The sequence below is a fragment of the Anabaena sp. CA = ATCC 33047 genome (assembly GCF_963870205.1).
GTDB lineage: Bacteria > Cyanobacteriota > Cyanobacteriia > Cyanobacteriales > Nostocaceae > Trichormus.
Window position 1 is genome coordinate 310,348 of record NZ_CAWMSA010000040.1, and the last position, 52,349, is coordinate 362,696.

Consider the following 52,349-nt stretch of genomic DNA (forward strand, 5'->3'; position numbering starts at 1 on the left):
AGCGATCGCACAATGCGGCTACCCGGCGTTTACAATCTTGCGCTACTGCTGCTGATTCTGGGTTGAGCAAGCGATCGGCGATAATGTTACCAATTTCGGTAAATTCCTCTACTCCCATACCTCTGGTTGTCATGGCGGGAGAACCTAACCGCAAACCACTGGTAACAAATGGTGATTGGGGATCAAAGGGAACTGTATTCTTGTTAGCGGTAATATTCACTTCACTCACTAACTGATCTGCTTTCTTGCCTGTCATGCCAATCGAACGCAAATCTACCAGCATTAAATGGTTATCTGTGCCATCAGATACCAGTTTTAAGCCCCGGTTTTGCAGTTGACTAGCTAAAGCACGGGCATTATCAATGACTTGCTGGGAATAGGTTGTAAATTCTGGTTTTAAGGCTTCACCAAACGCAACTGCTTTACCTGCTATTACGTGTTCTAGAGGGCCGCCTTGAGTTCCAGGGAACACGGATTTATCGAATTTTTTACCGAGTTCTGCGTCACGAGTTAAAATTAAACCACCTCTGGGGCCACGTAGAGTTTTATGGGTGGTGGTGGTGACGACATCACAGTAAGGAATGGGGTTAGGATGCAAGCCACTAGCGACTAAACCAGCAATGTGGGCAATATCAGCTAGTAAATAAGCACCAACTTCATCAGCAATGCTACGGAATTTTTCAAAGTCAATAATCCGAGGATAAGCAGAATAACCACAAATCAAGAGCTTAGGACGCTCCCTTAACGCCAGCTCGCGAATTTGGTCGTAATCGAGTTGTTCTGTTTGTTGACTCACGCCGTAGTGACGCACTTGGAACCATTTACCAGAGACATTCACCGGAGAACCGTGGGTGAGGTGTCCACCGTGGGACAAATCCATCCCCATGATTGTGTCACCTGGTTCTAACAATGTTAGGAAAACTGCAAAATTCGCTTGTGCGCCAGAGTGGGGTTGTACGTTAGCATGAGCCGCACCAAATAGCTGTTTAGCTCGGTCAATGGCTATTTGCTCGATTTTGTCAACAAATTCGCACCCACCATAGTAACGCTTTCCAGGTAAGCCTTCGGCGTATTTATTGGTGAGTACCGAACCTTGAGCCGCTAAGACAGCAGCTGAGGTAAAGTTTTCACTAGCGATTAACTCCAAATGGTCGCGTTGACGTTGGAGTTCTTGATTAATTAATTCTGCGATCGCTGGATCGGAGGTAGCAAGCAAGTCTGAATTTGTCCTAGTCACTTCAACTATACCTAATGAAAATTTGCACAACAGTTGATTTTGTGGGAACTTAGCATTTAATTACGAGTCAACAGCCCATAGTTTCATAGTCTTTTGACTACTGTACAGACACGATTAACCGTGTTTCTACTATTGACTTCCATAAGTGCTAATTTACTGATTGTTAGCCGCCGACTAAGTTCATAGATTAACTATCATAAACCTGTTTACGGGAATATGAACTTTTATGCTATTGTTTCGCCTACAGTAATAATTTATGTAAGAGTCTTGAGCCAAAAGCTAATTCTCTCAAACTAACGACATACAATAAATTCAGGTTCACTTGGCGATTGTTTACTACTAACCCCATTTTTGCCAAAAAGAGTGCTGAAGGTTACTCTGAGGCAACCTGCACCAAGGAAAACTCAATTGATTAGCAGCCTTCAGCATCTCTTAGGACACCGCTAAAGTGTGTCCTGTTCTGGAAGAATGTGGAGCATGATGAGGATTTACGGGAGGGTTTTGCATGCTAGTCATGTTAATGGATGATCAAATCCTTGCCCCTGAGCAGGTTTGCCAGTCTTGTTTATTGGCTGATAATAGTGGTCAACCGCGTTGGCGTGCAGGACAATTGTACTGTGGTAAAGTTATTCGTAAGCTTGTAGAACAGCAGTCCGAACAGTATGAGTGTCTGATGGGTTTTCGCATTGCCGAAATAGGATAAACCATAGTTTAACGAGAACGGCTGAGTAACTGCGTTATCCTAGGCTCAAGTAATCATCATATTTTAGCCACAGGAGAATGCACAATGGCTTGGCGCGGGTCTACAACAATTTCTGAGAGAATTTTTGCTTGTTTACCTTATCTTCTGCCCATAGTTGACAGTTTAGTATTTGGGAGTTTTTTGTTAAGACAATTTCCTGTCTTACAATTACTGTTGTTACCTTTGCAACCAGTGTTGATAGTTTACGGTAGCTTAGGTCAATTGGGACAACTTCTAGTTTTCTTTGGTTTATTTATATTCGTGGTGAGAAACGAGAAAATTAGTCATTTTATTCGTTTCAACACGATGCAGGCGATTCTGCTGGACATTGTGATATTTTTGTGTAGTGTATTGGTGCGAGTTTTGACGCAAATTCCCAATACTGGCTTCGCAATTGAAACTATAGCCAATACCATATTTTTGGGGATTACAGCAGCAGTTATCTATTCGGTTGCCCAGTCATTGTTAGGGCGTTATGCAGAAATTCCTGCTCTTTCTGATGCTGTCTATATGCAAGTGCGCTAAAACTTAACAGGATGCCACTGTGTTTTCTAGGCGACCGATACCTTCAATTTCAATACGGACGCGATCGCCTGGATGCAATTGTCCTATACCCTGGGGTGTACCTGTCAAAATCACATCTCCAGGTAACAATGTCATCACTTGACTAATATAAGATACTAAAAAATCTGGGGGAAAAACCATCTGATCAATAGCAGCAGATTGCACCGGATTGGCATCATCATTGACAAAGGTTTGTAATCTCGCACCCGGATTTAATTCTCGGACAATCCAAGGGCCTAAAGGACAGAAAGTATCAAAACCTTTGGCTCGTGTCCATTGTCCATCTTTTTGTTGTAAATCTCGCGCTGTGACATCATTGGCGATGGTATAACCCCATATTTTGGTTTGGGCTGCTTCTGGTGTACAGTTAAAGGCGCGATCGCCAATTACCAGTGCTAATTCTCCTTCATAATCTACTCTTTGCGACTGGGGAGGATACTTAATTGCTGTTTCTGTAGCAATAACTGTTGTCGGTGGTTTGAGAAAAATTAACGGTTCAACCGGGACTAGAGTTCCCATCTCTGCTGCATGATCTGCATAATTTTTCCCCACAGCCACAATCTTAGAAGGAGCGCAGGGAGCCAAAATTTGATATTTGTCTGATTCTAAAATTAAATCTGTGGGCTGTCCTTGCAACCAGGGAGGTGCATCTAGCACCTGGACATTGAGAGATAGTTGTAACAACCCATAATAAATTTTTCCCTCTCGATTTTGAACTCGCACATAGCGTTGAGCCATAATTTTAATCAATATCCTTTTGTCTGATGTTGAAAGTAGCTATCTGGCTGGTGGATGCTCTCTGGATTACAAAAGCCAATTTTTGGCAGCTTGGGCTGATGATTTAAATTAAAAACTGGTAAGATTATAGTTCCTTGTTGCTTCATTTGTTGATTTATCCTGGTAGCTTCTAGCATAACCAACGTATAAATTAACATCAGCAGCCAGTTTGTCCACAAGGAGACTAACAATCATGACCACAGTTTACGAAACACTATATATTCTGCGTCCTGACCTGACAGATGAACAAGTAGAGCAAGCGATCGCCAAATATCAGAACATCCTTCAAGAACAAGGTGCTGAGAATCTCGAAATCCAAAATCGTGGTAAGCGTCGTCTGGCTTATGAAATCGATAGACATCGTGATGGCGTTTACATTCAGTTCAACTATACAGGCCCAGGAACTGCGATCGCTCCTTTAGAGCGTGCTATGCGCTTGAGTGAAGAAGTAATTCGCTACCTGACAACTAAATATGACGTGTCAGAGACAAAAGCAGAGTCAGAAGCTGTAACAGCTTAAGGTAATTTTGCCGTCAACTGTCTGGAGTGTTGAGTTCTGATGACTCATCACCCAACAGTTGTAAAAGTTAAATCAAAAAAATTTACCTTTTGCCTTTTGTGATTGAGTTGGGAATGCTACATTAACAGGTACTTGCCAAAAGCAATGCGTTTGCAGTTATACCTAAAGATTGAACACCATTCTTCAATCGGAGCTTTTAGCCACCGTGAGCCAAACTGAGACACCCAACATCCAAGCTCTCTCTGCGGAAATATCGCAGTTGCGACAAGAACTACAGCTACGCGATCAATTAGTGCAGCAGCTATCTCAAGAATTGTTTCGGCTAGTCAAGGGCAATACTAATTTTATGCCCCAGCGATCAGAGCCAGAACCTAACTTGAGTCAGTTACAAGCTTTACAAGAACAACTTCAAGCTGTTGAAGAACAAGTGACGTTCTACCAAGAACAAATCACCTCTCGTGACACGGAAATCTACCAACTGCGCCAATCAGTACAAGAACTGACTGATCGCAGTCGGATGTTAGAGCAAGTAGTCCAGGAATTGCCGCAAATTTACCGTCGTAAGTTTGAAGAACGCATGGCACCAGTCAGAGAAAAAGTGTCCATGTTACAACGGGAAAACCGTCAACTGCGAGCAGAACTTCAAAGTGTAAGTTACCGTTTGGCTTTGAAAACCCGCACTTCTAGCCATAGTGGTATTGACTTACCAAATTTCCCTCGTCCTTTGTCTGGAGAAGGTAATGTTTCTGCTGTGCAGAACGCCTAAATAACTCACAATCAATTTAATTGATTGATATTTAACAGCAATAATAAAATTTTTCCTGGATGATTAATTTCTCAGGTATCTAGGGCCAAAAAATTTACTTTTTTTCTTTGGTGTTATCTGCTAACTATACGGGGTAGCATGGGTAGCAAGCAAATTTAAATGACTTGAACTATCACCCACTGCACGGTTTTGGCTAATCAACAGTGTCAACACTACTGATTAGTCGTCTCCCCAAAAATCTTATTGTCTCAAAAGCATAACCAAGAGCATAGGCAATGAGGGGTAATTTATGGTAAATAATTAAAAATACCTTTTTTAAACATTGCCAAATGCTGCTGTAAAAATCAAGGCTTACCTTGCTAATGCTAATTTTTGCTCATTTACCTGAGCAAGTACATCTTCGTAAGTGCCGAAAATTTCAAATACTGAATCTAACTGAGTAAGTTCTAAAATTAAACGTACAGGTGTATGTACGTTACACAAAACTAACCGACAGTCACTTTGACGGGCAGTAGTTAGCCCTTTTACAAGTGAAACTAGGCCGGAACTATCCATAAAATCTACTTCTGCTAGATCGATGACCCAAATTTGATGCGGATGAGGAGATGTTTGAGCCATTTGTTCGCTTAAAGCCATGCCACCTTGTCCGTCTAGGCTGCCTTGAGGCTGAAACAAAAGTATTTGCTGTTCTTGTGTGAGAGTCATAATGATTTTAGTAAGTAATTGGAACACTTAACAAAAGCAGAAATTGAGCGTTAATCCTGATGAATTGTCAAATGACCATGATTTGTTAAATTCATAACCAGAGCAATAACATAGCCCTTTATTGACAGGATTGATCAGTGTTGAAGTCGTATAATTTGTTTGAACTTCCCTCACTATAGGCACAAACGCTTAAGGAATTCAGTATCAAAGATATCATTTACATAAGTTTTATAGTTTTATCCGGTTTTTATAAATTTTTGATGATAAATTCCTGATGGCTTTACGTAATTATACTTATGTGCTAAATACACTAAAAAAGTGAATTTGTCAAGAAGAAAAATCTGAGCAATGCTATAGAAATTAGTATATATATTTCCCTAAGAGTTGCTTCATTGACACCTCAGACATAAACAAGCAAAGATGTATATAAAGTAAAAAATTGTAAAGGCGGCGGTGCGGGATGTCTCTTGAGTTGATTTCACTAGAAAACATCCAGGAGTTTGCCCAAGATTACGGTTACTGGGCTATTTTTTTGGGGATTTTGCTAGAAAATTTAGGCATTCCCCTTCCTGGTGAAACCGTAACCCTAGTAGGTGGGTTTCTGGCTGGCAGTGATGAACTGAGTTACTGGATAGTTCTCGGTGTAGCCGTTGCTGGTGCTGTAATTGGCGGGATTTGCGGCTACTGGATTGGTAGACTTGGCGGCTGGTCTTTCTTAGTGCGAACAGGTAAAATATTTCGGATTAGTGAAGTACGACTGTTGAATATAAAAGAGCAATTTAGCGAAAACGCCGCTAAAGCTGTATTTTTTGGGCGATTTTTCGCATTATTGCGGATTTTTGCTGCCCCACTCGCTGGTATAGCTGAGATGCCTTTTGGAAAATTTTTGATATACAACCTTTTAGGGGCAAGTGTTTGGGCTGGGTTAATGGTAACGTTAGCCTTTTTCGCGGGTAGAATTGTTTCTCTAGAACAATTAGTTTCTTGGGTGAGTCAATTTGCAATTTTAGCTTTATTAATACTTGTTGCCCTGATTGCGATTCCTTTGTGGTTGGAGTCTCGCCAAGTCAAAGGCGCAACAGAAGATTGACACCTAATGCCAAGTCTGTTGTAGGGTGCGTCAGAATAGATAATTTGAAGCACCCTATTTATTGTCAACTTTATTTAGTTTGCTGCGCCCAAATACGTGTAGGTAATCCCCAAACGTAAATAAAGCCTTCGGCTGCTTTATGATCAAACTGATCTTCTGCGCCGTAGGTGGCTAAATCAGGGGTGTAGAGTGAATTATCGCTCCAACGACCGACTATAGTGGCGTTACCCTTGAAAAGTTTCAAGCGCACAGTTCCAGATACTTGTTCTTGGGTTTTTTGAATAAAAGCATCTAAGGCTGCTTTAAGCGGGCTGTACCATAAACCATTGTAAACAAGTTGGTTGTAAGATTCTTCAATGCCGCGTTTGTAATGGGTAACATCCGCAGTCAAAGTTAAACTTTCTAAATCTCGGTGTGCTTGAATCAACACTAACATCGCTGGTGATTCGTAGATTTCCCGTGATTTAATCCCTACCAAGCGGTTTTCGATCATGTCAATGCGTCCGACACCATGAGTTCCGGCGATGTGATTGATGGCTTGGATGAGTTCTACAGGTTTTTTCGCTGTACCGTTGAGAGTGGTGGGAATGCCTTGTGTAAACCCAATCTCAATATACTCTGGCTCGTTAGGGGTATCAGCGATCGCCTTTGTCATTTCATAGATTTCTTCTGGTGGTTCAAATTTGGGATCTTCCAACACACCAGCTTCTATACTACGACCTAGCAAATTTTTATCAATGCTGTAAGGAGAAGACTTTTTCACTGGGGCGGGGATGCCAAACTGTTCACCATAGGCGATAGTTTGCTCCCGACTCATACCCCATTCCCGTGCGGGTGCTAAGATTTTCAAATTGGGATTGAGGGCTGTGCAGGAGACATCAAACCGCACTTGATCATTACCCTTACCTGTACAACCATGTGCGATCGCATCCGCACCGTATTTTTCAGCAGCTTCTACTAATATCTTGGCAATTAACGGACGAGCTAAAGCTGTTCCTAGAGGATAGCGATTTTCATAGAGGGCGTTAGCTTGAATGGCGGGAAAAGCATAATCTGTCACAAAGCTGTCTTTTACATCCACCACGAGGGATTCACTCGCACCCGATTTTAAAGCTTTTTCTCGGATTGGTTCTAATTCATCTCCCTGTCCTAAATCTGCTGCTAACGTAATCACTTCTTCCACACCCCACTCATTTTTCAGGTAGGGAATGCAAACAGAAGTATCTACTCCACCAGAATATGCTAGAACAACCTTTTTGGCGCGACCCATTTGCTTCTCCAGTTAGGAAAACACATAATAATGAGTCATTATTATATCTAACTACACCATGTATATTTTCTGGATGCAACAACCGTTAGACTAATTCACTACAAATAGAAATTATCTGTAAATATTCTTTTTCAAGGCAAAGTTCATAGCTATGGGGTGTAATTTGCCCAATAGTTGTTATATTTTCATCATTAAAGTACAATTGTACTAAAGAGAAAAATTCTGATTGAATTTAGCCCCACTGGTATAGGTGGGGTTTTTATTGATAATTAAACGCAGATAAACGCAGATAAACGCAGATGAGTCTGTATTTTATGATTAATGGCATTAGAAGGAACTGTGTTAAGTACCGCACTGTCCTATGCTGAAGATGGGTAGTTGTGTTGTGGGTGAGACTGTGTTGATCAGCGTTGTGATACCAACTTATAATCGTCAGCCAATTTTAGAAAAATGTCTGCGTGCTTTAGAAATACAGCAACTAAGTGCATCTAGTGTTGTAGATGGTTATGAAGTGGTTTTAGTAGATGATGGTTCTACTGACGGTACATTAGATTGGTTAGCAGCACATAAAGATGAGTTTCCCCATGTGCGCTGGTTTGAGCAAGACCATGCTGGGCCTGCTGCGGCTCGGAATTTGGGCGTAGAACAGGCACAAGGGGATATAATTATTTTTATAGATAGCGATTTAGTGGTTTTAGACAATTTCCTGCAAGCTCATGCAGATGCTTTGATGCAGGGTAAGGAAAAACTGGGAAGCGATCGCTTTTTTACTTATGGTGCAGTCATTAACACCTGTAACTTTGAAAATCCTACGGCTGAACCATATAAAATTACAGATTTTTCCGCCGCATTCTTTGCCACAGGTAACGTAGCTATTCCCAAACATTGGTTAGACAAAGCCGGACTTTTTGATACAGGTTTTCAACTCTATGGCTGGGAAGATTTAGAACTTGGTGTCAGGCTAAAAAATTTAGGTTTAAAGTTAATTAAATGTCCCGCCGCCGTTGGTTATCATTGGCATCCACCATTTAAGTTAGAACAAATTCCTAACTTAATTGATAAAGAAATTCAGCGTGGCAGGATGGGTGTTTTATTTTATCAAAAGCATCCCACTTGGGAAGTAAAAATGATGATTCAAATGACTTGGTTGCATCGGTTACTGTGGGGAATTCTCTCATTAAATGGTGCGTTGAATGAAAAAACAATGACACCGTTATTAAGATGGTTGATTGATTTAGGTAAACCTCAGTTAGCTTTAGAAATTGCCAGAATTTTCCTCAACTGGTATAACGTCACGTCGGTGCGCTCCGAATTCAAAATTCAAAATTCCAAATTCCAAAAATAAAAACTTAATAAAAATGTTATTAGCTTGACCAAATTGGTAAAAATATGTGCTATCCTAGTAGAGTTGTCTAAATTCCGCACATCCGGGAATTCGGGTGTTTCCCAGTAGGGAAATACGCCTGGGTGGAGGTTTAACCCGAATAGGAGTAAAAAAAATATATGCCAGTTGTTTCATTGGCTCAGATGATGGAGTCTGGGGTTCACTTTGGGCATCAAACCCGGCGTTGGAACCCAAAAATGTCTCCTTACATCTACACATCGCGTAATGGTGTACATATCATTGACTTGGTGCAAACAGCCCAGTTGATGGAAGATGCTTACTCCTATATGCGATCGCAAGCCGAGCAGGGGAAAAAGTTTCTGTTTGTAGGCACTAAGCGGCAAGCAGCCGGTATTATTGCTCAAGAGGCTAGCCGTTGCGGTTCTCACTATATTAACCAACGCTGGTTAGGTGGAATGCTGACTAACTGGGCTACCATTAAAACCAGAGTAGACCGTCTCAAAGACTTAGAGCGTCGGGAAGAAAGCGGCGCATTAGATTTATTGCCCAAAAAAGAGGCTTCCATGCTCCGCCGTGAGATGGCAAAGCTACAAAAATACTTGGGCGGGATTAAAACTATGCGGAAAGTCCCGGATATCGTGGTGATTGTAGACCAACGTCGGGAGTATAACGCGGTTCAAGAGTGCCAAAAATTGGGAATTCCCATTGTATCCATGCTGGATACAAACTGTGACCCAGATGTAGTAGATATTCCCATCCCAGCTAATGACGATGCTATCAGATCAATTAAATTGATAGTGGGTAAATTGGCAGATGCCATTTATGAAGGTCGTCATGGTCAGCTAGATACAGAAGAATACGAAGACTACGAAGGCGCAGAGGAAGATTACGATTACGACGAAAGTGATTACTCTGAATTTGCTACCGACGACGAAGAAGAAGAATAAGCAAAATTAGATAGATGAAGGATGAAGCAAATCATGCTCACACTTCATTCTTCATCTTGTAAGTTCATATTTAATCGCTTTTTCTTCCCCAGCCCTGAGTAAGATAGAAATACTCAACACCCGTGAGCGATGATAACTCAAGGTCAAGTTAGGAATTGAGGCAACATGGCGGAAATATCTGCAAAACTCGTCCAAGAGCTACGCCAAAAATCTGGTGCGGGCATTCTGGACTGTAAAAAAGCCCTGAACGAAACCGAAGGCGACTTAGAAAAAGCTATAGAATGGCTACGGAAAAAAGGCATTGCTTCGGCGGGTAAGAAAAGCGATCGCATTGCGGCAGAAGGTTTAGTAGACACCTACATTCAGCCAGATGGCAAAGTGGGCGTACTCATTGAAGTCAACTGTCAAACCGATTTCGTTGCCCGTAACGATGCTTTTAAAATTCTTGTTAATAACCTAGCCAAGCAAGCTGCAACTGCTGATAGTGTTGAGTCTTTGCAGGCTCAACCTTACGTAGCAGATGCGAGCGTCACCGTGGATGAGTCCATCAAGCAAGTAATTGCTAATTTAGGTGAAAACATTCAGGTTCGTCGCTTTGTCAACTTTGCTAGCCAGGATACACCAGGGGTAGTAGACAGCTACATCCATACTGGTGGTCGAGTCGGTGTGTTAGTAGAGGTGAGTTCCCCAGCAGCTGGTACTAACGAAGAACTCCAAGCATTGGCACGCAATTTAGCAATGCAAGTTGCAGCTTGTCCCAATGTTGAGTATGTAAGTGTAGACAAAATTCCTGCCGAAATTGTCCAAAAAGAAAAAGACATCGAAATGGGCAAGGAAGATTTGGCGAATAAACCAGAAAATATCAGAGAAAAAATCGTTCAGGGTCGGATTGAGAAACGCCTGAAAGAAATGACTCTGTTAGATCAGCCTTACATCCGCGACCAAAGTATTTCTGTAGAAGACTTGGTGAAGCAAGTTAAGGCTAAAGTTGGTGGAGACGTGGAAGTGCGTCGTTTTGTTCGCTATATCCTCGGCGAAGGTATTGAAAAACAAGAAAGTAACTTTGCTGAAGAAGTAGCAGCCCAAATGGGTCAGAAGTAGTTTGAGTGCTTAATTGACTGCACTAGATACAGGTCAAGCAAATAGCCTGACCTGTATTTTATTTATAAGCTCAGGTCTTACGCAACTGACACATTAGTAGGGTGCGTCAGATGTGAAAAATATGTTTATTTTTAACCAATTATTTTTTCTGACGCACCCTAGAAGAAACTTTGATGATGACGCTTGTGTAAGTCCTAAAGCTAAAATACTGTGGATGATGATTTGCAAATAACTGCGTACATTTGTACCATGAAGGTTCAGGTGGATAAGCAAAGGAAAGTATGGCTAGAGCAATTGAGCGAATAGAAAAGGATATTGCGGTGTTGCAAGAAGCGATAGAAGCGATCGCCACACAACTTTATGCAGCTTATACTAATTATCTCACCAACTTGGGTCAAGGACTGCGAAAACAGTTAATTCTGGCTACTTATCATCTATGTACCCAAGGGTATCCCGACAATTTTTTGCGGTTATCCTTGAATCAACGGCAACAATTACAACAAAATATCCGTAAATTAGGTCAAAAAGCTGCTGAACAATTACTGACTCATCTTGCCAGTGAACAAGAACCAGAGGAAGATGAGGCTTCAGCTACCAGTAACGTGGAAGATGCGGAAGATGAGGCTTCAGCTACCAGTAACGTGGAAGATGCGGGAGATGAAACCGATGAAACAGAGGAAGACGAGACAGAAACATCTCAAATCATGGGAGCAGAAGAAATCTTATCTGTTTTACTAGCCGCTAATCAAACCCGGAAAAACGCTACGTCTGAATCTTATGCCTTTGACAGTTCTAACCCCATCAAGCTGGCAAAATGGCAAAATCACCTAGAAGCAGAAATCCAAAAGACACTCAAAAAAGTTTCTTATGAAGCGAATGTAGTGTTACAAAAAGCGGGAATTTTACCGAAAAAATTACCAGAACCTATCTTAGAAGCAGCTGTAGCTGCATCTGAAGCTTCGGCTGAAATGATGCCAGGGCCGCCCAATCTCTTAAACTTAGTAATTGAGATTGAAAACGGGCAAGATGCAGAAGCATCCAACCTCACCCAAATTATGACGATTAATTTACGGCTAGGAGAAATCGAGTTTGCCGACGCTGCACTTTCCACGAATCGCAAGCAAATCCGGGAAATCTTAGTGCAACTGTCTAAAATAGGCAAAGAATATCAAAAAAAACAAAGAGAACGCTCAATAGCCGAAGCTGAATCTGCATGGCGTGCTAGCTGGTACGAAGATTAGTTAATATTCTCACATTCATAGTATAAAGTAGTGACCAATAACCAATAACTAATGACTAATGACTAATAACTAATGACTAATGAGCAACCAGATTGGATACGCTTACATAAAGCCTTGACAGTAGAAGCAGAATACGGCTTTCAAGACTTGATGGGTAAACAATACCGTTTTAGTGAATTTCTCAGCTTGACTTTTGGGAAATTCCCTTCAGGTTTACCATCGATTGAGCGTCGTCGCTGGCAAGATTTAGCAATTCAATTTGCTCAGTATCCGCATCTGGAACTGCAACAACGACAACATTTAATAGCAGAAACCCGCAGGTATCTTTACCAACTGCAACAAGAAGAAAGGGAGCAGGATAGTAGGGTAGCAGAGGAGCAAGAGAAAAGCTATAAATCGAAAGTTCCCAATTCTGCGCCGGTTGTGGCAGAAGTTAGCCGCAGATTAGCCCCCAAAATTGACCAAAAACTCAGCGATTTGCCAGAAATCGGCATTCGTAAAGCAGATAAGTTAGCAGCTTTGGGTTTGTATACGGTGCGCGATTTGCTGTTTTACTATCCCCGTGATCATATTGACTATGCGCGTCAGGTGAATATCCGGGAGTTAGAAGGGGGTGAGACGGTAACGATTATCGCTACTGTGAAGCGTTGTAATTGTTTTACTAGCCCCAAGAATAAAAAATTAACGATTTTAGAATTACTGTTAAAAGATAATACAGGTCAAATTAAAGTTAGTCGTTTCTGGGCGGGGGCGCGGTTTAGCAGTCGTGGTTGGCAAGAAAGTTTAAAGCGTCGTTATCCAGTGGGTAGCGTGGTGGCGGCTTGTGGGTTAGTCAAAGGTAGTAAATACGGTTTGACGCTGGATAACCCGGAGTTGGAAGTATTAGCTAACCCTGGGGATACGATTGAATCGTTAACAATTGGGCGAGTTGTACCAATTTATGCACTCACCGAGGGAGTGATGGCGAATATGGTACGTCAAGCGGTGTTAGCTGCTTTACCTGCGACGGTGCATTTAAAAGATCCATTGCCGAAAGGTTTGCGGGAGAAGTATGGTTTGATGGAATTGAAGGATGCGATCGCTAACATTCATTTTCCTAAAGATAGCGATCGCCTACAAGCCGCCCGTCGTCGTCTCGTCTTTGATGAATTTTTCTACCTGCAACTCGGTTTACTGCAACGCCAGCAACAAGCAAAAGCCATTCAAACCAGTGCGGTGCTTGCTCCCAAAGGACAATTAATCGAAAAATTCTACGAAGTTCTACCTTTTCAACTCACCGGCGCACAGCAACGAGTTCTTAACGACATCCTCAACGACTTGCAAAAAACCACACCCATGAATCGACTTGTTCAGGGTGACGTAGGTTCCGGTAAAACAGTCGTGGCAGTGGTAGCAATTTTAGCCGCAATTCAATCTGGCTACCAAGCCGCTTTAATGGCTCCCACGGAAGTCTTAGCAGAACAGCATTACCGCAAGTTAGTTAGCTGGTTTAACTTATTATACTTACCAGTGGAATTGCTCACAGGTTCAACTAAAACTGCCAAACGCCGACAGATTCATGCTCAACTAGAAACCGGGGAATTACCCCTGTTAGTGGGAACTCACGCCTTAATTCAAGATCCGGTTAATTTTCAGCGATTAGGGTTAGTAGTCATTGATGAACAACATCGATTTGGCGTGAAACAAAGAGCGTTATTGCAGCAAAAAGGCGAACAACCTCATGTATTAACTATGACAGCTACCCCCATACCCCGCACATTGGCATTAACCATACATGGGGATTTGGAAGTGAGTCAAATTGATGAGTTACCACCAGGGAGACAAGCAATACAGACAACTGTGTTAAGTTCTCAAGAGCGCAGCTTTGCTTATGACTTGATGCGCCGGGAAATTGCCCAAGGTAGACAGATTTATGTAGTCTTGCCATTGGTGGAAGAATCAGAGAAACTAGACTTGCGATCGGCAGTAGAAGAACATCAAAAGCTGCAAGAAAGTGTTTTCCCAGAATTTCAAGTAGGGCTATTGCATGGTCGCATGAGTTCCGCCGAAAAAGACGAAGCCATCACCAAATTTCGGGATAATCAAACGCAGATTTTAGTGTCTACCACCGTTGTAGAAGTTGGCGTTGATGTGCCTAACGCTACAGTTATGCTCATTGAAAATGCTGAACGTTTTGGTTTATCCCAACTACACCAATTGCGGGGAAGGGTTGGGCGTGGTGCAGCTAAATCTTATTGTTTGTTAATGAGTAATTCCAGAAGTCCCGATGCCCAACAACGGCTGAAAGTCTTAGAACAGTCTCAAGATGGCTTTTTCATTTCGGAGATGGATATGCGTTTTCGCGGGCCGGGAGAAGTGTTAGGAACTCGTCAATCTGGTGTGCCAGATTTTACCTTAGCTAGTTTAGTAGATGATGAGGAAGTGCTAATTTTAGCCAGGCAAGCCGCAGAGAAAGTCATAGAATTAGATATGACATTAGAGCGTTGGCCTTTAATGAAGGCAGAATTGAAGTATCGTTATGAAAGATTGATGGGTGGGGCTATTTTAACTTGAAAAGTTGAGCAAATAAAAGTCAAAATAGTGGACTGACACGCCTAAAATGATGCAATAGATTTTTGAGGAAATCAGATAAATCAATAATTTCTGATTTTGCCTAATGCACAAATTTAGCTGTGTCAGTCCACTACTGGAATGCAATTTAATTTATAATTGAGGATGGCTAGAGTTTTTGCAACAATTCTTGAGTTAATTGCATGAATGCTTTAGAACCTGCTGATTGAGGTGCATTTAAAACCACTGGCATAAAACTATCCACAGCTTTAGCAACGCTGATGTCAACTGGAATTTGTGCCTTACAAATTTGTTCTACACCAAAATCTTCGACAACCCTGTGCATCACCTGTTTATAATATCTACCTGTGAGTAAATTGGTGTTACACATACTAAAGACAATACCCAGCATTTTAATATTTATTGTTGCTTCATGTTCATGACTTTCTTTTAACTGGGCAATGCGTCTTTCTAATAGTTGAATTCCCACAACAGACAAAGGTTCTGGCTTGGCTGGCAGCAGGTAAAAATCACTAGCAGCTAAAGCACTACGGGTTAATAAATTGTAACCAGGGGCGCAATCTAAAATAATAAAATCATACTGATCACGCACTGGTTTTAAGATATTATTAATTAAAACTCGTTCAAAACGGTTCCAAACTGTTTCAAAATTTTGTTCCCCCAAAGCAATGGTTTGTCTGTGCAGCATTTCTGAGACGACAAACTCATCATATAAATCTATATCTCCCGGTAATAAATTTAATTCTGGCAGATTACAGACTTGAGTTTGAGTAATATCATTGATGGTTAACTGAGAATTCGGATCAGGATTGATAACTTCATCAATGAGATATCTTAATGTGCGTCTTTGTTTGCGACGTTTGGCAAATTCCAGAGGCGACATCAGACTAAGTGTGGCACTGATTTGGCTATCTAAATCTAGAACCAGGACTTTTTTACCATGATTTTTCGCCAAACAAGTTGCTAAGTTCACAGTGAGGGTAGTTTTCCCTACACCGCCTTTCATATTTGCAGTAGCGATTACATATCCCATTGTTAATTCCTCTGATGACGCGTTCCCATTCAGGTAGCGCACACCCCTTCTGAACAATTGAAACTTCCGTTAAATATAATATTTACGGGGAATCAAAAGAGTTGTGTCAGCAAGATTGCCTCGATAGAGTATATAGCAACTTGGCTGAAGTTGGGAGATGTCTGGGAAAAATGTAGAGATGTTTTATGAAACGTCTCTACATTTATAGGATATAGGTATCCTGTGGGATATTCATGGATGACGGGGTTGCTAGTATGCTTTGAGGCTTGATAAATATCCTCTCTCACTGGTTTTGAGTGGAAATGATATATGGTAATTTGCCTAAGTCCTCAGTATGTAATTGCAGTTGTGGTGATGACACCCAATCATGTAGAGAAACAACTGACTTGTTTACAATTGCCTAACCCTAAGATTTAGTCCACCGATAATTCCAGCTTTATCATTGATACTTCAATAATGATTGATGTTGATTCAACATCAGTTTTATCTGTAATAATTCAATATGGAATTTATACACAACATACCTGCCATTTCAGCCGATTGTTGATTGTAAAATATGTCTGTGTTTTGCAAGACACCTTTACTGTGAATTATTTCATAGTGATAATAGCCATATTGATCCAAGTAAATTACTAATGTAAGCTGATTAACAGCAGTCATAGTCAGTAATTTATTAATCATTTTTGTACATCCTTTATGTAGGTTTTATGTGGCTTCATATTTAATTTTCAGCTTTTTATTAGTCCTACAGGATGAAGTTAGATAAGTTTTAACGGAAATTAGAGTAAATGTAAAAGTCAGGACTTAGGCAACTGATATATTAGTAGGGTGCGCCGCAATAGTTGAGAGTCAATCAATCGAAAATGGCATTATGGTAGGACAATCAGTAGGTTTTGATGCTAGCAATCTCTTTAAATTAAGAAAGTGACATTTTTTCCTTGATACTCTGGGGTGATTTTTGATGTTCAAAGTTACCTCCGTATCTGATTCTAAGGGACTTCCAGATAAAAAAATATCCAAAATTTAGGGTGCGTCAGTAAGAGTAACCCTAGCTATACCAATAAAATATTCATTCTGACGCACCCTACTAACAGTCAATTTGGATAATTTATTTTTTGTTGTTCCCTAACTCTTAAGATGTAAAAAAAATCTTTGCACAAGCCCACGAGAAAATTAGCGTTATTCATGATGCTTTTAATGCTGAAAATACTGGTTGAATTGAGTCTTTTAATACTTAACAAACATCCTTTTAAAGAAGCCGGTTAACTGTAATACAAACTGGAACTCTTTTATAAGCGGGTGTGCCACTTTGCGGATCAACTTTTGCTTTAAATAAAACATTCGCTTCAGGATAAAACATAAAAGCTACACCTTCACGAATTGCACCACAAATAATTTCAATATTTTCTAGTTCTCCCTGATCTCCTTTCACTGTTACTCGCTGATGTTCCTGAAATCCGGCTTTTTTGATATCCAGAGGATTCATTAAAATGCAATGACGATGGGGCATTCCGCGATATTTATCTTCACTACGATAAACTACAGTATTATGTTGGCCATAGCTGCGTCCTGTTCCTAAAATCACTACAATTCCTGGCTGATTTTCTGCCACACCAAACTCGGCTTTAGTTGGTAGTGATAGTTGCGGTAAAGGTGTGACAAACATCTGCGCTTTCCCATCTGATGTGGGAAATTTCGGTGCTTCTAAAATCCGCCCTTCAATGAGAAATTCTTGTTTTGTTTGGTCAATTGTGCCAATTTTTTCATAACCAGGAATGGTTTGAGCAATTAATTTTCTAATATAAACTGTATCTTGCAGTTTGCGCCAGTTTATCGGTGTTTCGCCATGTAAGCGAGCAGCAATTTCTGTGATTAAATCTATTTCAGAAATTAAGTCAGCATCAGGTGGTTTTAAATGACTTTTTCCTTCATCATTTAACCGCACAAAGTTATTACCTGATTCAGTTGTTGTTTTGTGAGGATTTTCAAACCGATTAAATACAGGTAAGATTAAAGTTTGCTGTTTAGCTAACCCGTGAAAATGTCCTAAGTTCGGTTTTGTCGCTACATAAAAAATTGTGTCTATTTGCGATAGTGCCTGTTTCGCTTGCTGTAAGTCGGGATTGGCTGCATACAAATTTCCCCCTAAGCAAAATAGTGTGTCTATTTTTCCTAATTCTGCGGCTGTGATTAAGTCACGGGTGTGATAGCCAGGGGTTTCACTCAGAGGTTTTCCTAAGAGTTTAGAGAGTGCTTGTTTAATTTCCTCGCGCAAATGCACTGTTACACCCATTGAACCAAATCCTTGCACATTAGAATGTCCTCGAATGGGCATTGTACCTGCGCCAAGTTTGCCGGCATTGCCTGTAATTAAGGCTGTATTCGCAATACTGAAGACATTATCCACACCGTTAGCGTGTTGAGTTATCCCCATTGCCCAAGCAAAAACTACACGCTCCGATTTACCAATTATATAAGCTGCGGCTGTGATTTCTTCTTGGGATAAACCACATATATTAGTGATGTTATCCCAGGCAATATTTTTAGCGTAATCTAGAACTTTCTGCCAATCCTTTGTATAGTTATTGAGATATTCTGTTTTAATCAAATTCTGTTCAATTAGAGATTTTTGCAATCCCACAAATAATGCCACATCACTACCAGGAATTGGTTGTAGGTACAAAGAAGAGATATCTGAGCCACCTGTGAGTAAAGATTTGATAGGAAATGCAGGGGATGCAAATTTAACTAACCCGATTTCTATTTGGGGATTAATAATGATTACTTTGCCGCCACTTTCCCGCAATTTGATCAATTCGTTCATCAGTCGCGGATGATTTGCGGGAGCATTAGAACCTATTAAAACAATACAATCACTATGTTTTAGGCTCTCTAGGCTTACCATTGAGGTGCCAGTTCCGAAAACTTTTTTTAATCCCACTGTTGAGGGTGCGTGACATAAATCTGAACAGTCTGCTAGATTATTACTACCTAGCGATCGCATTAATAATTGTAGTAAATAGGCAGCTTCATTAGATGAACGCCCAGAACTATAACTGGCAATTCTAGCTGGTGGTAGATTAAAGGCTTGTGTAGCGATGTGATAAACTTCTTCCCAGCTAATACGTTGATAATGGGATGAACCTGATCTGAGGATGAGAGGATAAGTTAATCTACCCAAGCGATCGCACTCTTGAGAAGTCAGTGTTTGTAATTCACTGATGCTATGTTTTGAGAAAAAATCTGGCTTAATTCCGGGTTGCAATTCCGCCGCGATCGCTTCTACACTTTTAGCACAGCGTTGTAAATATTCTCCCGCTTCATTAACAAATCCCCCTTTTTGTCCACCCGTACCCCAAGCACAGGATAAACACGCACTTTTATGATTGAGAGTTTGCCATAATTGTAAACCTGTTGGTGAAAGCGTTTTTTCTACCCAATACTGAATTACAGGGAAACCACCCCCAGCCGGGGAGCTAGACTTGCTTTGAGGTAAGTTATCCATACTTAATACTCAGCTAAATCTCAACTCGTTTAACTATTTTTTATTATTACTAATCATTCTTTCCCTTGGCAAAATAGAAATATGAATTAATCAAATAAGTAAAATTTAAGCTTGTGTCTATTTCTAGGGAATAATTTGGATTTTTTATCTATCATTGGTCAGAATTTAAACAAATAAATTATCTGCTCAAATTACGAGAAGAAACGTGATTATCTGACTATCGCTGATGTCTATGCTGGATTTTCACCAGCTAAATTACGAGTATCAATTTCTTTATTAGTGGGAGGAAATACAATTATCTTGCCATTTATTAATACACATCTTGCACCTGTTCCTTGAGGATAATTTTTGTAGGGTGGGCATTGCTTGTAACTTGCTGAAAGCCTTAGTTTTACGTTGTTGGCTGTGCAGGGAGCGACGTTGATTGAGAATTGTGCAAGATATGACCTAATCAATCACCGCTTTGGGAAATGATCAACCCAAAGCGATTGCCTATTATATTGCTTTCTTCTATGGTAGAGGTTTCATCACATTCAAAAACGCCTTCTCACAAGCGCATGGCCAGATTGAACATCAAACCAGTGAATATTCTCCGAGGGCAATGCTATTGTAATATGCTCGCCGCTCCAATTTCGGTCTGTTGACAACAAAGCACGTACAGTAATCGCTTCATTTTGTGACCCCTCAACCTTAATACTTACCAAATAGTACATACCCAAGTTTTCCACAAGATACACTTGACCTCGGATAGTCTGAGTATCACCCGGTTGAGCAATGCGGACATCTTCTGGGCGGATTCCCAAGATAATTTGAGGTGGTATAGTTGGGATATTGGGGAGACGCACTTGAAAATTACCCAGGATTGCAGACCTTCCCTGACAAGGTAGAGTTAGTAAATTCATTTGCGGACTACCGACAAATCCAGCTACAAAGAGATTAGCTGGATGGTTATAGATGTGTTCAGGTGAGTCAAGTTGCTGGATGTAGCCATCGTTGAGTAATGCTACTTTTGTGGAAAGCGTCATTGCTTCTGTTTGGTCGTGGGTGACGTAGACAACAGGCACTTTTTGGGCGGCAAAAATTTGCTTGAGATTGGCTCTGACTCGTTCGCGCAATAGTGCATCCAGGTTACTTAAAGGTTCATCTAACAAATACACATCGGCATTACGCACTAAAGCACGACCGACCGCCACCCGTTGCCGTTGTCCTCCAGATAACTGACCCGGTTTGCGGTTGATTAATTCTTCTAATCCTAAAACTTCTGCCACTTCTGCGACGCGCTGTTTAATTGTTGCCGGTGGTACTTTTCTCAACTTGAGTGCAGAAGCTAGGTTGTCATAGACTGTTTTATGGGGGTAGAGTGCATAACTTTGAAAAACCATTGCAATGTTGCGATCGGCTGCTCGCTTATAAGTAACATCTACACCCCCAATTTTGATTTGACCGCGAGTTGGTTCTTCCAGTCCCGCAATCATGCGTAAAACTGTGGATTTGCCACAGCCAGAAGGGCCGAGTAAAGTGAGAAATTCATCGTTATCTACAGTTAAGCTAAAGTCTTTGACTGGGATAACTTTAGAAGTATAGGTTTTATTTAAGTTTTTCAGTTCAAGTTTAGCCATTTTTCTATCCTTTGACTGCGCCAGAAGTCAGACCTTGGACAATTCTGCGCTGGAAAAATAAAACTAATAAAACTAGGGGGAAAGTACCAACCACAGTTGCCGCAGCGATCGCACCATAGGGAATTTCATACACTGTGGCACCACCTAACTGAGCAGCTGCAACAGGAATTGTCTTCAACTCTTCACGGGTGATAAATGTGAGCGCGAAAATAAACTCGTTCCAGGCAAAAATAAAAGCGAGAATTCCCGTAGTTACCAAAGCCGGAAGCGTCAAAGGTAGTACGATTTGCCACAGTAGTTGAAAGGTGTTGTAACCATCGACTTTAGCGGAATCTTCCAAGTCTTTGGGCAATTGTTGGAAAAAGCTTCTCAGCACTAGAATTGTTAAGGGTAGATTGATGGCGGTGTAGGGTATGATCAGTGCTAAATAGTTATTACCCAGTCTGAGAGCCTGAATCACTTCCAAAAGTCCCAGAAACAACAAAATTCCAGGGAACAAAGTCACAATCAAAACGCTGGCCAGGATAACTCTTCCACCCCAAGGACGTAACCGTGCCAAGGCATAAGCGGCAGGTGTTCCGATGGCTAAAGCTAAAGCTGTGGAAGTAATCGACACAAAGGCACTGTTAAAGATGTACCGCCAAAATGGACGACGGGTAAATAACTCAATGTAGTGATTGAAAGTGAATCGCGTGGGGAAATAGACGGTAGGAACGGCGGCAATATCTTCATTTACTTTCAAAGATGTCAGCAGTTGCCACAAGGCAGGTGCTAGGCTGAAGATAATCACCAATGTTACTGCTATGGGTAGTAAGATTTTTTGCCAAGAAAACCTCAATCCTCCGGTTGGTTTTGGATTGCTAGAAACTTTTGCTGGAGTTGTATTCATAGGTTAGATGGCTCCTGTCTGGTGCGAAATTTGTGTAACAAAAAATTAGCGATCGCCACCGCAGCAATTAAAATCAGAAATGTCACTACGACTAGGGCGGCTCCATAACCAAAATCTAAGTAGCGCATCACTGTGGCATAAATGTACAGAGAAACCACTTCTGTCGCACCACCAGGGCCACCCCCAGTCATCACAGCAATCAAGTCAAAAATTCCAAAAGCCTGAGCAAAGCGAAACAGGACAGCAATCAGAATCTGCGGCAACAGCAGGGGCAGTGTAATATTACAAAAGCTCTGCCAAGCATTTGCCCCATCAACCGAATATGCTTCATACAGGTCTTTTGGTATCGACTGTAAACCAGCTAGCAGCAGAATGCTAATAAAAGGCGTGGTTTTCCAAACATCAGCAAAAACTACAGCTACCATTGCCAGTGTTGGATTTCCTAGCCAATTAATTCCAGTTTCAATCAGTCCTAGCCGTCGCAGAATATCATTGACAACCCCAAACTGGTCGTTAAAAATCCAAGCCCATGCTAAACCAATCAAAGCAGTAGGCAAAGCCCAAGGTAAAATGGCAATTGTACGCACTACCCCACGGCCAAAAAACGCCTGATTGAGAACTAAAGCAATCAAAAGTCCTAACACTAACTCTGAGACGACGGATGCTGTTGTGAATACAGTCGTTACCCAAAAACTCTGCCAAAAACGACCATCCCCCGCCATCCGCAGATAATTGTCCCAACCAGAAAAGACTGGTTGTAGCTCCGTTGCTAAATTCCTAGTAAATACACTTAACCAAAATGCCCGTAAAATTGGGTAGGCAAATACAAACAATAGCAGCAGTAATGCTGGTGTGAGTAATATCCAGGCTGTTCGTTGTTCCCGACCTCGAAGTGTATGCAAGTTCATTGATCAAGAGCCAGTAAAAAAATGGTTTTATTTTTTTGTGCCAACTTCTAGTAGTCGTCGCGTTTCACCAGCAGCCGCTTGCATGGCTCGTTTCGGACTGATTCGACCGGATAGAGCCGCGCTGAGATATCGCTGTAAAATATCTGATACCTGGGCGTATTGAGCAACTGGTGGACGTAAAACGGATTTCTCCACCACCTTTAAAAGTTGTGGGTAGTGGGGATACTTGGCAACAATATCTGGGTTTGTGAACAATGACCGTCTACTGGGTACAAAACCTGATTGCAGAATAAATCGCTGCTGTGCTTCTTCACTGGTGAAATATTGAATTGCCTTCCAAGCTGCTTCGGGATGTTTAGAAGATTTAGCAATACCTAAACCCCATCCTCCTAAACAAGCTCCTCCAGTTTGCTCAGGAGCGTGTACCATTGATTTTATCCCGATTTTGCCAGCAACGGGCGAATTCTCCTGATTAGCTAAAGGCCAGACATAAGGCCAACTGCGTAAAAATACTGCTTGACCACTTTGAAATAAACGCCGAGTGTCTTCTTCTTGGTATGTTGTCACTCCCGGAGGTGAAACGCCCTGCTGAATGGTGCTACGAAGAAACTCAACAGCTTGGAGGGACTCTGGCCGATCTAATCCAACTGCCAATGTATCAGGATTAACCCAGAAACCACCAAAGCCTTCTAGGACTTCTACAAACATGGCTACAAGTCCTTCATACTGACGACCTTGCCAGAGATAACCCCAATTTACCTGATCGGTTTTTTGTAAGATTTGAGAAATTCGCATCAAGTCTGCAAATGTTTCTGGCGGCTCGAATCCTGCTTGTTTGAGCAAGTCTTTGCGGTAATAAAGCATTCCCACATCGGAACGAATCGGCATTCGGTACAGCTTACCTTGGTAATAACCTGCTTCCACATCCTTGGGTAGAAATGCGGCTAACTCCTCCTGAGAAATGCGGTCATCGAGGGGTAACAGCCATCCAGCCGCCGCAAATTTGGGTGTCCAGATTACATCCATGTTGATCAGGTCATAAGGGGAATCACCCAAGAGAAAAGCCGAGGTATAGAGGTCTTCCACCAAATTAGCTGCATTTGGCCCTTCAAGCAGGTTGATGCGAATGCCTGGGTTTTGCGCCTCGAAGTCTTTAACCATGCCTTCTCTGAAGGGACGGACATCAGGGGCTGGCATTAATAAGTTGAGTGTGACTGGTTGCTGTGAGATTGCTACCCAATTAAATAGTATGATGCCTGATAGCAGTGTCAAAAAGACTAATGCTAGCAAAAATTTTGGTTTTTGTCTGAATGTTTGCAGCTTCTTGATTGGCTTGCGGGACAACATCATTAATTTAGTGTAGCGATCGCTAGTGGTAATCAGGTGGATCTGAATAATTGTCATTAAGCTCAGACATTAGGCAGGAGGAAAGTGACTATAAATTAATTTCTGAGCAGTTAAGTTAGCAACTTTCTCAAGATAGAGAGTAGGTGATAAATCTGGATTAAATTGTCATGAATTTATGGCTTTTAGGCTGGATGTCGCTGCTGGAATAACTAATTATTAACTTTGGCTACTTTCGTGATTTTTTCAAGGGTTCTAAATAAACGGCAACGTTTATATAATTCTGCTACATCTTTGTTAAGAAAGTTACCAACCTCTTAACACAAGGAAATATTTTTTATGGTAGTTTCACTTGAGAAGAATACAACACATCAGGTTGTAATCATTGGTGGTGGCTTTGGTGGGCTGTATACAGCAAAGGCTCTGAAAACAGCGAATGTTAAGGTTACTCTCATCGATAAACGTAATTTTCACCTATTTCAGCCGCTTTTATATCAAGTTGCCACAGGTACGCTATCACCTGCTGATATTTCTTCACCATTGCGCTCTGTACTCAGGAAAAGCAAGAATACACAGGTTTTGTTGGGAGAAGTCAATGATATTGATCCCAAAGCGCAAAAAGTTATTCTGGGTGAGAGAACAGTATCTTATGATACTTTAATCATTGCCACAGGTGCTAATCATTCCTATTTTGGTAAGGATAACTGGAAAGACATAGCCCCTGGGTTGAAAACTGTTGAAGATGCCATAGAAATGCGCCGCCGGATATTTTCGGCATTTGAAGCCGCAGAAAAAGAAACGGATGCCGAAAAACGTCGTGCTTTGTTGACTTTTGTGATTGTGGGGGCTGGCCCCACTGGTGTAGAATTAGCAGGTGCGATCGCAGAGTTAGCATACAAAACTCTTAAAGAAGATTTCCGCAATATCGACACCTCAGAAACCAAAATTTTACTCTTACAAGGGGGCGATCGCATTCTCCCATACATTGCGCCAGAGTTATCGGAAGTCGCAGCCGTATCTTTGCAAAAGTTGGGTGTAATTATCCAAACTAACACCAGAGTCACAAATATTGAAAATGACATTGTTACTTTCAAACAAGGCGGTGAAGTCAAAGAAGTTCACTCAAAAACTATATTATGGGCAGCAGGTGTAAAAGCTTCCTCAATGGGTAAAATCTTAGCAGAACGTACAGATGTAGAATGCGATCATGCTGGACGTGTGATTGTTGAACCGGACTTGACTATCAGGGGTTACAAAAACATTTTTGTAGTAGGAGATTTAGGCCACTTCTCCCATCAAAATGGGAAACCCTTACCTGGTGTTGCACCCGTAGCCAAACAACAAGGCGAATATGTAGCTAAACTCATTAAACGGCGGCTGAGAGGTCATACTTTACCACAATTTCATTACAACGATGTCGGTAGTTTGGCGATGATTGGACAAAATTTAGCTGTTGTAGATTTAGGCTTCATCAAACTCCAAGGTTTCCTAGCTTGGGTATTTTGGCTAGTAATTCACATCTACTTTTTAATCGAGTTTGACACTAAATTAGTAGTAGTAATTCAATGGGCGTGGAATTATATTACTCGTAATCGTCGCTCTAGATTGATTACAGGTAGAGAAGCTTTTGTAGAAGCAAAAACTGTTAGCAAGAGCAGTCAATACCTGTAACTAACTGCAAACATTTTGTTTTTGACAGACTTACACCAATCTTGAATCTGGACTAATCCCTCTTTTATCAGTCTTGGCAAAATGAACGAATTTTCGACGTTTCAGCCCATGACAACTAAAAGTTTCACCCCAGAGTGATGGAAGAGGGTTAATTTTATCTGCTGAATACAAGATAAAAAGCATATTCAAAATTCACGCATAGCCTGCGGCATCGCGTAGCGTCCCGTAGGGAAGGCTTGCGCCTACAAAATTCAAAATGAAGAAAGATAGATATCACAATGGTTTGGGAGTGTGTATCTGTCGCATTCTTTTTTAAAATTGATATTAGAAAAAAAGAACTTACGCAACTGGCATCTTGGTAGGGTGCGTCAGATGTTGAAAATCTGTTTTTTACCCAATTATCGCGGCTGACGCACCCTACACGAGACTTTAATTATGACACTTGCGTAAGTCCTCAAGAAATTAAAGATTTAATTGACAGACAAAGCCTGTAGAATGAGCAATTAAAGAAAAAAGTAGGAATTGAAGTATTAAACGCGAAGAGGCAAAGCTTCAATGAAAACAATTGCTATCTACCATCATAAAGGCGGCGTGGGGAAGACAACTGTGGCAGTTAACTTAGCAGCAGCATTGAGCAACCAGGGTAAAAAAGTTCTTTTAATTGATTTAGATGCTCAAGCCAATACAACTTATGCTACAGGGTTAATCAAGTTTCCATTTGAAAAGGATGATTTAAAAGAACGTAATGTTTCTCATTTGCTATATCCAGATGGTGAAATTAACTTACTTATTCCTGACATTGTTCGTAAATCAAAAGGTTTTAATCAACCTGAAGTAGATGTGATTCCTTCTCATATTACTTTAATTGAAAGACAAAGAAAAATAGCAGTGTTTAAGACAAGTAGAAATAGGTTAGCTAGAAAATTGGAACTTGTTAAGGATATATATGAAGTTGTTATAATTGATACTCCGCTATCACAAGGTTTATATGCGTTAGTTTCTCTAACTGCGGCTGATTACTTGATTATACCTTCAGATTTTAAGCCATTTTCTAACCAAGGACTGGTAAGCGTAAAAAATTTTATTAACACAGAAATTAATGAATATAGGGAAAATATCGGTAAACAACCTATTATTATTATGGGTGTGCTGCCATCCAAGATTTCCAGTAATAACAAATACCTGAAATATACATTTCCCAAGCATAGAGATGTGATTGCAGAAGTTTATCAACTTCCCTTAATGGATAACATAATTACAGAAAGAAGTGTCTTGTCACATTGTATTAATAAAACTGTAGCTATAGGTAATTTGCCAGTACCTGATCCTAAATCAATTTTTGAGTTTGCAAAGTATGACTCATCTGCAAGTCAATCAGCTTTTGAATTTGAGTCATTAGCACTAGAAGTCAGAAGAAAACTAGAGATACATTAATGATTGATTTTCTGATGCTGATAAATATAGAAAAGTTGAAAAAACACGCCTTGTGATTTTTGCTCACTTAAATAGGCGGAAAAATTGTCATTAGGGTGATATCACACTTTACACCAGTTGCTTGATTTTGATTAAAGTATGGCAGCAAAGTATACATTTTATATTAAGAAAATTTAATGTAATAGCTGGTATAACTTCTCGTTTTATTTAGGAATAAATTTAATTTAATTGTGTAAAATTACTTAATATAATTTCATTACTATACTTACTATTAAGCAATTCTTATAGCTTAAACGGACTAGCTTATGTTACAATAAATACAAATAGACCTTTTTCAAATTTTATAGAGGTAAAAAATTTGTTGTTTAATCCTGAGCTATGCCGTAACGAAAGCGAAGTCGAAAGCAAGCTCATTGTACAGTATTTACTACCGCAGCTAGGTTACACACCAGACACCTGGCATCAGGAAGTGGCTGTTGGTAGCATCCGGTTAGATTTTTTAGCCTTTGCTGTACAAGTCGTTCCCTTAGTCTTAGATGCCAACTCGCCTTTGAGTGTGGTAATGGAAGCAAAGCACCCCAAACAAAATTTAAATCATCATGTCCCTAGACTCAGGCATTATTTAACAAGTTTGAATGTAGGCTATGGTTTATTAACTAATGGTAGGGAAATCAGGATTTATGAAAAAGTTAATAGTGATGTTAAGCTAGTTTTTCAGTGTGCTGGCGAGGAAGTTGAGGCACATTTAGAAAATATTAAAGATTTAATTGGCAGAGACAGTCTTAAATATAGGAAAATTACCAACAAACCAGAAACATCAGTAAATTCAGAAAATATCACCGTTAAAGGAAAGGGGCAGCATTCAATGAAAATCATCGCAGTCTACCACAATAAAGGCGGAGTTGGTAAGACAACAACTGTAGTTAACCTAGCAGCCGCTATCAGAAAAAAAGGTAAACGAGTATTAGTTATTGATTTAGATAGCCAAGCAAATACTACATTTGCTACTGGTTTAGTTAAATTTGATGATGAAGAATTTGATGATATCAAAGACTCTAATATTTTTCATGTCTTATCATCAGAAGACTTTTATCCTATTTCGGAAGTTGCTAGAAAGTCTAATTTTAGCAATCCAGAAATTTATGTGATTCCCTCGCACATAGATTTGATAAGACAAGAAAATGAACTGAATGCACTTGAATATAGCAAACTAATATTAATTGAAAAACTAGAGGAAGTAAAAGAAGAATATGATGTTGTTTTGATAGATACACCGCCGTCTTTAAATTTATATGCCAAAATTGCTTTAATAGCTGCGGATTACCTAATTATTCCATCTGACTTAAAACCATTTGCTAACCAGGGTCTAACTAATGTTAAAGAGTTTGTCAAAACTATTAATGCTTTTAGAAAACAGATTAGAAGACACCCAATTGAAACCATAGGAGTTTTACCTTGTAAAATATCTACAAATGCTAAGTTTGTACAATCTACATTGAAAAACAGAATAGGAAAAATTAACAGTAGATATAAAGTTGATGTAATGGATACTGTGATTTATGAAAGAGATGATTTAGCAAAGTGTGCTGAAAAAATTCAAGTTGTTGGCGAAATGGAAATTGCTGACCCACTCTCAGTCTTAGACTTTAAACCTGACTCAGTTTCAGCACAAGAATTTGAATTACTAGCTATGGAAGTATTAAATAAGATAGGGATGTCTCTATGAAATTATCTATATCACTAATTGCTGTTAAAAAAATTATATCTAACAAGCCTCGTTCATTATTTGCAGATGAGGAGTTAGAACAAGCTGCTCAATTAATTTTGGATTCTGAAGGAGTTATTAACCCTATTGTGGTTCGCAGAAATGGTCTGCAATCATACGAAGTAGTAGATGGAGATTTTGAGTATTATGCTGCTGCCAGAGCTAGAGAAATAGACCCCCGTAAAGGCGAGATGATAGGGGTATTTATTATCGAGTCTGAAAATGAGGAAAATCTAAGTAAGCAAGTTAAATTATTCAGAAAAACAAATGATGAATCATTTCAAAACATAAACTTGACTTCAGAGGGTATAGAAAAATTTCTCAAAAATTTAGAATCACGTATTGAAATCCTCGCTAAACAACTATTAGAGGCGGCAACTGTTAAAGTTAAGTTAGAATATGAAAATCAGGAGCTTCGCAAAAAGCTAGCTGATAATGTAGACCCTTTGGAAGTGTTTACCAAAATGAAATTACATCAAATTGCTAATAAATTGCAGTGTGCTGGCTTTCCTACAAAAAAAGCTAATCAGATAGCAACAATAGTAGTAGCTGAACGTGAAAGAGTGCAGTTTAAATCATTAAATGATGTGATACAAAGAGTTAAAATTCCATTTGGTAAAAAGATGCAGAAAGGTATAAGTGCTGAAAAAATGGTTGATATAATACAAAATCTATCATCAGATGATGCAGATGAATGAGTTAGCGATCGCACTCCTTAACTCTTGCCTTAGCTCTTGCTACAATGTTAGTTATAGCTCAACTGCGCTCAAACTCAATTTATCAACCTACTCTAACACTTCCACAAAGTAGATAGGTTTGATAAACAAGCATTTAGCAAGCAAATATCCATCTTCTAGGGTGCGTTAAAACGTAGCGTAACGCACCATTCTCATATATAATTAACTTCTATTCATCCATGAAACTTTAGTAGTCAAGCAACTATATATTGCTGTACTTTGCTAGTTTTTTCTTTTAACTTTATTAGTTCTATTTTTTATCTAAATCTAATAAATTATTTTGAGTAAAATAACATTTCTCTAAATATAGAATATAGGCTATAAAGTTACTAATTAAATTAAGGAGTATAACAATTATATGCGTATTCTCATGCTGTCATCTACCTTTCCTTATCCGCCTAGCCGTGGGGGTACGGAAATTAGAACTTTTAATTTACTCAAACACCTCCAGCAAAATCATGAAGTAACTTTAGTGACGCAGTATAACAAGAGTGTGTCAGATGTGGAAGTGGCAGAATTACGCAACTATGTAAGTGAGTTGATGGTGTTTCCTTTACCGTCAGATCCCCAAGCTAAAAATACTGTCAGTGGAATATTAGCAAAAACGGGACGGTTTATGGAGTCAGTCATTAAAGCGACACCCCCTAATGTACTGCATCGCTATTCACCAGAAATTCAGACTTTTGTCGATAGTTGCGTTACCGAGGGAAAATATGATGTAATTACCTGTGAACACAGTGTGAATGAGATATACATCCGGCCGGAATTTCGTCACCACGTAAATACAGTTATTGATGTCCACAGTTCAGTATACGGCTGGGTTCGCGATCATTTAGAAATGGGTGCAGCACAGAATGCAATACGCGATCGCCTCTATCTTACCTTTGTTTTGAAGCGTTACGAGCAACGATATTGTAGCAAGTTTTCTAATATTGTTGTCACTACAGAAGACGATCGCCAAGAATTTCTCAAACTCCGTCCCGACATCGATATCCAAGTCATCCCCAACGGTGTAGATTTAGAATTATTTCCCTACCGTTGCCAAGACCCAGGCGGACACAGTTTAATATTTGTAGGGGCAATGGATGCTTCTCATAACATCGACGCAGCAAGGTTTTTTGCTTTCGCAGTTTTCCCAGAACTCAAAGCACGTTATCCTGATGCCACATTTAGTATAGTGGGTGCTAGACCAACACCAGAAGTATTAAGCCTAGAAAAAATTCCCGGTGTCAAAGTAACTGGGCGTGTGCCTTCAATGGTAGATTATCTGCATCAATCTACTGTGTGTGTAGTTCCTCTGAGAACGGGTTTTGGCATTAAAAACAAAACTTTAGAAGCAATGGCCGCAGGTGTACCAGTAGTAGCAAGCGATCGCGGTTTAGAAGGATTAGCTGTAGATGGTGATGGGATATCCTTAACAGCATTCAGAGCTAATCAACCCATAGAATATGTTAACGCGATTAGTCAACTCTTTGAGCAGCCACAACTACGTGCAGAATTATCATACCACGGCAGACAACTTGTGGAGTCAGAATTCACTTGGAATATTGCCGGACAGCGTTATGAACAAGTATGTTTGGGAAATAGTCATTAGTTATTAGTCATTAGTTATTAGTCATTAGTTATTAGTCATTAGTTATTAGTCATTAGTCAACCGTCAACAGTCAACCGTCAACCGTCAACCATCAACAGTCCCTATGCTTACCTGGATAATTGCTCACATTTTGGCTGTTTGTGTCGGTGTTAGCTTGGGTTTAATTGGTGGTGGTGGGTCGATTTTAGCTGTACCCATTTTAGTTTATGTGATGGGTGTGCCGTTAAAGTCAGCGATCGCTATGAGTTTGGTTATCGTCGGTGCTGTTAGTCTCATTGGGATTATTCCGCACTGGCGACAAAATCATGTCAACTTTAAAATAGCCGCTTTGTTTGCTCCCGGTGCGATGCTAGGTGCTTATATTGGCGCACGTTTCGCCACTCTCCCAATTGTCACACCCACTGCACAGCGAATTTTATTTGTATTTGTGATGTTTGTGGCTGCATACTTGATGATTCACAATAGTCGCCATCAATCACCAGCAAATTTAGAGTTAGATGACAGCCAAAATACGGCTGATTTAGAATTATCACCTAGGATACAGCAAAATCTGCGTCGGTGGTTGGCAATTCCAACTGAAGGGTTGGGTGTGGGTATGCTGACAGGAATGGTGGGAATTGGTGGGGGGTTTATGATTATCCCCACCTTGGTACTTTTAGGTAATACACCGATTAAAGAAGCTGTCGGTACATCTTTAGTGATTATGACATTCAAATCTATCACGGGATTTGCTGGATATTTAGGTCATATTCCCATAGATATCAACTTAATGCTGACTTTTACCTTAGCCGCAGGGTTAGGAATGCTGCTAGGTGCTTACTTAACAAGGTTTATGGAAGCGCGACAGTTAGAAACAGGTTTTGGTTACTTTGTGATTGCGATCGCTCTTTTTATGTTGTTCAAATGGTAATAGTTGAATTTCTATCTTCACTTTTCTACTACTACCACAGTCCCCGCAGAAGCCCAATTATAAAGCTTGCGGGCTTGGTTGACAGTTAAATTTACACAACCGTTACTCACGGGAGTGCCAAAACGATTATGCCAGTAAGCTCCATGAATGGCATAGCCTTTATAAAAATACATGGCGTAAGGCACATCTGGGATATCATAACCACGTCCTCGCATTCGGTGAGTCCGATATTTGGAAGTAATGGTAAACCTACCCGTAGGTGTGGGAGTAGAACGCTTTCCTGTAGAAATACGGAAAGAATATACCAGTCGATTACCTTCCCAGGCGAATAAACGCTGTTGTGATAGGTCAATAATAATCCGTCTAGATAAGGCTATTTGCTGAACATGAGATGGGGTGATATTTTTGTCATCTCCTGATGCAGATAAGGCTTTGCTTTGGTTAGGTTCAACTGCGATCGCTGGCAAGCCAGACAGCAAAGCTGTCATTATTAATACTATACCAGTAGAGAAGTTTTTTGAGTAATGTTTGCTAATACTGCGAATCCAGTTTTGCATTTTGCATTACCTTCTTAAAAGTTTATCAGAGGAAGTCAGGATTTACGCAGATTTTTATGAGGCAGACAGATTTATTATTTGTTCTACTTTTTATTTCTAGTTGAGTGATGTTAATTCAGGACAATATGTTTGATTGTTTGATTTTGTAGATATTTAGGATTTTTTAAACGCGGAGGGGCGCGGAGGTAAACGCAGAGGGGCGCGGAGATTTCAGGAGAGGTTTGGGGTGAGGTTGGTTTTAATCTCTAGCCCCTTGTTGTTTATTTGTGAATAATGATTGGTGTGCCTATGGATGCCCAGTTGAATAGCCATTTAGCATGATTGGGTGCAAGGTTGACGCAGCCGTGGCTGACTGGTGTACCAAATTTTTTATGCCAATACGCACCATGTATACCATAATTTCCATCGTAAAACATGGCGTGGGGAACGTTGGGAACATCGTAAGTTCTCCCGCGCATTCTGGTAGATTTATGTTTTGACTTAATTTTAAATGTGCCGATGCGTGTAGGAGTGGATTTTTTGCCAGAGGAAATGATAATTGCATAGACTGGTTTTCCTCCTTCCCACGCTATTAATCTTTGTTTTGCTAGATTAATTTGTATCCAACGTTCTTCTGATTTTTGTAGGGTTTGGATAGTTGCTTCTATTTTTTGATTAATTTTACTCGCCCAGGTGGAAGTTGAATTTATGCCCACTGTAGTTAATGATAATGCTGCACTAGCTAGAAATATTGTTAAGCAGCGTTTCCAGTCCTGATTAATTAATTTTGTCATGGTAAAAATACGCAAATGACACAGTTAAAGCTGTTTTGCAGAAGTCAACTATAACCCTGTGTTGGCAATAATCCCATCGATAAAATTACGAGAGATTTCGCAGTAAGTTACTGGCAAGTTGGGCGATCGCTTGCCAATTTCTCTGTATAATTAGGTCTTTGGGAAATAATTCGCCACTCAACCCAACCGCTACTGCTCCAGCTTGTATCAGTTCGGCAGCATTTTCTAGGGTGACTCCGCCTGTGGGAATTAAGGGAATATGTCCAAGTGGCCCTTGTAAACTTTTAATATAGCTGGCACCGCCTACAGCTTGCACAGGAAATACTTTCACACAGCTAGCACCACAAGACCAAGCTGTGATAATCTCTGTCGGGGTAAGCGCACCGGGAATAATTGGGATTTCTTGTTTTACTGCGGTTTGTATCATTGCACAGTCAACATGAGGAGTAAAGAGGAATTCTGCACCACAGGCGATCGCATCTTGCAATTGCTGTACATTAAATAATGTGCCTGTGCCAATCGTACATTCAGGTAATTTGCTGCGGAGTTGCGCGATTAATTCCCCAGCGCGATCGCTATTCCAGGTAATTTCTATCAGTTGCATTCCCCCAGCAGCTACAGCTAACGCCATTTCTAGCCCTAATTCGATTTTAGGGGCGCGAATCACGGCGATCGCTCTTTGTTTTTGCAACTTTGATAACCAAACTTGATTAGACATCGGAACTTAGGAACTAAAACGCGCTGAAATCTCACATATCAGCGTCATATAGTAGGTGATTTACGTACATTGTTACAAGTTTTCTCACCAAGATAACTAACAAGTAGCTCATTCCTGAGATAGATTACTACATCAAACCTCATGCACCATTAGCCGGATGTAGGATGAGTCTGAAGTTTTTAAGCTAAATCTAGCCAGCCAAGAGTTGATTTAAAGAAGCGTCAAACTGTATTAGGCTTGGCTTTTGCGGTGTTTAAACTGTGAAAACTTTGCAGTGCTTCTGAGGTATAATCCTATGGTAGAAGCAACTATAACAAACGTAGTTGAAGCATTGCGTAAGTCTGCATACCGAATCACAGGGACTAAGGCAGATTACGACCCATTGCTCAACATGATTGGTGATGCTCGTTTCGTTTTAATTGGTGAGGCTTCTCACGGAACTCATGAGTTTTACGAACAACGGGCGGAGATTACAAAACGACTGATTCAAGAAAAAGGTTTTACAGCAGTAGCAATTGAGGCAGATTGGCCTGATACCTATCGCGTTAACCGTTATGTCCAAGGTGTGTCTGAGGATTTCTCACCTACGGAAGCCCTTTCTAACTTTCAACGCTTCCCTAATTGGATGTGGCGGAATACAGATATCATGAATTTTGTCAACTGGTTACGGGAATATAATGACAATTTACCCCAAAATGCCACCAAGGTTGGTTTTTATGGGTTAGACCTTTATAGTATGTACGCTTCTATAGAAGAAGTGTTGAACTACCTGGAACGAGTTGATCCAGAAGCCGCCAACCGCGCCCGTTATCGTTACTCTTGCTTTGAGCATTTTGGCGAAGATAGTCAAACCTATGGGTATGTTACCAGTGTGGGACTGAGCAAATCCTGTGAGGAAGAAGTAGTCAAGCAATTACAGGAGATGCAACGCCGAGCCGCCGAGTATATCCACAACAATCATCAATTAGCAGCAGATGAGTTTTTTGTTGCCGAACAGAATGCGCGACTCGTAAAAAACGCTGAGGCTTACTACCGTTCGATGTTTAGCGGACGGGTTTCCTCATGGAATATTCGCGATCGCCACATGGCAGAAACTTTAGAGCATCTAGTTGAGCATTTAGATCAACGAGGAACACCCAGCAAAGTCGTTGTTTGGGAACATAACTCCCACCTGGGAGATGCGAGAGCCACAGATATGGGTAAACTGGGTGAGGTAAACGTAGGGCAATTAGTCCGCGATCGCTACGGTAAAGATGCAGTATTAATCGGGTTTACCACTTACACAGGTACAGTCACCGCCGCCTCTGGTTGGGGAGAAACCACCGAACTCAAACAAGTTCGTTCCGCCTTACCAGAAAGTTATGAAGCTTTATTCCATCAGACAGGAATACCCCAGTTTTTGTTACTGCTACAAGATGACAATCCAGCAATTAACATTTTAAAACAACCGAGATTAGAAAGAGCGATCGGTGTCATATACCAACCCGAAACCGAGCGAGTCAGTCACTACTTCCAAGCTTCCCTTCCCAACCAATTTGATGCAGTCATTCACATTGACGATACCAGAGCCGTGCAACCCCTAGACCGGACTGCTTACTGGGAATTGGGCGAAGCACCAGAAACTTATCCTTCGGCTCTTTAAATTGGGGAGAAATCAATTCAAAATACCCTACGGGAAGGCAAGCCTACAAAATTCAAAATTCAAAATTAAGAATTCTGGGGAAAAAATCTCTCCTTCTCCCCTGTCTACTTCCCCTACTTCCCCTGCTCCCTCCGCTCCCCTACATCCCTATAGACTCTATCAGCAATGAGAAACAACTTTGATCCGATGAGAATGGGAAACCGCCTAGCGCGGAACTGGTGGACATTAGCCTTACGGGGAACACTAGCTATTCTCTTTGGTTTAGTAGCCTTATTCTGGCCGGGAATTACAATTACAGCCTTAGTGTTGTTCTTTGCTGCCTTTTTAGTGTTAGGCGGAATTTTGTTAGAAGTTGCAGCATTTAGAGACCGTCTTAATGATACCCACGGCTGGTTACTCTTGGTAGAGGGAGCAGTGGGGATAATCGTAGGAATCCTAGCCTTTATTTGGCCGGGTATTACTTTGTTAATCTTGCTTTATCTGATTGCGGCTTGGGCGATCATCACTGGTATTTTTGAGATAATTGCCGCCTTTCAGTTGCGAAGAGCAATTGAGAATGAATGGTTGTTAGCAATAGCTGGAATTGCCTCATTTTTCTTTGGTGTATTGTTAGTCCTTTGGCCATTTGCTGGAGCAGTCGCCATCGTCTGGATTATTGGTATCTATGCCATTGTTTTTGGAATATTACTGTTAGCTCTTTCTTTCCGCCTACGTAATTGGAGTAATCAACGCAGACTTTGAAGCCAGCAGAGGAAGCCGAGGAAGAAATTATTTCCCAGTCCCCAATCCCCACTCCTTGCTAAGATATGCCCACGGCAACAGACTTTAAGGACTATTACGCAATTTTAGGTGTAGACAAAAATGCTACACCAGAGGAAATTAAACGGGCATACCGCAAACTAGCCCGGAAATATCACCCTGACTTAAATCCTGGCGATCAGCAAGCAGAAACACGCTTTAAAGAAATCAACGAAGCCAATGAGGTACTTTCTGATCCTGAGAAGCGCAAAAAATACGACCAGTTTGGGCAATACTGGAATCAAGTAAGTCAAGGTGCAGCACCGCCACCCAGAGGCGCGGGTGTGGGAGTTGAGGGATTTGATTTTGATCAGTATACTGATTTTGATTCGTTTATTAATGACTTATTAGGTCGCTTTGGTGGTGCAGGTAGAACTAGAGGCAGAACCAGCTATACTTACCGCACTCCCACAACTCCACCTGTGGATACAGAAGCGGCGATCGCTCTCAATTTTTCCGAAGCTTTTCATGGTGTGCAGCAGCGACTGCAACTAGATAACGAAATCATCAATGTGCGAATTCCCGCAGGTGCAAAACCAGGTAGTCGTATTCGCATCAAAGGCAAAGGTAGCCCCAGCCCCTTTTCCCCACAGCGAGGAGACTTGTACCTGACAATTGATGTTTTACCCCATCCCTTTTTTCAATTTGCAGACGATAACATTGCCTGTGAAATCCCCATTCGCCCTGATGAGGCTGTATTAGGCGCGCAAATCCAAGTACCCACCCCCGATGGTAGCGTTACCATGAAAGTACCGCCGGGAGTGCGTTCCGGGCAATCTCTGCGATTACGTGGTAAAGGTTGGAGACAGCCCCAAGGCGGAAGAACCGACTTAATAGTGAAATTGCAAATTGTTACTCCCCAAGATATTAGCCCCATTGAAAGGGAAGCCTACGAAACAATCCGGGCAAATACCAGTTTTGACCCCCGCACTCAATTGCAGGAGATAAAATTATGACAGAATTCAGTCTGTCTCAAGTAGTGGTATCAGCAGAGGGAGAACAGCTTTATTCTTTTGAATACGCCGCTACAGTTACAGAAACATCCACCACCTTAGTAGAACGCTTTGCTCAGTTGGGTATAATTGAACCCATTGGAGTTATGCTTAATTTACGAGATATCACTCGCATTGCTCAAATTCAACGCCTACGCCATGATTTAGGACTCAACCTAGTAGGGGCAGCAATGGTTTTAGACATGGCACAAGAAAATGCCCAATTACGCGCCCAAAACCAAGCTTACCAAGCACTACTCAATACAATGCTAGAAATGCACAAATCAAAAACAGCCTAGTATTTGTAGTTTTCAGAACAGTGAACCAGAATGTAGAGACGTTGCATGCAACGTCTCTACTGTGGTGTGATATTTCCCCCAATGCGAAAAACTCCCCTCCAAGGAAGTAAACATTTTCACAGACTGAGCATAATCTAAAACTGTTTGCTTCCTTGCCAAATCAGAAATTATGCCGCAATACTTCGGACAACTACACACCACTGAATCACCTTGGACAACGCTGGGAGTAGTAGAAGCAATAGAACAACATCAGCACCATGTTTTTTTCAAGTGTGGCAAGCCCTGTTTACAGATTAGCATCCTAGCACCAAATTTAATTCGGGTGAGGATGACACCCACTGGTGAGTTTTTACCCCGGAAATCCTGGGCTGTGACGCAAGATGATCAACAATGGGTTATGGTGGATTTTGAGGTGACAGAACAAGCCGATTTTGTTGAAATTACCACCCAGCAGTTACGCCTTGTAGTTAACCGTGATCCCTGTCGGCTTCAGTGCTTTGACTTAGCAGGACAGTCATTTGCTGAGGATGTTAATTTAGGTTGGCATAAAGGTGCGATCGCAGCCTGGAAACGTATTGCAGCTAACGAACATTTTTATGGTTTCGGTGAACGTACTGGCTTACTTGATCAACTTGCTACCGTCAGAACCAACTGGACAATAGACGCGCTTGACTACGGTGTGCTTACCGATAATATGTATCAAGCAATTCCCTTTTTTATGGCGTTGCGTCCAGGGATAGGGTATGGAATTTTCTTCAATACTACCTTTTGGAGTCAGTTTGATATCGGCGCAGAAGAACCCGGTGTCTGGCGCATGGAAACCCAGGGAGGCGAACTAGATTATTACATTATTTACGGTTGTGAACCTGCCGAAATTATCGCGACTTATACCCAGCTAACTGGTAGAATATCCCTACCGCCAAAATGGGCTTTGGGTTATCATCAGTGTCGCTGGAGTTATGAATCACAGGAAGTAGTTCGTCAACTCGCTGAGGAATTTCGTCAGCGTCACATACCCTGTGATGTCATCCATCTGGATATAGATTATATGAACGGTTATCGGGTATTTACCTGGAACCCTAAGCGGTTCAGTCATCCGCAAACGTTAATAGATCACCTCAAACAAAATGGTTTTAAAACAGTCACCATTGTTGATCCTGGTGTGAAGTATGAGCCAGAAGCAGATTACCCAATCTTTGAGCAGGGGCTAAAACAAGATTATTTCGTCCGTAAAACCAATGGTCAACTATTTCACGGCTATGTTTGGCCTGATAAAGCGGTTTTTCCTGATTTTTTGCGTCCAGATGTGAGAAAATGGTGGGGAGATTGCCACAAAAGCTTAACCGACATCGGTGTTGCTGGTATTTGGAACGATATGAACGAACCAGCATTAGATGACCGTCCCTTTGGTGATGCTGGCAAGAAAATTAGTTTTCCCCTAGATGCGCCGCAGGGGTTAGCAGAGGAAACCGCTACCCATGCTGAGACTCATAATTTATATGGGTTGATGATGGCACAGGCATCTTGTCAAGCAATGGCTAGGTTACGTCCCACAGAACGCTCATTTATTTTGACACGTTCTGGTTATGCAGGTATTCAACGTTGGGCTGCTGTGTGGACGGGGGATAATCAATCTTTGTGGGAACATTTAGAAATGTCCTTACCGATGCTGTGCAACTTGGGTTTATCAGGTGTGGCTTTTGTCGGTGCTGATATTGGTGGGTTTGCGGGTAACGCCACCGCCGAACTATTCGCCCGTTGGATGCAGGTAGGAATGCTTTACCCTTTGATGCGGGGACATTCGGCACTGAGTACCGCTAGACATGAACCGTGGGTATTTGGCGATCGCGTTGAGGAAATCTGCCGCCAGTATATTCAACTGCGTTATCAACTCCTACCTTATATTTACACCTTATTCTGGGAAGCCACAACCACCGGCGCGCCAATTCTGCGTCCCTTGCTGTATCATTTTCCCCATGATACCCATACTTTCAGCCTCAGCGATCAAGTGATGCTTGGGCGTTCATTATTAGCAGCACCAATTTATCGTCCCGGTGTGGAATATCGTAGCGTTTACTTACCTGAAGGTCGTTGGTATGATTGGTGGACTGGCGAAGAATTTACAGGCCAGACTCACATTTTAGCTCATGCACCTTGGGAACGGATGCCTTTATATGTGCGTTCTGGGGCGATTATCCCGATGATGTCAGTTATGCAATATGTAGATCAACATCCCCTCAATCAGTTAACCATTCGAGTTTGGCAAGGTGAAGGTGAGTTTACGCTGTATGAGGATGATGGTCATAGCTTCGACTACAAAACCGGAGCTTTCTGCACTACACATTACCACGTTTATCCACAAGGAAAGCAAACTATTGTTGAGGTTGACGCAAGAGATGGGAAATTTTCACCAGCACACCGGGAAGTTATTGTGGAGTTAGTTGGTGTGGGGGAACAGCGTTTTATTGATGATGGCTCTACACGACAATTATCTTTTGGTTGATGATGGCTGTAAAGTCCTTATTTCCTGTTCCCTGTTCCCTATTCCCTGCCTAAGTAAATAATTTCAATAATCAAATCCAATTCCTATAGTATGCTGAAGTTTGGTTTTGATTTGTTTTTAAAATTAACCTAAATTTATGAGCAAAAATCTTTTGCATTCTCTGTTTCTGAGTGGAGTTATCATTGGTTTCGGACTGTCGCCATTATCGGCGCAAGCACAAAAGCAGGTGTCTGATACTCAAGTGGCGGCTATGGTGGAGGCTTTGCGACTAGCTGCACCGCAAACAGGTAAAGCAAATGATGGATTTTACAGTGCTTGGCAAGTTAAACCAGAAACTCTCAGAGGTTGGTCAAGATTTTGTCTCAAAAGAGAACTCACACCCACACAATTTGAAAACGATGCAACGACAGCGCGTCAAGTGATTTCTTGCATTGTCCGCCGTGAATTAAATCAACAATTGACAGCCAACAAAAATAATGAAATTGCGGCGGTGCGTGGCGCAGCTTGTTGGTGGATGACTGGTAAATATACAGGTTGTAATAGTGGTTTTACTGCTAATTATGTGCAAAAAGTTCTCGGTTTTTATCAGCAACAACGTTTGAGTTCGGGTAATAGGCAATAGAATTAACTACCTCACCCTCTTAGTTTAGGGTGGGTGGTTTATAAATTAATAAACAGCACGATTAAAGCAATACTTAGAATAAGAGCTAATAGCACTGCATATTCAAATCTACGGCTTAAAAATCCTACGGCTGCAATCAAGCTGATAAACAGAATTGTAATCCCTATGTACTGTTCTCGTTGCCAGTTTTTGGCTATTAATTCGTCTTTGGGGGTTGTACCCTCGGCAGGAATTTGTCTAGTTTGAATGTGTGTTTTTGGGATTGATAGGGGTTTCATTTTTTTAACGCGGAGGGGCGCGGAGGTAAACGCGGAGGTGCGCGGAGGTTTAAGGGGTTTTAATTTGGTTGCTGTTTTTTATGTTTGAACGCAGATGTAGCTTGCTTCTCTTACGAGACGCTACCGCGAACCCGCAGGGTACGCTGATGAACGCTGATAGATTTGTACATCATTAGTCTAGAAAGTGTGTTATTTTTATTGGATTCTATTATTAAGAGTTAGTTTGGTCATCTGGCTAAAGATTGATTGGGAATTTTAATATTTTTTAAGTTGATTTACTATCGTTTTCTGGTTTTTGTTATCCTTTATAAGTCTATTTGTTTGTTTATTAATGTCTGTTTTGTTGAATTTATCTCTTTAGAGATATTGTCAAATTGAGTTTTTAGATGATTGCTAGGAATTGGATTTATGCGGCAATCAGTAAATTTATCTCTATGTTCTCAAGGTACGGTTGTTTCTGTTCGGGGTAGTGTTGTTGATATTCGATTTACTCACGGTTTGCCTGAGCTTTATAGTCGGTTAATTGCTGGGGAAAATCAAGATGTGATTATTGAGGTGATGTCTCATGTTGATGCGGAAACGGTGCGCGGTGTTGCTTTGACTCCAACTTCAGGTTTAGCTCGCGCTTCTGTGGTTATTGATACGGGAAAACCTCTACAAGTACCTGTAGGGAAACGTTTGTTAGGTAGGGTATTTAATGTGTTTGGGGAAACTATTGATCGTCAAGATCAAATCTCTGGGGGGGAATGGCGATCGCTCCATCAATCTCCTGTCTCTCTAGCGCAGCAATCTACTAGCTCGGAAATTTTTACTACTGGTATTAAGGCTATTGATGTTCTTGCACCTTTGGAACGGGGCGGAAAAGCTGGGTTGTTCGGCGGTGCTGGTGTGGGAAAGACGGTTTTAATTACGGAAATGATTCACAATGTCGTCAGTGAATATCAGGGAATTAGTCTGTTCTGTGGTATCGGGGAACGCAGTCGGGAAGCTGAAGAACTTTACCGCGATATGCAACAGGCGGGTGTTTTACAAAATACTATTATGGTTTTTGGGCAAATGAATGAGCCGCCAGGGGCGCGGTTTCGGGTGGGACACGCGGCTTTGACTATGGCTGAATATTTCCGCGATGATGTTAAACAAGATGTGTTGTTGTTAATTGATAATATCTTTCGGTTTATCCAAGCTGGTCAAGAAGTTTCTGGTTTGATGGGGAGATTACCTTCTCGTGTGGGTTATCAGCCGACTCTAGAGACGGAATTGGCTCAATTGGAAGAACGCATTGCAAATACGGCTACAGGTGCAATTACTTCTGTGCAAGCGGTGTATGTTCCGGCCGATGACTTTACTGATCCGGCTGCTGTGCATACTTTTGGACATTTATCTGCGTCGATTGTTTTGTCTCGTAAACGTTCTAGTCAGGGACTTTATCCGGCTGTTGATCCTTTGCAGTCTAATTCTAAAATGCTCACTCCTCCAATTGTGGGCGATCGCCACTACCACATCGCTCAAGCTGTCAGGCAAACTCTCGCTAATTATGAAGACCTCAAAGATATTATCGCTATTCTGGGTATAGAAGAACTTTCTGTGAGCGATCGCCAAACTGTTACCCGTGCGCGACGTTTAGAACGCTTTCTGACTCAACCTTTTTTTACTACTGAACAATTTACAGGCAAACAAGGCAAGTTGGTGAGTCTAGAAGCCGCCCTCTCTGGATGCGATCGCATTCTCAATGATGAGTTTTCTGATTTTCCAGAGCGATCGCTTTACATGATTGGCTCTATCGATGAGGCGCAAAAATCATCATGAATCTAAAAATATTACTTCCTACAGAGGTACTTCTAGAAACCGAAGTTCAGCAAATCGTCGCTGAGGCTGAAAATGGCTGTTTTGCAATGTTACCCCATCATATTGACTTTGTGACTGCTCTTGTTCCTGGTGTTTTATCTTTTAAGTCTGCACAAGGTGAAGAAATCTTTCTGGCGGTTGATGCAGGTATCTTAGTTAAATGCGGTGCAGAGGTGTTGGTATCTACAAGAAACGCTGTCCAGGGTGCTGACTTAGAAACATTACATCAAACTGTAGAAGCACAATTTAAAAATTTAGATGAACGAGAAAAACAAGCTCGTGCGGCAACTGCAAAATTAGAAGCCGGTTTTATTCGCGGTTTTGTCGAAATGGGGGGTTCAAGTCGTGAAACGCTCCGATAAATCTACACCCAATCCACCGCCACAGTCAGATTTTCCACGGCAAGTCAAAATTAAATCAAGCCGTAAACTTAAAGCTAGACGGGAAGAAGATAGAAGTATTTGGTTTAGCTTTGGCATGATTGGTGTGGTAGGTTGGTCGGTGGCTATTCCTATGCTGTTAGGTATTGCTTTGGGTATTTGGATAGATAGCCGATGGCCTAGCCGTTATTCTTGGACGCTGATGATGTTATTTGTCGGTATTGTCCTCGGCTGTCTCAATGCTTGGTATTGGGTACAACAGGAGAGTCGAGATGATTGAAATCCAGACTCTACCGTTTTTAATTTTATTGGTGGGTGCAGTCATCACTATTGCTATTTTGACTAAGGCGGGGATGTCGAAAATTGGTTTACCCGCTTTAGTCGGTTATATATTGCTGGGCTTTTTATTCCGGTTGTTAGATGCTCAATTCCCTTTTCTCTCTCCCCAGGTACAAGAAATTTTTGAGTTTTTAGCCGAACTTGGGGTAATTTCCTTGTTGTTTCGGGTAGGGCTAGAAAGTAATTTGACGGCGTTAATTCGGCAATTATCCAAAGCTAGCACGATTTGGATTGGGGATGTAGTTGTTAGCGGCGGATTGGGATTTGTGACAGCCCGTTTTTTGCTGGGATTGCCATTAATTCCAAGTTTATTTGTGGCGATCGCTCTCACGGCTACGAGTGTAGGTGTATCTGTGGGGGTTTGGCAAGAAGCAAAAGCTATATATTCCGAAAATGGTCAACTTATGTTAGATGTGGCAGAAATGGATGATATTTCTGGTGTTATCTTGATGGCGTTGTTGTTTGCTGTCGCTCCCGCTATTCATCTCACTGGCACATTATCAGTTATACCTGTATTCGCCCAAACATCAGGGATATTTTTATTTAAAGTCATCATTTTTGGGGCTGGTTGTTATTTTTTCTCTCGCTATCTGGAAGCAGAACTTACCAAATTTTTCCGACAAATTGAACCACCACCTGATCCGATGTTGGAAGTTGTAGGTATTGCTGTGATTATTGCCGCTATCGCCGGAATATTAGGTTTTTCTGTGGCTATTGGTGCGTTTTTCGCTGGGTTATTATTCAGCCGTGATGCTGAAACTGTCAAGCTTGAGGCTTCTATTGCATCTTTATATGATTTGTTTACCCCTTTCTTTTTCGTTGGTATTGGTTTAAAAATTGCTCCCGATGCGCTGATGACAGGTTTAGGTTTTGGCGCAATTTTATTAATCGCTGCGGTGTTGGGCAAAGTCATCGGTGCGGGGGGTACTGCTGTTTTTACTACAGGTTCTACAGGTGCAGTTTTACTGGGTGTGAGTATGATTCCTAGGGCGGAAATCGCTTTGATTGTGATGCGTCGAGGACATCATTTAGGTGATTGGGCTGTATCATCTCAGGTTTTTGCGGCGATAGTTGTTGTTTGTACTGTTACCAGTATTATTGCGCCTATTATTTTGCGATCGCTTCTCCAAAAATTACCACAAACACAGTCGGAATAATTATGATTAATTACATTTTCTCTTTATTAATTTCTTTAATTTTGGGTTTTGTTTTAGGTGTTTTCTATTTTGCTAGTCTCTGGGTGACTGTCAGACAATTACCGACTACTCAATGGCCTTTTCGATTAATTTTTGGCAGTTTTGTCGGTCGTATTGTTATTGCTTTGTTGGGGTTTTATTTGATTATGAATGGTACATGGCAACGGGTGTTAGTTGCTTTGTTGGGTTTTTTGGTGGCGCGGGGGGTTTTGATTCATCGGTGGGTGGAGAAAAATGATTTTTAAACGCAAAGGGGCGCGGAGAGAGGAAGGAAGAGAGGTTTAAGGGAGTGTTTAGGTTATGGAGATTAGTCCTGATAATGTTATCTTTTGGCAATCGGGGTTTATTAAGGTTAATGCTACTATTTTATTTACTTGGGTGGTGATGGGTTTATTAGTGGTTGTTTCTGTATTGGTGACTCGGAATTTATCTGTAAAGCCTAGTATTTCTCGTTGGCAGAATTTTTTAGAAATTATTGTGGATGGTATTAATAACCAAATTCGGGAGGTGAGTCAACAAGAACCAAGTCAGTTTTTACCTTTTGTTGGCACTCTGTTTTTATTTATTGCTGTTGCGAATATGTTAACTATTGTTCCGGGTTATCAACCACCTACTGCTTCGCTTTCTACAACGGCGGCTTTGGCTTTGTGTGTGTTTGTGGCTGTGCCTCTATTTGGAGTTATGAATCAGGGTGTACTCGGTTATTTACGAATTTATATTCAACCTACGCCTTTAATGTTGCCTTTTAATATTATTAGTGAATTTTCTCGGACTTTAGCTTTAGCTGTGCGTCTGTTTGGCAATATTATGAGTGGTTCTATTTTGGTGGCAATTTTAGTTTCTTTAGTACCTTTATTTTTTCCAATTGTTGTAAATTTATTGGGTTTATTAATTGGATTAATTCAAGCCTATATTTTTGCAATTTTAGCTATGGTTTATATTGCCTCTGCTACCCGTGTCCGTCGTCATGCAGCGCAAACAACACCACCATCTGAGTGAGGAGAAATATGAATATTGATAATATCGGTTTAGTCGGTATGATATCAATTATTATTGCTGGTTTAACTATTGCTATCGGTTCAGTAGGGCCGGCTATAGCGGAAGGTTGGGCAGTAGCTAGAGCTTTAGGCGCAATCGCTCAACAGCCAGATAAAGCTAATACAATCACCCGCACTTTATTTGTTGGTATGGCAATTGTTGAATCAACGGCAATTTATTGTTTTGTCGTCTCTATGATTCTCATTTTCGCTAACCCCTTTTGGAATCACTTTGTCAATCAATCCCCAGTCAGATAGGGAACTGGAGACTATGAAAAAGCAGGATATCAGAAAAGAAAACTAATAAATAATAACTAATGACTAATGACTTATGCTAATTGATTGGTTTACAGTTATTGCCCAAATTATCAACTTTTTGATTTTGGTGTTTCTGTTATGGCGGTTTTTATATAAACCCATCACTAAAACTATGCAGGAACGTCAAAATAGAATTGAAATTCGTTGGCAAGAAGCAGAAGTAAAGCAACAAGAAGCTGAACAAGAAGCCGAAAGTTATCGTCAGCAGCAACGGGAATTCAATCAACAACGTTCTCAAATGATGGCTGATGCTAAGGCAGAAGCTGAACAAGAATATAAACAATTAGTTCAGCAAGCACGCCACGATGTTGAACAAATACAAGCGGGTTGGCGTGATGCTATTCAACGAGAACAAGAAGCGTTTTTAGAAAATCTTCGTCAACGTTTACAAGAGCAAACTTATGCGATTACTCGCCGGGCTTGGGCAGATTTAGCTGATGCTAATTTAGAACACCAAATAATTGATGTTTTCATCCAGCGTCTACAATTACTAAGTAACTCACAAATCCAAACCCTAAAAACACAATCTGCCAGTGAGATTATTGTGCGTAGCAGTTTTGAGATTCCCCAAAACCAACGTCAAAAAATTATCAACGTTTTGCAGGAAAAGCAAGTAACTAATAATAAAGATATATTTTTTAGAATATCACCCGATTTACTGTGTGGCGTTGAGCTACAATCTGAAAATTATCAAATTGCTTGGAGTTTAGATAATTATTTACAAGATTTCACAGAACAATTGCAAATGGTTCTGAAAAATGCACAAAAATCACCAACCACTACAAACTCTCATTGATAATACTTTGACAACTTTTGAGCAGGTATTAAATAACTATCATCCTCAATTACAAACTCGTGAGATTGGTGTTGTTAAATCTGTCAGTCAAGGTATTGCTAGTGTTGCTGGTTTACCGAGTGTACAAGCTGATGAATTGCTACGCTTTCCCGGTAATTTGTTAGGTATTGCTTTTAATTTAGATCCTGATGAAATTGGGGTGATTTTGTTAGGTGAAAGTGAACATCTACAAGCAGGTGACGAGGTTCAACGTACTAAAAGAGTTTTAGATGTGCCTGTAAGTGAGGCACTATTAGGACGAGTGTTAAATGTAACTGGTGAACCTTTGGATAATCAAGGGGTAATTCAGGCAAAAAAACGCCTATCTATAGAGCGTCCAGCCCCGGCAATTATGGAACGCGCTCCGGTGACAGTACCGTTACAGACTGGTATAAAAGTTATCGATGCTTTAGTTCCGATTGGTAGGGGACAACGGGAATTAATTGTGGGCGATCGCCAAACGGGCAAAACTGCGATCGCTACTGATACCATCATTAATCAAAGGCATCAAGATGTCATCTGCATCTATTGCGCCATTGGTAAACGCGCTTCTGCTGTCGCTAAGGTAATTGCAGATTTACGTCAATATGATGCAATGGACTACACTATTGTAGTTGTCGCCTCTGCTGAAGATCCACCCGGTTTACAATACATCACACCCTACGCAGCTACTACTATTGCTGAATATTTTATGGATCAAGGTCGTGATGTATTAATTGTATACGACGATTTAACCCGTCACGCTTGGGCTTACCGGGAACTCTCGCTGTTATTACGTCGCCCTCCTGGTAGAGAAGCCTATCCCGGTGATATATTTTACATCCATTCCCGCTTGCTGGAACGTGCTACCCATCTCCGGGAAGATAGGGGAGGCGGTTCACTCACAGCTTTACCAATAGTCGAAACTCAAGCGCAAAATATATCTGCATATATTCCCACTAATTTAATTTCTATCACCGATGGACAGATTTATTTGTCTCCCGACTTATTCCAAAAAGGTGTTTTACCTGCCGTAGATGTAGGTAAATCTGTATCACGGGTGGGTGGCAAAACTCAACTACCTGCCTACAGTGCTGTAGCTGGAGATTTACGCCTGTCTTACTCCCAATTTCAGGAAGTAGAAGTCTTCGCTAGGTTTGGTACTCAATTAGATGAAGAAACTCGGAAAACTTTGCAAAGAGGGCGGCGTGTACGGGAAGTCTTAAAACAACCCCAATATCAACCTTTACCTGTCGCCGAACAAATTGCTGTCATGTTAGCCGTAACTAGCGGTTTATTTGATGAATTACCATTAGAACAAATTCCCGCAGCTTCTTTAAAATTACGTCAAAAGGTGACGGCAGAATTACCCCAAATATGTCAGCGCATTCAAGCAGGTGAAAAACTCACTCATCAAGATAGAGAAACTTTGTTGAGTATTGAGTCATTAGTCATTAGTCATTAGTCATTAGTCATTAGTCATTAGTTTTTCTTTCCTCATCTTCTGTTTTCTGCCTTCTGCCTCTTTTAAGGGACTTCCAGATAAAAATATATCTAAAATGTAGGGTGCGTCAGTACGAGAAACCCTACCATAACAAGAAAATATTTATCCTGACTCACCCTACTAACAGTCGATTTGGATAATTTATTTTTTGGTGTTCCCTAAGTCAACAGTATCATGCCAACTATTGAATCCTTAAGAACCAAAATCAGTAGTGTTCAAGATTTGCAATCTGTGGTGAAGACAATGAAAGCTTTAGCGGCTGTGAGTATTCGCCAGTATCAAAAAGCTGTGGAATCGTTAGCTGATTACAACCGCACTCTGGAAATGGGATTGCAAATCGTGTTGAGACAACGATATTTTTCGGAGCAACACGCTATTTTGACATCTGTAATTAATCACCAAACTAAGTCTAATTCTGTAGGTGCAATTATTTTTGGATCTGATCAAGGTTTATGTGGACAATTTAATGAGCAAATCGCATCTTACAGCGTTGAAAAACTGGAACAGCTACAGATAAAACCAGAAAATCGTCTAATTGCGGCGATAGGTGCGCGGGTTGTTGCGCCTCTGGAAGCACAAGGACAAACTATTGCGGCGAAGTTTTCTTTACCTAGTGCTGTGAGTGGTATTACTTCTATGGTACAGGAAATTTTACTCACTATCGAACAATGGCGATCGCTTGCGGCAGGGCGTAGCCCATCACAGCAGCAAATTGAGCAAATTATCTTGTTTTACAATCAGTCTCTCTCTGGTGCATCCTACCATCCCCATACTCTTCATCTTTTACCCGTCGATTTTAATTGGTTACAAAATCTTCAACGACAGCCTTGGCCTTCTCCTGTGTTGCCAACCTTTACAATGGATGAAAATCAGTTATTTTCTGGATTAATTCGGGAATATTTATTTATCTCTTTATATCGCGCCTTTGCTGAATCTCTCGCTAGTGAAAATGCTAGCCGTCTCGCCTCAATGCAAGCTGCCGAAAAAAATATCGAAGAACGTTTATCAGAACTCAATGCAGACTATCGCCGTTTGCGTCAAAGTTCGATTACAGCAGAACTTTTGGATATTGTGGCAGGTTTTGAAGCCTTGACTAAAAAATAGCATAATTCTAGCGTCATAATTATCTGTGTTCGGGGTACGTTGCTTGATTAAATTTAATAATTTTTAGATTAAATACACCAGCAAGACATATTTTTTTGAAGTTTAATTTCTCTGCCTTGAGAAATAATGCCTGATTATTCCATTGGAAAGAAGTAATTATGATGTCAAAAGTTTAGATTTAATAAAATAAGATTGCATCAGAATTCTGTATTAGCACCAATAGACTATAAATAAATTAGAAAAAATAAAAAACATAATTATATTTCTCGAAAAGCAGAGAAATATGTTGTTCACTATATTTAAAGACACCAAAATAATTATACTAATTCCTGAATAATAGTTAATAAAAATAATCAAAGTTCCCCTAAAAAAATATCCAAAAAACTTGCTTTTTAAACCTTTGCAATCAGGTAAATAACTATGACTTTACAGGAGCAACTAAATCAATGGCATGAACTAGCCCAACAGTTGCGAATTGATAGTATTCGCGCTACAACCGTTGCTGGTTCCGGCCATCCGACTTCTTCCATGTCCCCTGCGGATTTGATGGCGGTTTTATTATCTAATTATCTGCATTACGATTTTGACAATCCCCATAATCCTAATAACGATCGCTTTGTTCTCTCTAAAGGACACGCTGCGCCGTTGCTGTACTCGATGTATAAAGCTGCGGGGGTAATTACTGATGAAGAATTGTTGTCATTGCGACAAATGGGAAGTCGTCTAGAAGGACATCCTACACCCGTTTTACCTTGGGTGGATGTGGCGACAGGCTCGTTAGGACAAGGATTACCGATTGGTGTGGGGTTGGCTTTAGCAGGGAAGTATTTAGATCAGCTACCTTATAATGTCTGGGTGTTACTGGGTGACAGTGAAACCGCCGAAGGTTCTGTATGGGAAGCGTTTGATCATGCGGCTCACTATACTTTAGACAATCTGATTGCCATTATTGATGTTAATCGTCTCGGTCAACGTGGTCAAACTGAATTAGGTTGGAACACTCAAGCCTATGCTAATCGAGCCAGAGCCTTTGGTTGGCAAGCAATTGAGATTGATGGGCATGATTTGACGGAAATTGATCAAGCTTTTAGTGCGGCGGTGAGTATTAACGATCGCCCTACAGTCATTATTGCCCGTACTAAGAAGGGTAAAGGTGTAGTTTCCCTGGAAGATTTAGGGGGTTGGCACGGTAAAGCCTTAAAACCGGAAGATGAAAAACAAGCGATCGCTCATTTAGGCGGTGAACGCCACATTACTATTCAAGTCAGGAAACCAGACACACAAGCACAACCGACAACCATCGCTACAGCCGAACCTTTACAACTTCCCAGCTATGAAAAAGGTGCAGAAGTAGCAACTCGTCGCGCCTATGGTGATGCACTCAAAGCTGTAGGTGCTGCTAAACCCCAAGTAGTCGCCCTCGACGCAGAAGTAAGCAACTCCACCTATGCGGAAGACTTCGCCGAAGCCTACCCAGAGCGATATTTTGAGATGTACATCGCCGAACAACAAATGATTGCGGCGGCTGTCGGTTTGCAAGTACGAAATTACAAACCCTTTGCTTCTAGCTTTGCGGCTTTCTTAACTCGTGCCTACGATTTTATCCGCATGGCGGCTGTCTCCCGTGCCAACATTAGATTAGTCGGTTCTCATGCAGGTGTATCGATTGGGGAAGATGGCGCATCTCAGATGGGATTGGAAGATTTAGCCGCTTTCCGGGCGGTGTGGAGTAGTACCGTACTCTATCCCAGCGATGCGAATCAGACAGCCAAATTAGTCGAGCAAATGAGCGATCGCAATGGTATAGTATATCTCCGCACCACACGCGCCACTACACCCGTCATCTATGGTGCAGATGAAGAATTCCCTATCGGCGGTAGCAAAGTCCTGCGTAGTTCTGATCAAGATCAAGCTACAGTCATAGGTGCAGGTATTACTTTACACGAAGCCCTCAAAGCTTATGACCGTCTGAAAAACGAAGGCATTACAGTCCGTGTCATCGATGCTTACTCAGTCAAACCCATTGATGTGCAAACATTACATCAAGCAGCCCATGATACAGAAGGTAACTTAGTAGTTGTCGAAGACCACTGGAGTGAAGGCGGATTAGGTGCGGCTGTTTTAGATGCTTTTGCGGGTATTGATGGTATCTCTAGCTACGACGGGCCACAACTGCAAGTGATTAAGTTAGCAGTGCGAGATATGCCAAGTTCCGGTACACCAGCCGAACTGCTTCACGCTGCCAAAATTGACGCTGATGCCATTGTAGCAGCAGTAAAAGCCCAAGTCAGACAAGTAGTAGGAACTGGTGCGATCGCCTCCTCAGTTAAGAGTCATTAGTCATT

Annotated in this window: 47 protein-coding genes; 33 read left to right on the forward strand and 14 right to left on the reverse strand. The window is 41.1% G+C overall.

Annotated elements, in window-relative coordinates; all coding sequences use genetic code 11:
- Nucleotides 1–1,237 (reverse strand): serine hydroxymethyltransferase (gene glyA / locus AACS98_RS10855; RefSeq protein ID WP_066379438.1); only part of this gene is annotated, 1,237 nt, incomplete at its 3' end.
- A gap of 505 nt (nt 1,238–1,742) precedes the next feature.
- Here glyA and AACS98_RS10860 point away from each other — a divergent pair.
- Together AACS98_RS10860 and AACS98_RS10865 are read left to right on the forward strand one after the other, a co-directional pair.
- The gene (locus AACS98_RS10860) at nt 1,743–1,940 is read left to right on the forward strand and encodes a hypothetical protein (RefSeq protein ID WP_066379441.1); all 198 of its coding nucleotides are present in this window, start codon (nt 1,743–1,745) and stop codon (nt 1,938–1,940) included.
- A gap of 84 nt (nt 1,941–2,024) precedes the next feature.
- Nucleotides 2,025–2,504 (forward strand): Tic20 family protein, encoded by a 480-nt coding sequence (locus tag AACS98_RS10865; protein ID WP_066379443.1) that lies wholly within the window; start codon nt 2,025–2,027, stop codon nt 2,502–2,504.
- 3 nt (nt 2,505–2,507) lie between these two features.
- Here the strand turns inward: AACS98_RS10865 and AACS98_RS10870 are convergent, their stop codons facing one another.
- Nucleotides 2,508–3,281: a fumarylacetoacetate hydrolase family protein gene (locus AACS98_RS10870; protein ID WP_066379445.1), complete on the reverse strand. Its 774-nt coding sequence runs from the start codon at nt 3,279–3,281 to the stop codon at nt 2,508–2,510.
- Nucleotides 3,282–3,513: 232 nt separating this feature from the next.
- Here AACS98_RS10870 and rpsF point away from each other — a divergent pair, with 232 nt between their 5' ends.
- Both rpsF and AACS98_RS10880 read left to right on the forward strand, forming a co-directional pair.
- Nucleotides 3,514–3,840, forward strand: a complete 327-nt coding sequence (gene rpsF / locus AACS98_RS10875) for a 30S ribosomal protein S6 (protein WP_066379449.1) — start codon at nt 3,514–3,516, stop codon at nt 3,838–3,840.
- A gap of 205 nt (nt 3,841–4,045) precedes the next feature.
- Nucleotides 4,046–4,606: an Npun_F5560 family protein gene (locus AACS98_RS10880; protein ID WP_066379451.1), complete on the forward strand. Its 561-nt coding sequence runs from the start codon at nt 4,046–4,048 to the stop codon at nt 4,604–4,606.
- 351 nt (nt 4,607–4,957) lie between these two features.
- On the opposite strand, the gene AACS98_RS10885 is transcribed toward AACS98_RS10880, so the two are convergent.
- Nucleotides 4,958–5,311, reverse strand: coding sequence for an STAS domain-containing protein (locus AACS98_RS10885; protein WP_066379454.1), 354 nt, complete (start codon nt 5,309–5,311; stop codon nt 4,958–4,960).
- Nucleotides 5,312–5,771: 460 nt separating this feature from the next.
- Between AACS98_RS10885 and AACS98_RS10890 the strand changes: the two genes are divergently transcribed.
- Nucleotides 5,772–6,401, forward strand: a complete 630-nt coding sequence (locus AACS98_RS10890) for a DedA family protein (protein WP_066379457.1) — start codon at nt 5,772–5,774, stop codon at nt 6,399–6,401.
- 70 nt (nt 6,402–6,471) lie between these two features.
- On the opposite strand, the gene AACS98_RS10895 is transcribed toward AACS98_RS10890, so the two are convergent.
- Nucleotides 6,472–7,671, reverse strand: coding sequence for an argininosuccinate synthase (locus AACS98_RS10895; protein ID WP_066379459.1), 1,200 nt, complete (start codon nt 7,669–7,671; stop codon nt 6,472–6,474).
- Between the two features lie 370 nt (nt 7,672–8,041).
- Here AACS98_RS10895 and AACS98_RS10900 point away from each other — a divergent pair, with 370 nt between their 5' ends.
- The 5 genes from AACS98_RS10900 (at nt 8,042) to recG (ending at nt 14,858) form a co-directional block, all read left to right on the forward strand.
- Entirely contained in the window at nt 8,042–9,016 is a 975-nt protein-coding gene (locus AACS98_RS10900; RefSeq protein ID WP_066379460.1) for a glycosyltransferase family 2 protein, read from the forward strand.
- A 158-nt stretch (nt 9,017–9,174) separates the two neighbouring features.
- A complete protein-coding gene (rpsB, locus tag AACS98_RS10905) occupies nt 9,175–9,963 on the forward strand; it encodes a 30S ribosomal protein S2 (RefSeq protein ID WP_066379462.1) in 789 nt (262 codons plus the stop codon).
- A gap of 165 nt (nt 9,964–10,128) precedes the next feature.
- Nucleotides 10,129–11,064: a translation elongation factor Ts gene (gene tsf, locus AACS98_RS10910; RefSeq protein ID WP_066379465.1), complete on the forward strand. Its 936-nt coding sequence runs from the start codon at nt 10,129–10,131 to the stop codon at nt 11,062–11,064.
- Nucleotides 11,065–11,345: 281 nt separating this feature from the next.
- A complete protein-coding gene (locus AACS98_RS10915; RefSeq protein ID WP_066379467.1) occupies nt 11,346–12,305 on the forward strand; it encodes a hypothetical protein in 960 nt (319 codons plus the stop codon).
- Between the two features lie 72 nt (nt 12,306–12,377).
- Complete coding sequence (gene recG / locus AACS98_RS10920) at nt 12,378–14,858, forward strand: ATP-dependent DNA helicase RecG (RefSeq protein ID WP_066379468.1); 2,481 nt, start codon at nt 12,378–12,380, stop codon at nt 14,856–14,858.
- Nucleotides 14,859–15,024: 166 nt separating this feature from the next.
- On the opposite strand, the gene AACS98_RS10925 is transcribed toward recG, so the two are convergent.
- From AACS98_RS10925 to AACS98_RS10950, 6 genes are all read right to left on the reverse strand, one after another.
- Nucleotides 15,025–15,909 (reverse strand): ParA family protein, encoded by an 885-nt coding sequence (locus tag AACS98_RS10925; protein WP_066379469.1) that lies wholly within the window; start codon nt 15,907–15,909, stop codon nt 15,025–15,027.
- A 1,249-nt stretch (nt 15,910–17,158) separates the two neighbouring features.
- A complete protein-coding gene (locus tag AACS98_RS10930; RefSeq protein WP_066379470.1) occupies nt 17,159–19,414 on the reverse strand; it encodes an FdhF/YdeP family oxidoreductase in 2,256 nt (751 codons plus the stop codon).
- A 533-nt stretch (nt 19,415–19,947) separates the two neighbouring features.
- Nucleotides 19,948–21,033: an ABC transporter ATP-binding protein gene (locus tag AACS98_RS10935; protein ID WP_066379481.1), complete on the reverse strand. Its 1,086-nt coding sequence runs from the start codon at nt 21,031–21,033 to the stop codon at nt 19,948–19,950.
- Nucleotides 21,034–21,037: 4 nt separating this feature from the next.
- Nucleotides 21,038–21,922: a carbohydrate ABC transporter permease gene (locus AACS98_RS10940; protein WP_066379484.1), complete on the reverse strand. Its 885-nt coding sequence runs from the start codon at nt 21,920–21,922 to the stop codon at nt 21,038–21,040.
- A complete protein-coding gene (locus AACS98_RS10945; RefSeq protein ID WP_066379487.1) occupies nt 21,919–22,830 on the reverse strand; it encodes a carbohydrate ABC transporter permease in 912 nt (303 codons plus the stop codon). The genes AACS98_RS10940 and AACS98_RS10945 overlap by 4 nt, the downstream gene beginning before the upstream one ends.
- A 27-nt stretch (nt 22,831–22,857) precedes the next feature.
- Nucleotides 22,858–24,177 (reverse strand): ABC transporter substrate-binding protein, encoded by a 1,320-nt coding sequence (locus AACS98_RS10950; protein WP_066379631.1) that lies wholly within the window; start codon nt 24,175–24,177, stop codon nt 22,858–22,860.
- Nucleotides 24,178–24,513: 336 nt separating this feature from the next.
- On the opposite strand from AACS98_RS10950, the gene AACS98_RS10955 reads away from it, so the two are divergent.
- The 6 genes from AACS98_RS10955 (at nt 24,514) to AACS98_RS10980 (ending at nt 32,285) form a co-directional block, all read left to right on the forward strand.
- Nucleotides 24,514–25,845: an NAD(P)/FAD-dependent oxidoreductase gene (locus AACS98_RS10955; RefSeq protein WP_066379489.1), complete on the forward strand. Its 1,332-nt coding sequence runs from the start codon at nt 24,514–24,516 to the stop codon at nt 25,843–25,845.
- A 555-nt stretch (nt 25,846–26,400) separates the two neighbouring features.
- Nucleotides 26,401–27,279, forward strand: a complete 879-nt coding sequence (locus AACS98_RS10960) for a ParA family protein (RefSeq protein WP_066379492.1) — start codon at nt 26,401–26,403, stop codon at nt 27,277–27,279.
- 358 nt (nt 27,280–27,637) lie between these two features.
- Nucleotides 27,638–29,005, forward strand: coding sequence for an AAA family ATPase (locus AACS98_RS10965; RefSeq protein ID WP_066379494.1), 1,368 nt, complete (start codon nt 27,638–27,640; stop codon nt 29,003–29,005).
- A complete protein-coding gene (locus AACS98_RS10970; RefSeq protein ID WP_066379497.1) occupies nt 29,002–29,742 on the forward strand; it encodes a ParB N-terminal domain-containing protein in 741 nt (246 codons plus the stop codon). The genes AACS98_RS10965 and AACS98_RS10970 overlap by 4 nt, the downstream gene beginning before the upstream one ends.
- 397 nt (nt 29,743–30,139) lie before the next feature.
- On the forward strand, nt 30,140–31,375 hold the full coding sequence (locus tag AACS98_RS10975) for a glycosyltransferase family 4 protein (protein WP_066379501.1): 1,236 nt from the start codon (nt 30,140–30,142) through the stop codon (nt 31,373–31,375).
- Nucleotides 31,376–31,478: 103 nt separating this feature from the next.
- Complete coding sequence (locus AACS98_RS10980) at nt 31,479–32,285, forward strand: sulfite exporter TauE/SafE family protein (protein ID WP_066379504.1); 807 nt, start codon at nt 31,479–31,481, stop codon at nt 32,283–32,285.
- A 17-nt stretch (nt 32,286–32,302) separates the two neighbouring features.
- On the opposite strand, the gene AACS98_RS10985 is transcribed toward AACS98_RS10980, so the two are convergent.
- From AACS98_RS10985 to AACS98_RS10995, 3 genes are all read right to left on the reverse strand, one after another.
- A complete protein-coding gene (locus tag AACS98_RS10985; RefSeq protein ID WP_066379506.1) occupies nt 32,303–32,842 on the reverse strand; it encodes a L,D-transpeptidase in 540 nt (179 codons plus the stop codon).
- Nucleotides 32,843–33,102: 260 nt separating this feature from the next.
- Nucleotides 33,103–33,615, reverse strand: coding sequence for a L,D-transpeptidase (locus AACS98_RS10990; RefSeq protein WP_066379515.1), 513 nt, complete (start codon nt 33,613–33,615; stop codon nt 33,103–33,105).
- Between the two features lie 85 nt (nt 33,616–33,700).
- Nucleotides 33,701–34,333 carry a bifunctional 4-hydroxy-2-oxoglutarate aldolase/2-dehydro-3-deoxy-phosphogluconate aldolase gene (locus tag AACS98_RS10995; RefSeq protein WP_066379516.1) on the reverse strand — a complete coding sequence of 211 codons (633 nt, stop codon included), beginning with the start codon at nt 34,331–34,333 and terminating at the stop codon, nt 33,701–33,703.
- Between the two features lie 295 nt (nt 34,334–34,628).
- Here AACS98_RS10995 and AACS98_RS11000 point away from each other — a divergent pair, with 295 nt between their 5' ends.
- The 6 genes from AACS98_RS11000 to AACS98_RS11025 all read left to right on the forward strand — a co-directional run bounded on the left by AACS98_RS11000 (nt 34,629) and on the right by AACS98_RS11025 (nt 41,189).
- The gene (locus AACS98_RS11000; protein WP_066379518.1) at nt 34,629–35,975 is read left to right on the forward strand and encodes an erythromycin esterase family protein; all 1,347 of its coding nucleotides are present in this window, start codon (nt 34,629–34,631) and stop codon (nt 35,973–35,975) included.
- Nucleotides 35,976–36,140: 165 nt separating this feature from the next.
- Nucleotides 36,141–36,716, forward strand: coding sequence for an HdeD family acid-resistance protein (locus AACS98_RS11005; protein ID WP_066379519.1), 576 nt, complete (start codon nt 36,141–36,143; stop codon nt 36,714–36,716).
- Between the two features lie 65 nt (nt 36,717–36,781).
- The gene (locus tag AACS98_RS11010; protein ID WP_066379522.1) at nt 36,782–37,729 is read left to right on the forward strand and encodes a DnaJ C-terminal domain-containing protein; all 948 of its coding nucleotides are present in this window, start codon (nt 36,782–36,784) and stop codon (nt 37,727–37,729) included.
- Nucleotides 37,726–38,064 (forward strand): chaperone modulator CbpM, encoded by a 339-nt coding sequence (locus AACS98_RS11015; RefSeq protein WP_066379525.1) that lies wholly within the window; start codon nt 37,726–37,728, stop codon nt 38,062–38,064. The genes AACS98_RS11010 and AACS98_RS11015 overlap by 4 nt, the downstream gene beginning before the upstream one ends.
- A 169-nt stretch (nt 38,065–38,233) precedes the next feature.
- Nucleotides 38,234–40,567, forward strand: coding sequence for a glycoside hydrolase family 31 protein (locus AACS98_RS11020; RefSeq protein WP_066379528.1), 2,334 nt, complete (start codon nt 38,234–38,236; stop codon nt 40,565–40,567).
- Between the two features lie 136 nt (nt 40,568–40,703).
- On the forward strand, nt 40,704–41,189 hold the full coding sequence (locus AACS98_RS11025) for a hypothetical protein (protein ID WP_066379530.1): 486 nt from the start codon (nt 40,704–40,706) through the stop codon (nt 41,187–41,189).
- Between the two features lie 38 nt (nt 41,190–41,227).
- Here AACS98_RS11025 and AACS98_RS11030 read toward each other — a convergent pair whose 3' ends face one another.
- Nucleotides 41,228–41,467 (reverse strand): hypothetical protein, encoded by a 240-nt coding sequence (locus AACS98_RS11030; RefSeq protein ID WP_066379533.1) that lies wholly within the window; start codon nt 41,465–41,467, stop codon nt 41,228–41,230.
- A 408-nt stretch (nt 41,468–41,875) separates the two neighbouring features.
- On the opposite strand from AACS98_RS11030, the gene atpD reads away from it, so the two are divergent.
- The 11 genes from atpD to AACS98_RS11085 all read left to right on the forward strand — a co-directional run bounded on the left by atpD (nt 41,876) and on the right by AACS98_RS11085 (nt 52,344).
- Nucleotides 41,876–43,273 carry a F0F1 ATP synthase subunit beta gene (gene atpD / locus AACS98_RS11035; RefSeq protein WP_066379535.1) on the forward strand — a complete coding sequence of 466 codons (1,398 nt, stop codon included), beginning with the start codon at nt 41,876–41,878 and terminating at the stop codon, nt 43,271–43,273.
- On the forward strand, nt 43,270–43,674 hold the full coding sequence (locus AACS98_RS11040) for a F0F1 ATP synthase subunit epsilon (protein WP_066379538.1): 405 nt from the start codon (nt 43,270–43,272) through the stop codon (nt 43,672–43,674). Before atpD ends, AACS98_RS11040 begins: the two co-directional genes overlap by 4 nt.
- The gene (locus AACS98_RS11045) at nt 43,658–43,972 is read left to right on the forward strand and encodes an AtpZ/AtpI family protein (RefSeq protein ID WP_066379541.1); all 315 of its coding nucleotides are present in this window, start codon (nt 43,658–43,660) and stop codon (nt 43,970–43,972) included. The genes AACS98_RS11040 and AACS98_RS11045 overlap by 17 nt, the downstream gene beginning before the upstream one ends.
- Nucleotides 43,965–45,188 carry a cation:proton antiporter gene (locus tag AACS98_RS11050; protein ID WP_066379549.1) on the forward strand — a complete coding sequence of 408 codons (1,224 nt, stop codon included), beginning with the start codon at nt 43,965–43,967 and terminating at the stop codon, nt 45,186–45,188. The genes AACS98_RS11045 and AACS98_RS11050 overlap by 8 nt, the downstream gene beginning before the upstream one ends.
- Before the next feature lie 2 nt (nt 45,189–45,190).
- Nucleotides 45,191–45,472 carry an ATP synthase subunit I gene (locus tag AACS98_RS11055; RefSeq protein ID WP_231866911.1) on the forward strand — a complete coding sequence of 94 codons (282 nt, stop codon included), beginning with the start codon at nt 45,191–45,193 and terminating at the stop codon, nt 45,470–45,472.
- A gap of 55 nt (nt 45,473–45,527) precedes the next feature.
- Entirely contained in the window at nt 45,528–46,226 is a 699-nt protein-coding gene (locus tag AACS98_RS11060; protein WP_066379552.1) for a F0F1 ATP synthase subunit A, read from the forward strand.
- Between the two features lie 8 nt (nt 46,227–46,234).
- Complete coding sequence (locus AACS98_RS11065) at nt 46,235–46,522, forward strand: F0F1 ATP synthase subunit C (RefSeq protein WP_082803642.1); 288 nt, start codon at nt 46,235–46,237, stop codon at nt 46,520–46,522.
- A gap of 73 nt (nt 46,523–46,595) precedes the next feature.
- On the forward strand, nt 46,596–47,378 hold the full coding sequence (locus tag AACS98_RS11070; RefSeq protein ID WP_066379553.1) for a F0F1 ATP synthase subunit B family protein: 783 nt from the start codon (nt 46,596–46,598) through the stop codon (nt 47,376–47,378).
- Nucleotides 47,341–48,861, forward strand: coding sequence for an alternate F1F0 ATPase, F1 subunit alpha (locus AACS98_RS11075; protein WP_066379555.1), 1,521 nt, complete (start codon nt 47,341–47,343; stop codon nt 48,859–48,861). Before AACS98_RS11070 ends, AACS98_RS11075 begins: the two co-directional genes overlap by 38 nt.
- A 213-nt stretch (nt 48,862–49,074) precedes the next feature.
- Nucleotides 49,075–50,004: a F0F1 ATP synthase subunit gamma gene (locus tag AACS98_RS11080; protein WP_066379558.1), complete on the forward strand. Its 930-nt coding sequence runs from the start codon at nt 49,075–49,077 to the stop codon at nt 50,002–50,004.
- A 420-nt stretch (nt 50,005–50,424) separates the two neighbouring features.
- A complete protein-coding gene (locus tag AACS98_RS11085; protein ID WP_066379561.1) occupies nt 50,425–52,344 on the forward strand; it encodes a transketolase in 1,920 nt (639 codons plus the stop codon).
- Nucleotides 52,345–52,349: the final 5 nt, after the last annotated feature.

Excerpts from the sequence above, each read along its gene's own strand:
- AACS98_RS11065 (WP_082803642.1), top strand. The coding sequence starts at position 46,235 with ATGAATATTGATAATATCGGTTTAGTCGGTATGATATCAATTATTATT.
- AACS98_RS10870 (WP_066379445.1), bottom strand. The coding sequence starts at position 3,281 with ATGGCTCAACGCTATGTGCGAGTTCAAAATCGAGAGGGAAAAATTTAT.
- AACS98_RS10970 (WP_066379497.1), top strand. The coding sequence starts at position 29,002 with ATGAAATTATCTATATCACTAATTGCTGTTAAAAAAATTATATCTAAC.
- AACS98_RS10990 (WP_066379515.1), bottom strand. The coding sequence starts at position 33,615 with ATGACAAAATTAATTAATCAGGACTGGAAACGCTGCTTAACAATATTT.
- AACS98_RS11025 (WP_066379530.1), top strand. The coding sequence starts at position 40,704 with ATGAGCAAAAATCTTTTGCATTCTCTGTTTCTGAGTGGAGTTATCATT.
- AACS98_RS10995 (WP_066379516.1), bottom strand. The coding sequence starts at position 34,333 with ATGTCTAATCAAGTTTGGTTATCAAAGTTGCAAAAACAAAGAGCGATC.
- AACS98_RS11020 (WP_066379528.1), top strand. The coding sequence starts at position 38,234 with ATGCCGCAATACTTCGGACAACTACACACCACTGAATCACCTTGGACA.
- AACS98_RS10935 (WP_066379481.1), bottom strand. The coding sequence starts at position 21,033 with ATGGCTAAACTTGAACTGAAAAACTTAAATAAAACCTATACTTCTAAA.
- AACS98_RS11010 (WP_066379522.1), top strand. The coding sequence starts at position 36,782 with ATGCCCACGGCAACAGACTTTAAGGACTATTACGCAATTTTAGGTGTA.
- AACS98_RS10950 (WP_066379631.1), bottom strand. The coding sequence starts at position 24,177 with ATGTTGTCCCGCAAGCCAATCAAGAAGCTGCAAACATTCAGACAAAAA.
- AACS98_RS10930 (WP_066379470.1), bottom strand. The coding sequence starts at position 19,414 with ATGGATAACTTACCTCAAAGCAAGTCTAGCTCCCCGGCTGGGGGTGGT.
- AACS98_RS11080 (WP_066379558.1), top strand. The coding sequence starts at position 49,075 with ATGCCAACTATTGAATCCTTAAGAACCAAAATCAGTAGTGTTCAAGAT.
- AACS98_RS11000 (WP_066379518.1), top strand. The coding sequence starts at position 34,629 with ATGGTAGAAGCAACTATAACAAACGTAGTTGAAGCATTGCGTAAGTCT.
- tsf (WP_066379465.1), top strand. The coding sequence starts at position 10,129 with ATGGCGGAAATATCTGCAAAACTCGTCCAAGAGCTACGCCAAAAATCT.
- AACS98_RS10890 (WP_066379457.1), top strand. The coding sequence starts at position 5,772 with ATGTCTCTTGAGTTGATTTCACTAGAAAACATCCAGGAGTTTGCCCAA.
- AACS98_RS10955 (WP_066379489.1), top strand. The coding sequence starts at position 24,514 with ATGGTAGTTTCACTTGAGAAGAATACAACACATCAGGTTGTAATCATT.
- AACS98_RS11055 (WP_231866911.1), top strand. The coding sequence starts at position 45,191 with ATGATTAATTACATTTTCTCTTTATTAATTTCTTTAATTTTGGGTTTT.
- AACS98_RS10980 (WP_066379504.1), top strand. The coding sequence starts at position 31,479 with ATGCTTACCTGGATAATTGCTCACATTTTGGCTGTTTGTGTCGGTGTT.
- AACS98_RS10860 (WP_066379441.1), top strand. The coding sequence starts at position 1,743 with ATGCTAGTCATGTTAATGGATGATCAAATCCTTGCCCCTGAGCAGGTT.
- AACS98_RS10900 (WP_066379460.1), top strand. The coding sequence starts at position 8,042 with ATGGGTAGTTGTGTTGTGGGTGAGACTGTGTTGATCAGCGTTGTGATA.
- AACS98_RS10925 (WP_066379469.1), bottom strand. The coding sequence starts at position 15,909 with ATGGGATATGTAATCGCTACTGCAAATATGAAAGGCGGTGTAGGGAAA.
- AACS98_RS10940 (WP_066379484.1), bottom strand. The coding sequence starts at position 21,922 with ATGAATACAACTCCAGCAAAAGTTTCTAGCAATCCAAAACCAACCGGA.
- AACS98_RS11005 (WP_066379519.1), top strand. The coding sequence starts at position 36,141 with ATGAGAAACAACTTTGATCCGATGAGAATGGGAAACCGCCTAGCGCGG.
- atpD (WP_066379535.1), top strand. The coding sequence starts at position 41,876 with ATGCGGCAATCAGTAAATTTATCTCTATGTTCTCAAGGTACGGTTGTT.
- AACS98_RS10865 (WP_066379443.1), top strand. The coding sequence starts at position 2,025 with ATGGCTTGGCGCGGGTCTACAACAATTTCTGAGAGAATTTTTGCTTGT.
- AACS98_RS11085 (WP_066379561.1), top strand. The coding sequence starts at position 50,425 with ATGACTTTACAGGAGCAACTAAATCAATGGCATGAACTAGCCCAACAG.
- AACS98_RS11040 (WP_066379538.1), top strand. The coding sequence starts at position 43,270 with ATGAATCTAAAAATATTACTTCCTACAGAGGTACTTCTAGAAACCGAA.
- rpsF (WP_066379449.1), top strand. The coding sequence starts at position 3,514 with ATGACCACAGTTTACGAAACACTATATATTCTGCGTCCTGACCTGACA.
- AACS98_RS10915 (WP_066379467.1), top strand. The coding sequence starts at position 11,346 with ATGGCTAGAGCAATTGAGCGAATAGAAAAGGATATTGCGGTGTTGCAA.
- AACS98_RS10975 (WP_066379501.1), top strand. The coding sequence starts at position 30,140 with ATGCGTATTCTCATGCTGTCATCTACCTTTCCTTATCCGCCTAGCCGT.
- AACS98_RS10985 (WP_066379506.1), bottom strand. The coding sequence starts at position 32,842 with ATGCAAAACTGGATTCGCAGTATTAGCAAACATTACTCAAAAAACTTC.
- AACS98_RS10945 (WP_066379487.1), bottom strand. The coding sequence starts at position 22,830 with ATGAACTTGCATACACTTCGAGGTCGGGAACAACGAACAGCCTGGATA.
- AACS98_RS11015 (WP_066379525.1), top strand. The coding sequence starts at position 37,726 with ATGACAGAATTCAGTCTGTCTCAAGTAGTGGTATCAGCAGAGGGAGAA.
- AACS98_RS10895 (WP_066379459.1), bottom strand. The coding sequence starts at position 7,671 with ATGGGTCGCGCCAAAAAGGTTGTTCTAGCATATTCTGGTGGAGTAGAT.
- AACS98_RS10885 (WP_066379454.1), bottom strand. The coding sequence starts at position 5,311 with ATGACTCTCACACAAGAACAGCAAATACTTTTGTTTCAGCCTCAAGGC.
- AACS98_RS11030 (WP_066379533.1), bottom strand. The coding sequence starts at position 41,467 with ATGAAACCCCTATCAATCCCAAAAACACACATTCAAACTAGACAAATT.
- rpsB (WP_066379462.1), top strand. The coding sequence starts at position 9,175 with ATGCCAGTTGTTTCATTGGCTCAGATGATGGAGTCTGGGGTTCACTTT.
- AACS98_RS10960 (WP_066379492.1), top strand. The coding sequence starts at position 26,401 with ATGAAAACAATTGCTATCTACCATCATAAAGGCGGCGTGGGGAAGACA.
- AACS98_RS11050 (WP_066379549.1), top strand. The coding sequence starts at position 43,965 with ATGATTGAAATCCAGACTCTACCGTTTTTAATTTTATTGGTGGGTGCA.
- AACS98_RS11060 (WP_066379552.1), top strand. The coding sequence starts at position 45,528 with ATGGAGATTAGTCCTGATAATGTTATCTTTTGGCAATCGGGGTTTATT.
- recG (WP_066379468.1), top strand. The coding sequence starts at position 12,378 with ATGACTAATGAGCAACCAGATTGGATACGCTTACATAAAGCCTTGACA.
- AACS98_RS11070 (WP_066379553.1), top strand. The coding sequence starts at position 46,596 with ATGCTAATTGATTGGTTTACAGTTATTGCCCAAATTATCAACTTTTTG.
- AACS98_RS11075 (WP_066379555.1), top strand. The coding sequence starts at position 47,341 with ATGCACAAAAATCACCAACCACTACAAACTCTCATTGATAATACTTTG.